This window comes from Micromonospora sp. IBHARD003 (assembly GCF_056106285.1).
Map to the genome: position 1 here is coordinate 5,791,428 of NZ_JBWBBX010000001.1, position 57,671 is coordinate 5,849,098.

The 57,671-nt window shown below is 70.2% G+C and carries 42 protein-coding genes (2 of these 42 cut by a window edge); 17 read left to right on the plus strand and 25 right to left on the minus strand.

The window, feature by feature from the left end; translation table 11 throughout:
- Both ACTWOL_RS25850 and ACTWOL_RS25855 read right to left on the minus strand, forming a co-directional pair.
- Nucleotides 1-924: the 5' portion of a sensor histidine kinase gene (locus ACTWOL_RS25850; protein ID WP_474299179.1), read on the minus strand. 483 nt of this gene lie to the left of the window's left edge; 924 of the gene's 1,407 nt are visible here — the first part of the coding sequence; its start codon is at nt 922-924; its stop codon lies beyond the left edge, outside the window.
- The gene (locus tag ACTWOL_RS25855) at nt 921-1,610 is read right to left on the minus strand and encodes a response regulator transcription factor (protein ID WP_474299180.1); all 690 of its coding nucleotides are present in this window, start codon (nt 1,608-1,610) and stop codon (nt 921-923) included. Before ACTWOL_RS25855 ends, ACTWOL_RS25850 begins: the two co-directional genes overlap by 4 nt.
- A gap of 64 nt (nt 1,611-1,674) precedes the next feature.
- Between ACTWOL_RS25855 and ACTWOL_RS25860 the strand changes: the two genes are divergently transcribed.
- Nucleotides 1,675-2,856: a UDP-N-acetylglucosamine--N-acetylmuramyl-(pentapeptide) pyrophosphoryl-undecaprenol N-acetylglucosamine transferase gene (locus ACTWOL_RS25860; RefSeq protein ID WP_474299181.1), complete on the plus strand. Its 1,182-nt coding sequence runs from the start codon at nt 1,675-1,677 to the stop codon at nt 2,854-2,856.
- The gene (locus ACTWOL_RS25865) at nt 2,853-3,953 is read left to right on the plus strand and encodes a GDP-mannose 4,6-dehydratase (RefSeq protein ID WP_474299182.1); all 1,101 of its coding nucleotides are present in this window, start codon (nt 2,853-2,855) and stop codon (nt 3,951-3,953) included. Before ACTWOL_RS25860 ends, ACTWOL_RS25865 begins: the two co-directional genes overlap by 4 nt.
- Before the next feature lie 91 nt (nt 3,954-4,044).
- Here ACTWOL_RS25865 and ACTWOL_RS25870 read toward each other — a convergent pair whose 3' ends face one another.
- A complete protein-coding gene (locus ACTWOL_RS25870) occupies nt 4,045-4,677 on the minus strand; it encodes a TetR/AcrR family transcriptional regulator (RefSeq protein WP_474299183.1) in 633 nt (210 codons plus the stop codon).
- A 259-nt stretch (nt 4,678-4,936) separates the two neighbouring features.
- On the opposite strand from ACTWOL_RS25870, the gene ACTWOL_RS25875 reads away from it, so the two are divergent.
- From ACTWOL_RS25875 to ACTWOL_RS25890, 4 genes are all read left to right on the plus strand, one after another.
- A complete protein-coding gene (locus ACTWOL_RS25875; RefSeq protein WP_474299184.1) occupies nt 4,937-5,911 on the plus strand; it encodes a tetratricopeptide repeat protein in 975 nt (324 codons plus the stop codon).
- A 607-nt stretch (nt 5,912-6,518) separates the two neighbouring features.
- Nucleotides 6,519-7,172, plus strand: coding sequence for a DUF6230 family protein (locus tag ACTWOL_RS25880; protein WP_474299185.1), 654 nt, complete (start codon nt 6,519-6,521; stop codon nt 7,170-7,172).
- Between the two features lie 94 nt (nt 7,173-7,266).
- Nucleotides 7,267-7,815 (plus strand): DUF6114 domain-containing protein, encoded by a 549-nt coding sequence (locus tag ACTWOL_RS25885; RefSeq protein WP_474299186.1) that lies wholly within the window; start codon nt 7,267-7,269, stop codon nt 7,813-7,815.
- A 97-nt stretch (nt 7,816-7,912) separates the two neighbouring features.
- Complete coding sequence (locus tag ACTWOL_RS25890) at nt 7,913-9,139, plus strand: hypothetical protein (protein ID WP_474299187.1); 1,227 nt, start codon at nt 7,913-7,915, stop codon at nt 9,137-9,139.
- A 384-nt stretch (nt 9,140-9,523) separates the two neighbouring features.
- On the opposite strand, the gene ACTWOL_RS25895 is transcribed toward ACTWOL_RS25890, so the two are convergent.
- The 3 genes from ACTWOL_RS25895 to ACTWOL_RS25905 all read right to left on the minus strand — a co-directional run bounded on the left by ACTWOL_RS25895 (nt 9,524) and on the right by ACTWOL_RS25905 (nt 14,597).
- Nucleotides 9,524-9,787, minus strand: a complete 264-nt coding sequence (locus ACTWOL_RS25895; protein WP_474299188.1) for a hypothetical protein — start codon at nt 9,785-9,787, stop codon at nt 9,524-9,526.
- Between the two features lie 14 nt (nt 9,788-9,801).
- Nucleotides 9,802-13,731 (minus strand): ALF repeat-containing protein, encoded by a 3,930-nt coding sequence (locus tag ACTWOL_RS25900; RefSeq protein ID WP_474299189.1) that lies wholly within the window; start codon nt 13,729-13,731, stop codon nt 9,802-9,804.
- A gap of 545 nt (nt 13,732-14,276) precedes the next feature.
- Nucleotides 14,277-14,597, minus strand: a complete 321-nt coding sequence (locus ACTWOL_RS25905) for a hypothetical protein (RefSeq protein WP_474299190.1) — start codon at nt 14,595-14,597, stop codon at nt 14,277-14,279.
- Between the two features lie 585 nt (nt 14,598-15,182).
- On the opposite strand from ACTWOL_RS25905, the gene ACTWOL_RS25910 reads away from it, so the two are divergent.
- Nucleotides 15,183-15,932 carry a hypothetical protein gene (locus ACTWOL_RS25910; protein WP_474299191.1) on the plus strand — a complete coding sequence of 250 codons (750 nt, stop codon included), beginning with the start codon at nt 15,183-15,185 and terminating at the stop codon, nt 15,930-15,932.
- Nucleotides 15,933-16,204: 272 nt separating this feature from the next.
- Nucleotides 16,205-17,107 (plus strand): FG-GAP-like repeat-containing protein, encoded by a 903-nt coding sequence (locus ACTWOL_RS25915; RefSeq protein ID WP_474299192.1) that lies wholly within the window; start codon nt 16,205-16,207, stop codon nt 17,105-17,107.
- Between the two features lie 186 nt (nt 17,108-17,293).
- Here ACTWOL_RS25915 and ACTWOL_RS25920 read toward each other — a convergent pair whose 3' ends face one another.
- Complete coding sequence (locus ACTWOL_RS25920) at nt 17,294-17,713, minus strand: hypothetical protein (RefSeq protein WP_474299193.1); 420 nt, start codon at nt 17,711-17,713, stop codon at nt 17,294-17,296.
- Between the two features lie 20 nt (nt 17,714-17,733).
- Here ACTWOL_RS25920 and ACTWOL_RS25925 point away from each other — a divergent pair, with 20 nt between their 5' ends.
- Both ACTWOL_RS25925 and ACTWOL_RS25930 read left to right on the plus strand, forming a co-directional pair.
- Nucleotides 17,734-21,627, plus strand: coding sequence for a polymorphic toxin type 27 domain-containing protein (locus ACTWOL_RS25925; RefSeq protein ID WP_474299194.1), 3,894 nt, complete (start codon nt 17,734-17,736; stop codon nt 21,625-21,627).
- Between the two features lie 16 nt (nt 21,628-21,643).
- Nucleotides 21,644-22,057: a hypothetical protein gene (locus ACTWOL_RS25930; RefSeq protein WP_474299195.1), complete on the plus strand. Its 414-nt coding sequence runs from the start codon at nt 21,644-21,646 to the stop codon at nt 22,055-22,057.
- A gap of 86 nt (nt 22,058-22,143) precedes the next feature.
- Here ACTWOL_RS25930 and pyk read toward each other — a convergent pair whose 3' ends face one another.
- The 3 genes from pyk to pta form a co-directional block, all read right to left on the minus strand.
- Nucleotides 22,144-23,583 carry a pyruvate kinase gene (gene pyk / locus ACTWOL_RS25935; protein WP_474301263.1) on the minus strand — a complete coding sequence of 480 codons (1,440 nt, stop codon included), beginning with the start codon at nt 23,581-23,583 and terminating at the stop codon, nt 22,144-22,146.
- A 66-nt stretch (nt 23,584-23,649) separates the two neighbouring features.
- Complete coding sequence (locus ACTWOL_RS25940; protein ID WP_474299196.1) at nt 23,650-24,954, minus strand: acetate kinase; 1,305 nt, start codon at nt 24,952-24,954, stop codon at nt 23,650-23,652.
- Entirely contained in the window at nt 24,951-27,032 is a 2,082-nt protein-coding gene (pta, locus tag ACTWOL_RS25945; protein WP_474299197.1) for a phosphate acetyltransferase, read from the minus strand. Before pta ends, ACTWOL_RS25940 begins: the two co-directional genes overlap by 4 nt.
- A 384-nt stretch (nt 27,033-27,416) precedes the next feature.
- Here pta and ACTWOL_RS25950 point away from each other — a divergent pair, with 384 nt between their 5' ends.
- Nucleotides 27,417-28,442, plus strand: coding sequence for an ATP-dependent 6-phosphofructokinase (locus tag ACTWOL_RS25950; protein ID WP_474299198.1), 1,026 nt, complete (start codon nt 27,417-27,419; stop codon nt 28,440-28,442).
- A 119-nt stretch (nt 28,443-28,561) separates the two neighbouring features.
- On the opposite strand, the gene ACTWOL_RS25955 is transcribed toward ACTWOL_RS25950, so the two are convergent.
- Nucleotides 28,562-29,257 carry a response regulator gene (locus ACTWOL_RS25955; RefSeq protein WP_474299199.1) on the minus strand — a complete coding sequence of 232 codons (696 nt, stop codon included), beginning with the start codon at nt 29,255-29,257 and terminating at the stop codon, nt 28,562-28,564.
- A 169-nt stretch (nt 29,258-29,426) separates the two neighbouring features.
- Nucleotides 29,427-31,283 (minus strand): sensor histidine kinase, encoded by a 1,857-nt coding sequence (locus ACTWOL_RS25960; RefSeq protein ID WP_474299200.1) that lies wholly within the window; start codon nt 31,281-31,283, stop codon nt 29,427-29,429.
- Nucleotides 31,284-31,473: 190 nt separating this feature from the next.
- Here ACTWOL_RS25960 and ACTWOL_RS25965 point away from each other — a divergent pair, with 190 nt between their 5' ends.
- Nucleotides 31,474-32,844 carry a cation:dicarboxylate symporter family transporter gene (locus ACTWOL_RS25965; RefSeq protein WP_474299201.1) on the plus strand — a complete coding sequence of 457 codons (1,371 nt, stop codon included), beginning with the start codon at nt 31,474-31,476 and terminating at the stop codon, nt 32,842-32,844.
- Between the two features lie 151 nt (nt 32,845-32,995).
- On the opposite strand, the gene ACTWOL_RS25970 is transcribed toward ACTWOL_RS25965, so the two are convergent.
- The gene (locus ACTWOL_RS25970; protein ID WP_474299202.1) at nt 32,996-33,529 is read right to left on the minus strand and encodes a PaaI family thioesterase; all 534 of its coding nucleotides are present in this window, start codon (nt 33,527-33,529) and stop codon (nt 32,996-32,998) included.
- A gap of 85 nt (nt 33,530-33,614) precedes the next feature.
- Here ACTWOL_RS25970 and ACTWOL_RS25975 point away from each other — a divergent pair, with 85 nt between their 5' ends.
- Both ACTWOL_RS25975 and ACTWOL_RS25980 read left to right on the plus strand, forming a co-directional pair.
- Nucleotides 33,615-34,580 carry a GlxA family transcriptional regulator gene (locus ACTWOL_RS25975; RefSeq protein WP_474299203.1) on the plus strand — a complete coding sequence of 322 codons (966 nt, stop codon included), beginning with the start codon at nt 33,615-33,617 and terminating at the stop codon, nt 34,578-34,580.
- Between the two features lie 98 nt (nt 34,581-34,678).
- The gene (locus ACTWOL_RS25980) at nt 34,679-34,999 is read left to right on the plus strand and encodes a GYD domain-containing protein (protein ID WP_474299204.1); all 321 of its coding nucleotides are present in this window, start codon (nt 34,679-34,681) and stop codon (nt 34,997-34,999) included.
- Nucleotides 35,000-35,066: 67 nt separating this feature from the next.
- Here the strand turns inward: ACTWOL_RS25980 and ACTWOL_RS25985 are convergent, their stop codons facing one another.
- From ACTWOL_RS25985 to ACTWOL_RS25995, 3 genes are all read right to left on the minus strand, one after another.
- Complete coding sequence (locus ACTWOL_RS25985) at nt 35,067-36,011, minus strand: DUF1996 domain-containing protein (RefSeq protein ID WP_474299205.1); 945 nt, start codon at nt 36,009-36,011, stop codon at nt 35,067-35,069.
- Nucleotides 36,012-36,024: 13 nt separating this feature from the next.
- On the minus strand, nt 36,025-37,488 hold the full coding sequence (locus ACTWOL_RS25990; protein WP_474299206.1) for a glycoside hydrolase family 16 protein: 1,464 nt from the start codon (nt 37,486-37,488) through the stop codon (nt 36,025-36,027).
- A gap of 157 nt (nt 37,489-37,645) precedes the next feature.
- Nucleotides 37,646-37,981: a DUF418 domain-containing protein gene (locus ACTWOL_RS25995; RefSeq protein WP_474299207.1), complete on the minus strand. Its 336-nt coding sequence runs from the start codon at nt 37,979-37,981 to the stop codon at nt 37,646-37,648.
- Between the two features lie 170 nt (nt 37,982-38,151).
- Here ACTWOL_RS25995 and ACTWOL_RS26000 point away from each other — a divergent pair, with 170 nt between their 5' ends.
- Complete coding sequence (locus tag ACTWOL_RS26000; protein WP_474299208.1) at nt 38,152-40,392, plus strand: HelD family protein; 2,241 nt, start codon at nt 38,152-38,154, stop codon at nt 40,390-40,392.
- Nucleotides 40,393-40,667: 275 nt separating this feature from the next.
- Here ACTWOL_RS26000 and glgB read toward each other — a convergent pair whose 3' ends face one another.
- From glgB to ACTWOL_RS26020, 4 genes are all read right to left on the minus strand, one after another.
- Nucleotides 40,668-42,962, minus strand: coding sequence for a 1,4-alpha-glucan branching enzyme (gene glgB / locus ACTWOL_RS26005; protein ID WP_474299209.1), 2,295 nt, complete (start codon nt 42,960-42,962; stop codon nt 40,668-40,670).
- 64 nt (nt 42,963-43,026) lie between these two features.
- Entirely contained in the window at nt 43,027-44,412 is a 1,386-nt protein-coding gene (locus ACTWOL_RS26010) for a maltokinase N-terminal cap-like domain-containing protein (RefSeq protein WP_474299210.1), read from the minus strand.
- A gap of 246 nt (nt 44,413-44,658) precedes the next feature.
- A complete protein-coding gene (gene treS / locus ACTWOL_RS26015) occupies nt 44,659-46,491 on the minus strand; it encodes a maltose alpha-D-glucosyltransferase (protein ID WP_474299211.1) in 1,833 nt (610 codons plus the stop codon).
- Nucleotides 46,488-48,482, minus strand: coding sequence for an alpha-1,4-glucan--maltose-1-phosphate maltosyltransferase (locus ACTWOL_RS26020; RefSeq protein ID WP_474299212.1), 1,995 nt, complete (start codon nt 48,480-48,482; stop codon nt 46,488-46,490). The genes treS and ACTWOL_RS26020 overlap by 4 nt, the downstream gene beginning before the upstream one ends.
- A 601-nt stretch (nt 48,483-49,083) precedes the next feature.
- Here ACTWOL_RS26020 and ACTWOL_RS26025 point away from each other — a divergent pair.
- Entirely contained in the window at nt 49,084-49,872 is a 789-nt protein-coding gene (locus tag ACTWOL_RS26025) for a hypothetical protein (protein WP_474299213.1), read from the plus strand.
- A gap of 166 nt (nt 49,873-50,038) precedes the next feature.
- Here the strand turns inward: ACTWOL_RS26025 and ACTWOL_RS26030 are convergent, their stop codons facing one another.
- From ACTWOL_RS26030 to ACTWOL_RS26040, 3 genes are all read right to left on the minus strand, one after another.
- Nucleotides 50,039-52,066 (minus strand): M4 family metallopeptidase, encoded by a 2,028-nt coding sequence (locus tag ACTWOL_RS26030; protein ID WP_474299214.1) that lies wholly within the window; start codon nt 52,064-52,066, stop codon nt 50,039-50,041.
- A 424-nt stretch (nt 52,067-52,490) separates the two neighbouring features.
- Nucleotides 52,491-53,228 carry a PaaI family thioesterase gene (locus ACTWOL_RS26035; protein WP_474299215.1) on the minus strand — a complete coding sequence of 246 codons (738 nt, stop codon included), beginning with the start codon at nt 53,226-53,228 and terminating at the stop codon, nt 52,491-52,493.
- A 62-nt stretch (nt 53,229-53,290) separates the two neighbouring features.
- Nucleotides 53,291-54,808 carry a monooxygenase gene (locus tag ACTWOL_RS26040; protein ID WP_474299216.1) on the minus strand — a complete coding sequence of 506 codons (1,518 nt, stop codon included), beginning with the start codon at nt 54,806-54,808 and terminating at the stop codon, nt 53,291-53,293.
- Between the two features lie 65 nt (nt 54,809-54,873).
- Here ACTWOL_RS26040 and ACTWOL_RS26045 point away from each other — a divergent pair, with 65 nt between their 5' ends.
- Nucleotides 54,874-55,569: a TetR/AcrR family transcriptional regulator gene (locus ACTWOL_RS26045; RefSeq protein WP_474299217.1), complete on the plus strand. Its 696-nt coding sequence runs from the start codon at nt 54,874-54,876 to the stop codon at nt 55,567-55,569.
- 143 nt (nt 55,570-55,712) lie between these two features.
- Here the strand turns inward: ACTWOL_RS26045 and ACTWOL_RS26050 are convergent, their stop codons facing one another.
- Nucleotides 55,713-57,602: an ABC transporter ATP-binding protein gene (locus ACTWOL_RS26050; protein ID WP_474299218.1), complete on the minus strand. Its 1,890-nt coding sequence runs from the start codon at nt 57,600-57,602 to the stop codon at nt 55,713-55,715.
- A protein-coding gene (locus ACTWOL_RS26055; protein ID WP_474299219.1) for an ABC transporter ATP-binding protein crosses the window boundary here: on the minus strand, nt 57,599-57,671 show its 3' portion. It continues 1,754 nt past the right edge of the window; the window shows 73 of its 1,827 coding nt (coding positions 1,755-1,827); the start codon falls outside the window, past its right edge — the gene reads right to left on this strand; the stop codon is at nt 57,599-57,601. The genes ACTWOL_RS26050 and ACTWOL_RS26055 overlap by 4 nt, the downstream gene beginning before the upstream one ends.

Here is a 57,671-nt window from a genome sequence, read left to right on the forward strand (position 1 = left end):
GGCCAGCTCGATCAGATCGTTCACCAGGCCGGTCACCTCACGCAGCTGCCGCGCCAGCGCGGCGGACGCCCGGTCACGCTGGGCGTCCGTGAGCCGGTCCGCGCGGGCGAGCAGCTCGGCATTGGTCCGCAACGCGGTCAGCGGAGTGCGCAGTTCGTGCGAGGCGTCGGCCACCAGCCGGCGCTGGGCACTGACCGACTGCTCCAGCTCGCCCAGCATGGTGTTGAACGTGGCGGCCAGCCGGGTCACCTCGTCCTCGCGGCCCGGCGGGCCCTCGGGCAGCTCGATCCGGTGCCGGGGATCACGGGTCGCGGCGATGCGCTCCGCGGTCGCCGTCAGCCGGGCCACCGGCGCCAGACCCGTCCGCGACACCGCGTACCCGAGCGCCCCGGCCAGCAGCACCCCGGCGGCCCCCACCAGGGACAGCAGCCAGGCCGCCTGCCGTACTCCCTTCTCCACCGTGTCCGCGCGCAGCGCCACCTGCAGAGCCTTGCCCTTGCCGAACGGGGTGGTGAGCATCCGCCCCGGATGCCCGGAGAGCGTGAAATCGGAGAAGTACGGTGCCCGCTCTCCCGCCGCGACCTCCCGGACCGGGGCGGACACCGGCAGCACATACGCAGGCGCGGACGGGTCGTCCGCCGGATCGGCCGGCACGACCTGCGCGCAGGCAGGCGCCGAGAGGAAACGGCACTCGCCCGCGAGGACGTCGGGACCCGAGTCGCGGTTCTGCTGCGTCACCAGCGTCGCCGACTGGGTGAGGTTCAGATCGAGCTGGTGGTAGAGGGCGTAGTCCAGGACGAAGAACGCGGCCGTGCACACCCCGACCGCGACCAGCGCCACCGCGGCGGAGGTCGCCAGCGCCAGCCTCGTCCGCACCGGCCGGCGCCGGCGCCAGCGCGCCCCCAGCCTGTGCACGCCGCTCATGCCACGTCCAGCCGGTAGCCCACGCCGTGGATCGTGTGCACGAGGCGGGGTTCACCGCCCGCCTCCAGTTTGCGGCGCAGATATCCCACGTACACCGCGAGCGAGTTGGAACCGGGCCCGAAGTCGCGGCCCCACACCGACTCGTGGATCACCTCACGGGGCAGCACCTGCCCGGGGTGCCGCAGCAGCAGCTCGAGGAGCGCACACTCGGTGCGGCTGAACTCCAGCGGCCGTCCGCCCCTGCTGCCGGTACGGGTGACCGGGTCCATCACCAGATCCGCGAAGCGCAGCCCGGCACCGTCCCCGGGATCCAGGGGTGCCGTGCGGCGCAGCAGAGCCCTCAGCCGGGCGGTCAGCTCGTCGAGCGCGAAGGGCTTCACCAGATAGTCGTCCGCGCCCGCGTCCAGCCCGTCGACCCGCTCGCTCACGGAGTCCAGGGCGGTCAGCACGATGACCGGCGTACGGTCGCCCAGTGCCCGCAGCCGACGGCAGACCGCGAGCCCGTCCAGGGCCGGCATCATCACATCCAGCACCAGGGCGTCCGGCTCCCAGGCGGCCACATCGGAGAGCGCGGCCAGGCCGTCGGCGGCCTCCCGCACCTCGTACCCCTCGACGGTGAGGCCGTCGGCCACCGCGGCGCGCACCTCGGGATCGTCGTCGACGACCAGGATCTTCGCTGCTCCCATGCCATAGAGCCTGCCAAACCGGCTTCTTAGATCCCTCTTAAAGCGCTTCGCGAGCGTGGCCGTCATGCGGACACCACCCACACCACCCACCCCACACGCACGGGGGGCCGCCTCGAGCGCCCCCCTGTCCGTGGTCATCGGCGCCGGTGGCACCGGCGGCCACATCTACCCCGGTCTGGCCCTTGCCGAGGCCCTGCGCCGGGCCGTGCCCGACGCGGTGATCTCCTTCGTCGGCACCACCAGGGGCCTGGAGACCGAGCTCATACCTGCCGCCGGCCACCGGCTGCACACCGTCGACATGATTCCCTTCGATCCGGCCCTCGGCGCGCGGCGCTATCTGCTGCCCGCCGCCCTGCTGAAGTCCGGGACCCAGTGCCGGACCATCCTGCGGGCCCAGCGCGCCCAGGTCGCCGTCGGCATGGGCGGCTATCCGAGCGCGCCCGTCATCCTCGGCGCCCGGCTCGCCGGACTGCCGAGCGTGATCCACGAGTCCAACGCGGTGCCCGGCCGTGCCAACCAGTTCGCCGCCCGCCTCACCCCGCATCTCGCCGTCGCGTTCGACCACAGCCGGGCCCATCTGACGGGCGGGGAGAACGCCCTGACCACCGGGATGCCGATCGCCGCACCGCTCGCCGCACTCGACCGCGGCACGCTGCGCGACCACGCCCGCCGTGCCCTCGGCGTCCCGGACGGCGCCCGGCTGCTCCTCGTCAACGGCGGAAGCCTCGGCGCGGCACGTCTCACCGAAGCCGCCGTCGGGCTCGCGCACCGCCTGCGCGAGCGCACCGACGTCCATCTGCTGATCAAGACCGGTCCCGCGGCACTGGAGGAGGCCCGGGCACGCCTCGGCGACTCGCCCGTCGCCCGGGCCGTTCCCTATCTCGACCGGATGGACCTCGCCTACGCCGCCGCTGACCTGGTGGTCTGCCGGGCCGGTGCGGCCACCGTCGCGGAACTCGCCACCACCGGCGTGCCGGCCGTCCTCGTCCCGTACCCGCACGCGCCCGGCGACCACCAGACGCACAACGCGCGGGTGCTGACCGACGCCGGGGCGGGGCTGCTTCTCCCGGACGCCGAGACCACCGCCGAACGGCTGGACGCCCTCACCGCACCCTTGCTCGCCGACCCGGACCGGCTCGCCGCGATGAGCGGCGCCGCAGACCCGGGCCCGCACGCCCGTGCCGCCGACCTGCTGGCCGCACGTGTCATCGAACTCGCCTCTCAGACCAAGGAGTACGCCGCATGAGCCGCATAAGCCACATGAACACCAACATGAGCACGAGCACGAGCACGAGCGCGAGCGCGAGCGCGAACACGGACATGAGCACGCACATGAGCACGCACATGAGCACGAGCACGGACATGAACTGGAACGGCCGCACCGTCCTCGTCACCGGAGCCGAGGGCTTCATCGGATCCACCCTCGTCGATCTGCTCGTCGAGCAAGGCGCGGACGTCCGGGCCTTCGTCCACTACAAGCCCTACGCGGAGCGCGGTCATCTCTCCCACCACATGGGCGAGTTGGAGATGATCGCCGGGGATGTGCGCGATCCCGGACGCGTCATGGACGCCATCGAGGGCTGCGACACCGTCTTCCATCTCGCCGCACTCATCGGCATCCCGTACAGCTATGACTCACCCGGCGCGTACGTCCAGACGAATGTGAACGGCACCGAGAACCTCGCCGAGGCCTGCCGCCGCCACGGGGTCCGCCGGCTGGTGCACACCTCCACCAGCGAGGTGTACGGCACGGCCCTGACCGTGCCGATCTCCGAAGACCATCCCCTGCAGCCGCAGTCCCCGTACTCCGCGTCGAAGATCGGCGCGGACATGATGGCGCTCTCGCACTGGCACGCCTTCGAACTCCCCGTGACGGTGGTGCGGCCCTTCAACACCTACGGTCCTCGCCAGTCGGCCCGGGCCGTGATCCCCACGATCCTCGCCCAACTGCACGCGGGAGTGGAGGAGATCAGGCTCGGTTCCCTCACCCCCACCCGCGACTTCACCTATGTCACCGACACGGCACGCGGCTTCCTGGCGATGGCCGACTGCGACCGGGCCCTCGGGCAGGTCGTCAACCTCGGTACGGGATACGAGATCTCGGTCGGAGACCTGGCCGCCCGGCTGATCGCCGCCTCGGGGCACAGGGCCGAGGTCGTCGTCGACCCCGCACGGCTGCGCCCGTCGGGCAGCGAGGTGGAGCGGCTGCTCTCGGACAACCGCCGGGCGCGGGAGTGGGCGGGCTGGGAACCCGAAGTCCCCCTGGAGGAGGGGCTGAAGCGGACGTCGGAGTGGGTGGCGGACAATCTGCACCTGTTCGCGGCGGAGCGCTACCAGGTCTGAGACGGGGGCCGTTACCGGGCGCGGGATGCGGGATCCCGGCCCGGGCCGGATAGCCGTGGGGGTGTCGGCCGCGCCGGCCGGTTCGCCCACCTCAGTCGAGCTGCGCCGCCGCCCCCAGCCCGCCCAGCAGGACCGCCGTGAAGCGCCGGACCCAGTCCGCGTCCACCGGTTCGGCGCTCACCAGCGCCCGGTGCACCACCGCGCCCGCGATCACGTCGAAGATGAGGTCCGCGGTGCGGGCCGCGGCCTCCGGGTCGGTCTGCTCAGGGAGTTCACCGCGCGCCTGGGCCCGGGCACGTCCCTCGAGGACCAGCCGCTTCTGACGGTCCACGATCGAGACCCGGATGCGCTCGCGCAGCGGCTCGTCGCGCGTCGACTCGGCGACCACCGCCATCATCGCGGTCTTCGCCTCGGGACGCTGGAGCAACTCGGCGAACTGCAGCACGACGCCCTCGATGTCCGCGGCCAGCGAGCCCCGGTCGGGCAGCTCCAGTTCGTCGAAGAGCACCGCCACCGCGTCCACGACGAGTTCGCTCTTGTTGGCCCAGCGCCGGTAGAGGGTCGTCTTGGCCACCCCGGCCCGGCTCGCCACATCGCCCAGCGTCAGCTTCGACCAGCCGAGCTCGACCAGAGCGGCCCTGGTCGCGTCCAGGATGGCGGTATCCGCCTCGGCGCTGCGGGGGCGACCGGCGCGGATGGTTTTCGGACGGCGGTGGCTGCACATGACGGCGACCATACCGGCCGGTAGGTGGATTGCCGTGAGCGTCACCACGGGATCGCTGTGAGCCACTTCACCGAGAGAACGCCCCCCGGGCAGTGGTAATGGAGTTACGCTACGACCCGTAGCGAAAATTGTCCGAGTGACGACCACGGGTGCCGGGTGGGGACCAGGCGCCACAGCAGCACACAGAACGCGGCACCTCCGGTCATATGACTTCCGGTGGGCTTTTCACTCGTGCGCGCGGAGGGGGGAGGATGTAGGCATGCAGCAGCCTAGGAACATGTCCATGAGCGGCGTCGTCGACCTCGCCGCAGTCAAGGCGGCCGGTGACGCCAAGGCGAAGGCGGAGCAGGCCCGTGCCCAGGCCGCCCGTCAGGGCGGCGGCGGTGCCGTACCCCCCTCCAGCCTGGTGATCGACGTCGACGAGGCCGGCTTCGAGCGCGATGTCCTCCAGCGCTCGGCCGAGGTCCCGGTCGTCATCGACTTCTGGGCCGAGTGGTGTGAGCCGTGTAAGCAGCTGAGCCCGGTGCTGGAGCGGCTCGCCCGTGAGTACAACGGCCGCTTCGTGCTCGCCAAGATCGATGTCGAAGCCAACCAGATGCTGATGCAGCAGTTCGGGATCCAGGGCATCCCGGCTGTCTTCGCGGTCGTCGCCGGTCAGGCTCTTCCGCTCTTCCAGGGTCTGGCCCCCGAGCCGCAGATCCGCCAGACCCTCGACCAGCTGGTCCAGGTAGCCGAGCAGCGCTTCGGTCTCACCGGCATCACCGTCGACCCGGACGCCGAAGAGGGTGCCGCCACCGCCGCCCCCGTCCCGGCCGGCCCGCATGACGCGGTACTCGAGGCGGCCGTCCAGGCGCTCGACGCGGGCGACCTCGGCGGCGCCGTGCAGGCGTACAAGAACGTGCTCGCCGACGACCCGGGCAACGAGGAGGCCAAGCTCGGCCTCGCCCAGGCCGAACTGCTGCGGCGGGTCCAGGGCATGGACGCCTCGGTCGTACGCAAGGAGGCCGCGGACAAGCCGGACGACGCCGCGGCGCAGATCGCCGTGGCCGATCTGGATCTGGTCGGCGGTCATGTCGAGGACGCGTTCGGCCGGCTGGTCGACACCGTGGGGCGTTCGGCGGGCGAGGACCGCGACGCCGCCCGGATCCATCTGCTCGAGCTGTTCGAGGTGATCGGTCAGGACGATCCCCGGGTGACCGCCGCGCGTACTGCGCTGGCGCGGGTGCTGTTCTGACGTACGCCTCTCCGGCGCTCAGGAACGACCGGCGCCAGGCCGCCGATTTGGCGACAGAGTGACAAAGCACGGCCGCGCTTTACCAAAGCTTGGTAAACGCGGCCGGCTGTTACTCGTAGTAAATCGATCACGTTGATCTGTCCCGTTTTTGGCGTCAATATCCACCCGTTCCGAAGGGCCTCGAGGCACCCTGTGTGGCCGCCCGACATCGCGCCGTCGTGACGTGGTTATCGGGCCGTTACTACCGAGTAACGAACCCCCTTGTGCCCCGGCTCGTAATGCACCACGATCGGCCACGCTCGGTCCATCACCGCACCAGCTCGGCAGCCAGCCGCGTCAAGCGGTCCTGGGTCCCCACCGAGTGGGCCGGCGGCAGAGGCGCCGGCCGCGGACAGGGGGGTTCCTGCCCGGGCGGCAGGGCCTGTCCATTGAGGTTGCGCGAAGGCGTGGCCAGTGGTTGTCGCTCGGGGGTGATCGCCAGTGATCGGACGCAGCTCGCGGACCGCCCGCTCGGCGCTCTCCTTCCCGAGGACGTAGCACTTCTCCCATCCCAGGGCGGACCTCCCGGTCCGTACCGGAGATGTACGTCCGAGAAGGAGGAACAGATATGTCCCAGGTTCGTGGTGGGACCAGATGGAAGCGGTTCGCGGTCGTCATGGTGCCGTCCGTGGCCGCCACGGCCGCGATCGGTGTGGGCCTGGCGCAGGGTGCACTCGCGGCTTCGTTCGCGGTGTCGGGCCAGGAGTTCAAGGTCAAGGCCGGTCACCTTGTCGGTACTGGGTTCGCCCAGTACGGCGGCATGGACGTGGGCTACAAGAACGTTGCGGGTGGGGACGACAAGACCGCCCACCCAGTTGCGATCTCGACCTTCCAGAACGCGACGATCAACAACATGTGCCAGTCCGTGGTGACCGATGTGCCGTTCGTCGGCAAGATCACTCTGCGGCTCGAGGCGGGCAACGACAAGAACAACCCCGTCGTTGCCAAGGACCTTTACCTGGACGTGTCCTCGCTGGATGCTGACGCTACGTTCAAGAACATCGACATCGGCGTAGCGGCCAAGAACACCGGCGACCCCAAGATGGGTGGCAAGGGCCCGGCCATCAAGGACAAGATCCTGCCGAACAGCTTCGCCCAGCAGGCTGATGAGGCCATCCTTGACAATGTCGAGCAGAAGGCGTGGGCAACCACGGCAGCTTCCTTCAAGCTCAGCGGCCTGAGCATGCGTCTGTACGCGGACTCCGGCCACGAGTGCTACTGACGGTCATTCCGTCCGGACGGGCGGGGGGAGCCACGGCTTCGCCCGCCCGGCCAACTCTCCACACCGCACCACCAGTTCCAGGGAGCTGTTTTCCATGAGCGTCGCCGAGTCCACGGAACAGAACGAGCACTTCCTTCGCGTCTTCCGCCTGCGGTTCCGTGACTGGCGGGGACAGCGGCCGTTCTGGGCAGGCCTGTTCACACTGCTCGGCGGCATTCCGATCGCCTACTTCCCGTATGCGAGCTTCAAGCTCGGCCACATGACGATCTCCATGTCGACGACCGCGGGCTCAACCGCGCTGATCATCGGCGTGCTGCTCGTCACGTTGGGTCTCACGATGTGGTTCCAGCCCGTAGTTCGTATCTTCGCCGGCGTTGCCGCGATCCTGCTGGCATTGGTCTCGCTCCCTGTGTCCAACCTCGGTGGGTTCATCGTCGGTTTCTTGTTCTCCCTCATCGGCGGCGCGCTCTCCATCTCGTGGGCGCCCGGGAAGTCGGCGGACGAGTCGACCGAGGACAACGGGGAGGCTCCCGTACCCGTCGAGCCGTCAGGTACCCCGGATCAGGAGCCGTGGGGCACGCACGACGAGAAGACGCACGACACCACCATCGACGCCAACGGCGGGAGGAACAGTGCCGGGTGATGTCACACCGCTGAACACGGCAGGGGGTGACGAAGCACAGGTCAGAAAGGGGCCGCGTCACGCGGCCCCGAGGAAGTCCCTGCTGACCAAGCTTCAGATGCCCGCCGGCAAGGCGATGGCCCTGGCCGCCATGCCCACCGCGGTCTTCGTGGGAATGGGCCTCACGCCCAGGCTCGCCCTCGCCGACGACAAGGACATACCCTTCGCGCCGGGCCCATGCGTCACGCGCTCGGACGAGCCGTCCGCGTCGGAGTCGCCGTCCCCGTCAGAGTCGGCCAAGCCGTCCGGCGAGGCGTCGGACGACTCCTCGGCCAAGCCGTCCGACGAGCCTTCGGTCGAGCCCTCCGCGAGCGCCTCGGGAGACTCGGACAAGACCCGGGACGAGCCGAGGCCGGGAGCATCCCCGTCTGCTTCCGAGTCGGCTGCCAAGCCCGCCGAGGAGTCGGAGCCGTCCGCGGACCCCGAGCCGAGCGAGACCAGGAACCCGCTCGACCCCCTGGGTCTCGGAGACAAGATCAAGGACCTCTTCGACGGCCCCGACACGCCCGAGGAGCCGACGGCCACGGCGACCCCGAGTGCCACGGCGAAGCCCGCGGAGGAGTCGTCCGAGGAGCCCGCGGAGAAGCCCGCCGCGGAAACGTCCGAGGACACGTCGTCCACGCCGGAGAGCACGACCACGAGCCCGGTGCGCGACGCCGCCGACAAGACCAAGGACGCCATCAAGGACGCGGCGCAGAAGGCCGGCGCAGAGGTCGAGGAGCTCGACGACAAGGTCAAGGGCCTGGACGCGGTCAAGGACGAGGACATACCGGAAGGCGCCAAGCCGCGCTTCCCGTGTCCCACCGCCGACCCGGAGGCTCTGGCGGCGGCCGAGGTGGAGCCGGGCATCCCCACGCTCCCCGACGACCCCTGGATCCTGGAGAGCTCGAAGCTCACCCTCACGGGCCTGGACTACAAGGGCATCGTCGAGGTCAAGACCGGAAGCGGCAAGATCAAGAAGGTGCTGAAGTTCACGGCTACGGGCGTGAAGATCGACGACTTGCACCAGCTGGTGGTCGGCCCCAACGGCACGACGGCACACGTCGAGGCGCGGAAGGGCTCCACGTCGGAGATCAACAACGGCACGGTGACGATGTACACGGAGGAGCTGAAGGGCAACCTCTTCGGCATCATCCCCGTGACCTTCAGCCCGCAGTCCCCGCCGCCGCTCAACGTCCCGTTGGCCATCTTCACCAAGGTGAAGGTGACCCAGGCGGGTCAGTTCGGCGGCACGCTGACCGTCCCCGGTCTGCGCAACTACTTCACCGGCGGCAACGCCGGCTGAGCCACCGGGAGCCGCGGAAAGGCTGTGGGCCGCACCTCGAACGAGGTGCGGCCCACAGTGCCTGCCTGGCGGCGGCGGTGGCGTCCGAGGTTGTCTTGGTCTCGGGATGGTGGTCGGCCGCCACCGGACGGCTGATGCCCAGGGGTCCGCAGCGATGCGACTGCATGTGATGCGCTCGACCGCGACCTGCGCGTCAGCGGCCGAGGCAGCCGCGGGGGCCTCGGGGACGCTTCCCCCAGCGTCCGCTCCAGTGGGCAGGGTCTACGCCACGGCCCGGGGCCACCGCACGATCTTCGATCGTCCACACACCAACCGATGATCATGCGGTGGCCGTACCCGTCCCCAGCGGGTCCGCTACAAGTTCGCCAAGCCAGACTGGACCAACTAGCTGCCGGCCGCTTCCCTGAAGGAGCGTGCGATGGCCCGGTCACCGTCCAGGGCACTCATCCGGACGGGGCTGCGCTCGTCGTCCAGAACGACGGCACGGAGCACTGTTCCGACGGCCGCTTCCTGGTCACCGTCCGGCCAGCGGGGGTCCTTTGCGTTGTCGATCAGCCCCGCGGTGCCGTCCGGCAGCACCACATCCAGCCCCCAGGGACGTACAGCGACGACCTGGACGTCGTATTCGCGATGGAGTATCGAGGGCATGTCGTTCGGCCGCCTCACGGCTTGAGTATCCAGGTACGGTCGACGGTCAGGGAATTGAACTCGGCCAGCCTGCTGTAGTCGATCTCCCACTCGATTCTGGGGGTTCCATTCGGGCCCTTCCAGTCGTAGCGCTTGGCAGCCTTGGCGAACTGCACCAGGAACTTCATGTCCATGTCGTACCTGTACATGCCGTTGGCGTACGTACCCCGTCCCCAGTACTCGGCGGCGACGCTCTGCTCGCCGAAGTACACCTTGCCGTTGCTTCCATCCTCCGCCGCCCGGGCCGGGTTCGGGCCGTGTGCCTTCTCGTAAGCCACGTCCACGGTCTTCGGGGTCCGGTATATGGGGAACGTGCAGTCCGTGTCCGACTTCGGCTTGTCGCCGGAGGCCGCGGTTGACCGCTGGACGGCCGACGCCTTCGACTTCCGGCCCGGCTTGGTGCCGCCGGAGTCCCGGTCACAGCTGATGCCGAGTCGGTCCAGCTGCTTCTTGGCGTCCTCCATCTTCTCGGTGACGGCGTCGACGTTCTTCCGGGCCTTGTTGACCTTCTCCAGGAACCCCTTGATGCCCCAGATGGCCTTGCCGATTTTCGGCAGCTTGCTCCCGATCTTCGCCAGCTTGACCGGGCCCGCGTTCTGGACGATGGCCCAGATGCAGATCCCGATATCGGGATCGTCGATGCACTCCTTGATGTCCTCTGCGAACAGCTCCACCAGGATCTCGGCGCCGTTGTCCTTCAGGTAGTCCAGGAGGTCCTGGCCGGAGAGCTCCCGGGCCAGCGCCAGTTCCTCCTCGCTCAGCCCGGCCTGCTCCAAGGCGTACTCGGTGGCCATCCGCAGGACCAATGCGTCCAGGGCATCCGCGCCGCTGCTGGGATCTCCGCTACCGCCGCCGGGCTGTGGATCGGTGTACTTCGAGTTCTTCTTGGCCGCCTCGGCCAGTTCCTTGCGCTGCCTCTCGCGCTCGGCCTCCTCGGCGCGTTCGGCGGCCTGGTCGGCCTCCTTCGCTGAGGCATTGGCGTTCTGTGCTGCGTCTTCCGCCGCGACTGCGTACGCTTCCGAGCGGTCGGCGCTCTGTCGCGCGGTGGCGGCGTCACTCTCCGCCGACGCGGCGGCACTGTGAGCACTGCTCGCGTCCCGTTCGGCGTCCGTGGCCTCGCTGTCGGCAGCGGCGGATTCGGTTTCGGCGGCGCTTGCGGCGGAGTCGGCCGCGAAGGCGTCCTCACCTGCCTGCCTGCTCCACTCGGCGGCTCTGGCGTCGGCCTTCTTGGCGGCTTCGGCCGCTTTGGCTGCCTCGGCGGCGGAGGCCTTGGCCCGCTTGACCGCTTCGGCCGCGCGTGCCGCATCCGCGGCTGCCGCGGCTGCGGCCTGTGCGGCCGCCTTCGCGCTTGCGGTGGCCTTGTCGGCCAGCGCCTTGGCGTCAGCAGCGGCCTTTGTCGCCTCCTTGGCCTTGGCTTCGGCAGCGGCGGCCTGCTGTTCGGCGAGCGTTTTGGACGCCTGACCGACGAGTACGGCGAACGCGGCGGAAACATCGCTTTCGCGATAGGCGCTACCGAGGGCGATGGCCTTGTCCGCAGACATCGTCACCTGCTTTGCCGCATCCCGGGCAGCGACGGCGAACTGGGCGGTGGCCATGGCGTGGCCCGCCGTGACGGTGGCCCACTCGCGAGTCTTACGCGCCTCATCCCTGGCCTCGGCAGCCCGAATTTGGGCTGTGACGGCGGCCATGGCCGCCTTCTTGGCCTCGGCTTCGGCGCTCCTCACGTTCTGCGCGGCGGCGGCAGAGGCGTCGATCGCCTCGGCTGCGGCTGCGTGCGCATTGGCCGCGGCGGCACTCGTGGCCAATGCTGCGGACCAGGCTCCGTCTGCGGCGGCACGTGACCTGGTTGCTGCTGCCTTCGCACGCGTCGCCGCAGCACGGGCCGCGACAGCGGCGCTGCTGGCCTCGTTGGCTGCGGTACGTGCAGCCGTTGCCGCGATAGTGGCCTCATTGGCCGCAGTCCGGGCTTCTGTCGCGGCTTGCCGGGTTTCGGCAGCGGCGTCAGATCCGTCTGCGGCGGCAGCGGCGGCCTCAAACGCCGCCGCACGCGCGGCTGTGGCTTGCTCCTCCCGCTCCGCGCGGACCGCCTTATCGCGTGCCTCTGCGGCACGTGCCTCGGCGGCCTTGGCATCCGCATGCTTCGAAGAAGCCGTGGATTCGGCGGTCGCGGCGCTCGACCTTGCCGTCGAGGCCTTGGAGCGCTCCTCTTGGGCGCGAGCCTCGGCGGCTTGAGCCCTACCCCGCTCCCGTTCGGCGTCCTTGCGTGCCGTGGCGGCCTTGTCGCGCTCGGCCTCGGCGACTCCGCGCAGCTCCTTGGCCTTGGCGGCCTGGGTGCGGGCGGTGGCTTCCTCCTTCTCGGCGGTCGCTTGGGCGTTCTTCGCCTTGGTCGCGTTGTCCGCAGCCTCCTTGGCCTGCTCGTCCGCTGCGTCAGCGGCCGCCTTGGCCTGCGCGGCCGCTTCCTGCGCTGCGGCCTTGCGGAACTCGGCCTGCATCGCGTGGGACTGCGTCTTGGCGAGCGCCAGCAGCGCCTGGCTGTCGGCGGCCGTCGCCTTCGCCGCGTTGGACGCTGTGAGGGCGGACTTGGCGGCTGCCTGAGAGGCGGCGTACGACGCCTTCGCGACCTGCACCGACTGCTGGCCGTACATCAGGCCGCGCCCACGCGGGGTCTTGGCCGCGTCCGCGATGGCCCATGCGGCGCTCTGAGCCGCGACCGCCTTCTCGGAGGCTGCCTTGGCCGCCGCGACAGCCTTGTCTGCGATCGGTATCTGGGCTGCGGCTGCATTGCGCGCGGCCGTCAGGTCCTTCGCGGCCTGGGTGAACACGGCCGGCTTCGGCTTCAGGATGCTGTTGGGATTGGCCGCCCAGTACTTCTGGAAGAAGAGGATCTGGTCGGCCTGCCAGGCCTGGCGGACGGCCTCCACCATCGCCTCGGTGGCCACGCGTACTTCCTTCGAAGCCGCGATCTCGGCAGCGACGATGTCCTTGCGCTGTTTGCTCTGCGAGGCGTACTCCGCCCCCCACTCCGTGTGCGCGTCGAGGACGACGCCGGTGAGGGCACGATAGTGGTCGACGGGGTTGTTGCTGTCGCAGCTCGCCCAGGCCGCCTTGAGGAACTCCACCTCGGTCCGGTGTTCCAGAGAGTCCGGAGCCGGAGCGGTCTTGAGGAACCCGCCGAACCGGAGGACGCTGGCCACGTCATTGGCCGAACCGGGCGTCCCGTTCTCGCCGTTGTTCAGGCCCACGACCTCGTCGCGGGCGAACGGCTTGTACGCGGTGGCCCAGTTGTCGTCGGCGGTGTCGAAGGCGGCGATGACGTCCTTCGCCTTGTCCAGAGCCGCCTTGCCCGGCTTGGGAGTCGGGTCGTCCCCGACCTTGAACGCGAGCTCGCGCTCCATCCTCGCGAAGGCGATGATGTCTTCACCGAACTCGGGCGCATGGAAGTCACGCCCGCCGGAGGAGTTCGTGTTGCGATAGGGCTCGTTGGTCTGGTTCAGCTTGTCCTGACGGGCCTTGAAGGCGTCTCCGCGGGCATTCTGCGCCGTCACGTCGCGGTCGTAGGCGTAGCCCAAGGGGGTTCCGAGTCCCCCGAACGGGCCCCAAGCGGCCGCCACGTCCGCGTCAGTGCCCGACAGCGCGGTGTTGGCCGCGGCCTTCATCTCGGGGCCGCCGTAATGCACGGCCCTCGCCACCTGGCAACGGTCCTTGCGCGCCTGCGCGCCCAGACTGATCCGCAGGGCCCTCTTCCATGGATCGGTCGGGTTGTCCCCCGGCTCCTCTGCCCGTGCCGGGACCGCGTACACGAGTCCCACCAGCAGGGTCGACGCGGTCGTCAGGGCGGTCCCCGCGATGCCCCGTGTCAGCGCCGCGCGTCTCGCGCGCGGGTCTCTCCGAAATGCTCTCAGCACTGCTCAGCCTGTTCTTCTGGGTACAGGTCATGCCCAGGAAGGAGTAGGTGATTGAGGCAGGACGGCATTGCCGACGTTAACTGACGGTCAATCAGGTATGTGCTGAAGAGCGTGAAATGCCCCTCGGCGCGCCGGTCGAGCACGCCGCCCCCCGCCTTCCCCCCGAAGGCGTGTAGATCATTGCACGGGAATAGCAGCAACGATAGGTCCAACTTGTGGAGATATAGATGGATATACGGTCGAGTGGTTACGTGGAACCTGTGAAAGTCTGGCCCATTTCAATCACATAACTGCTTTGCAGCCTTCATCGTTGGCCGATTCTGGCGCTCCAGGGTGATCGCGCCGTGGCTGGAGCGGCTCGGCGGTATGCAGGCGCCAGAGCGGTAAGAGTGACGAGGACGCGGCCATCAGGATCGCTTGTCGCCGAGTTCGCATCCGGAGTCCGTCCCCGGACGAGTCGCCGAGGGCGGCTCCTGTCGGGAATGGCGCTGTGGGCAGTGCCGGGCCCGGAGCATCGCCCGCGGCATGTTCCTTGCGCCCAAGGCCTATGCGCGCGGTACGCCCCGTTCCCAGAGCTCCTCCGCGTGCTCTGAGAATCGGTCGAACATGCCGTTCTTACCCTGACGGCGCAGGTGCAGCAGTGGGGAGTCGTGGCCGACGAGTCGGGCCAGATGAGGTGTGACGAGCGCATGGTGGTCGAAGCGGAACACCGACAGGGAGACGTGGTTCACCGCGTCGTCCGCGCTGCTGAGCCGAGTCTCCAGGCCTACCACTGGACCGAGGTATTCGAGGTTCTCCAGGGTGACGTTGATACGAGTCGAGACGCTGAGCGCCACGCTCTCGACCGTCTCACGTTGGCGGGTCACCTCGCCGTGGGGGTTGCCGAGCAGATCGCAAAGCGACGCTCAAGGCGTCTCCCAGCAACTTTTGGGCCTTCTCGAACCGTAGCCGTCGACGGTCGAACTGTCCCTGGGTCGAGCGGAGATACGTCCGCAAGGGGGCACCACCATCTCCACCATGAGCCACCCGAAAAGGACGATGGATCCGCCCGTAAACGTGATGCTCCCGCCCGAGCCACCCCGGCCGGCTGACGACTGCGGGGTATGCGCGGCTCTGGCCAAGCAGCGCCAGGAGGCCAGGGACCGTGGGGATTACTCCGCTGCGACGGACGCGTGCGTGGAGATCAGGAACCATCCCCACACGACGCGACCATGCTGACACTGGAGAGCTGAGAAGCCCTACCCTTCGTGAAGGGCTCGTGTTTCCTGCGCCTGCTGTGGAGCGGACGGAACACCACCGGCGTTCTCCGAATGCCGGGGGGCGAGGGCGTGGCGGATCCACGGGCAGGGCTGGTGGCCGGTGGACGCGTGGCCCGCGTCGCTGAGGACCGCACCCGTCGCCGGCAAGCGTCGGTTCGGCTGCGGCGCGATGGTGAGTGAGGAAGGGATGCGATGACAGGCATGCACGGAAGGCCGGTATTCGCATCGCGCCCCCTGCCCCTGCTGACGCATGCTCTGACCCTGGAGTCCGGGCGAGCCCGGCAGCTCCTCGCCACAGGTGCATGGCGCCTGTCCTCGGCGGACACCGAGGCGGCGGTGGCAGTCCTTGCCCGCCTCACCGCCCCGCTCCCGGTGCGGCGGGGCATATCGGCGCAGACTCAGGCGACGGACCGGAACAGACGGCTTCAACGCATCATGAGGACCACGGTCCACCACCTCGACGCCGGTGCCGTCAGTCCGCCTGCCACTGCTCTCCTGGCCGCCGTCGCCCGCGCCCTGCTGCCCTGGCACGCTGCCCCGAATCCACCGGTTGCGGCCGCGGCTCCGAGGTATGGAACCGTGCCGGGGGCAATGGAAGGCGCGGCACCGCCGACCGAAGCGGGCGAAGCCCTGCTCCCCGATCTGACCGCGCAGTTCACCGCCCTCGCCGCGACGAAGGCGCCCGGCGCTATCCCGCTCACGCCGCCGGTTGATCCCTGGCAGGTCCGGCACAGGGGCCGATTCCGTCGTCACACCAGACCCGCGCCGGGGGTATGGACGGCCGAGACCGTCAGCTGCCCGGGGTGCGGAGGCAAGGACGGCCCGTGGACCGTGACGTGCGATTGGCGTCGGGTCACATTGGGCTGCCCCTGCGGGGTGGTGAGCGATGAGCACGGACTCTCCCTCTCCGAGATCTGGCTCGTGCTGCCGGAGCCCAACTGAGCATTCCCGTCAGTGCGGACCGCGGGCGGCTCCTGCTCCGGACAACCAGGACCGTGCGGTCTGCCGACCTTCCTGTGAGGGGGATGTGTCGGCATCGTCGAATTGATCCCACAAGTGCACCGAAAAACCTTCACGTGTGACTGATTCTGGTTCTAGAGTGATCGCTCTGTGGCTGCTCGGCCCGGCGCGCGGGCGTTGGGGGGACGGCCGCTGGGCAATGCCCCTCCGTCTGTCTGCGCAGGACTCTTCTCCTGTGAGGACTGACCACACTCATGTTCCGAAAGCTCAGCCGCCCGGTGCGCCGGGCGGCGGTTTCCGCGGTGGGTATCGCCCTGGCGATGTCCGCCGTACTGGTGGCGAGGGCCGCTCCCGGGCCCTGGAACGACCGGACGGACAGCACGGCCACACAAGCGGCGCAGGCTCAAGTCGCGCCCGGAGCGGTGATGTTCCCGCTGTTCGCCCGGAAGGCAGGACGGCTCTACGACTACGAACCGAGTGGTACGGGCGGGGTGAAGCCGCTCTACGACATGGGCGCCGGCTGGGGCGACATCAACGCTCTTGTCCAGGCCAACGTGTCCGAGAACGGCAATGGCAACGACCTGTACCACCGCACCGGCACCACGCTGTACTACACCGCCGAGCACGGCAACGAGACCAAGGTCATCGGCGGCGGCTGGGACCAGTACAACCTGCTGGTCTCGGTGGGCAACATGGGCGGCACCGCCCAGCCCGACCTGATCGCCCGCCCCGCCGACGGCACGCTCTGGCTCTACCAGGTCAAGGGCGACGGAACGATGCTTACGCGCCTGCGCATCAGCACCGGTGGCTGGAACGGCATGAACGCCCTGGCCGGCCGGGGCGATTACACAGGTGACGGCAAGGCCGACCTGATCGCCAGGGCGACCGATGGGACGTTGTACATCTACCCGGGAACGGGCAACGCGGTCGCGGATGCCGCGCTCGGCAGCCGGATCACCGTCGGCAAGGGCTGGGATGCCTACAAGACGGTCGTGTCCACCGGTGACAACGACGGTGACGGCAAGACCGATCTGATCGCCAACGACAGCGCGGGCAAGCTCTGGCTCTTCAAGGGCACCGGCACACCGAGTGCGCCCTTCGGCCCCAAGGTCCAGATCGGGAGCTCCGGATGGGGCACCTTCGACACTCTCTTCTGACAGGACGGCACACGAGGCATGCGTAAGAACGCACACCCCCCTGGACGCCGCGCCGTCCTCGGCAGATGGACACGACTGCTCACCTCGACGGCACTGGCGACCGCGCTGGCTGTCACGATCAGCGGAACGCAGCTTCCGTCGCTGCCCACGCTCATGAAGCCGGCGGCGGACAGCGAAGAACCTCCCTCATTTGACCTGGACGCAGCGGCCAGAACTCGGGCGGAGCAGTGCCTGCTGAACCTGATGGCCCGCAAGGGCGGCCAGGAGCTCAAGGCCGTCTCCCGCGCCGGACTCAACGGCACCGAGGAAGACCTCCACAAGAACGCCGATCGTGAGAAATGGTACGAGCACCAAACCCCGCTCTCCGTCGCGTTCGCCAAGGACAAGGCATGGGCCGACGCCAAGGCCGATGAGCTCTGGAGCCGGGACAGCGTCTGGGAGCAGTCGCTCGCGGTACCGGGACAGACCACGCCGCCCGGCTATACCGTCGCGGGCTTCGAGTGGGTCTATGACGAGGTCAACCCGTTCAACACCACCGGGCTGCTCACCTGGATCGACGGCCAGTACTGGAAGTCCGAGTACGACCTGTATCACGAGGACAGACACCGGTCGCGAGCAAGGAGTCCGTGGACGCCGTCAAGGCGATCGCCGCACAGCGGTACTCCGAGGACCGTTACGAGGATTACAAGCCCCGCAAGGCGCTCGAGTCCATGGAGTTCATGCACCCGATGTACGCGGACGACGCGCGCATCTTCCTGCAGAACGGTGGCTTTCCGACCTCGGCTCCGGCACCGGACACGATGGAGTTCCGCCTTGATGTCGAGGCGCTGAAGGCGCGCTTCGCGTCCTGTGCGACCGAGAACCCGCCGGACCCGCACGAGGTGCTGCGTACCGAGACCGTCGTCGCCTCGACCGAGTGGCAGACCGAACTGGCGGGGCAGAAGTCCCAGCGTGCGACGATCATGGACGCCGAGGCCAAGGCCTCGCAGCAGCTGACCATCGCGACGCAGGCGCTCGGCGAGGCGCTCGGCAACTCGATCATTGCGAGTCGGCTCACGGACTGGCAGGCGTACTGGCTCAAGCAGTCGCCCGACAGCACGATGTTCTATCCGAAACCCGCTGAATTCGCGAAGGTCAAGACGGACATCATCCGTGCGCAGGACCGCGCGCAGGGCCGTGTCTTCGTGGCGGCGCGGGCGTCGATGGCCGCACAGGCGGAGGCCGCGCGCGCCGAGGCCGCGAAGCAGCAGGCGTACGCCATCGCGGATGCCGCCGGCGCACCGCGTGGCCGGGGTCTGATGTACGGCCAGCAGGCCGCACAGGTCACCAAGGCGTCCGCGGCTGCCGCGCTGGCGGTGTCCAAGGCGACGGAGACCGCGTCGAACGCGACGCGCGCCTCGGCCGCCGACAGCAAGACGCTGATGGCGCTCGCGGAGACCCAGGCGCACGCGTCGAAGGCCGAGTTCCGTCGCAAGGCGGCGGAGGAGGCTGCCGCCCAGGCGAAGGCTGCCGCGGAGGGTGCGGCCCTGCAGGCCAAGCTGGCCGCCGAGAACGCGACCAAGGCCAAGGCTGCGGAGACCAGGGCCAAGGACGCGGAGGCGACCGCGAAGGCGGCAGCCGCCGACGCCAAGGCCAAGCGCGAGACTGCCGAGTCCGAGGCCGCCTACGCCAAGTCGCAGAAGGAGCTGGCGGACGCGGAGCGTGCCAAAGCGGAGGCTGCCAACTCCACGGCGCAGAGCCAGCGTCAGGCCGCCGCGGATCAGCTGGCCGTTGCCCAGTCGGCAGGAGGCACCGCGGCTGCGAAGAAGGACGCCGCGCTGGCAGCCGAGAGCAAGGCGAGGACCGCACGCGACGACGCCTTCGAGGCGGAGCGCAAGCGGGACACCCTGGAGGCCAAGGCCGCCGCAGCGGAGGCACTGCTCGCAGCGGTGGAGGGCACCGAAGCGGCGATCGAGGCCCGTGCAGCCGCAACCAAGGCGCGCACGGCGGCGAACAACGCGACCGCCGCAGCGACGGCCGCCCGGTCCGCGGCGAACGAAGCCACGGATGCGGCGACCAACGCACGTGAGGCGGCGACCCGTGCCGAAGGAGCGCATAGGCGAGCTCAGGCAGCGGCCGACGCCGCCAAGCGGGACGTCGCCATCACCGAGGCGGCAGTGAAGAAGGCGCATGCGGCTGCCGCTGACGCCATCGACGCTGCCGAGGCGGCGAAGTGGAACGCCGTCACCGCGAAGGCCCAGGCGGAAACGGCTAAGCAGAAGGCCACGGAAGCCAAGGGCCATGCCGTGGTGGCCCGCTCGGAGGGCGCCCTCGCCGGAGTCGACGCCGTCCGTACGGCGGGCTACGCCTATGCGACGGCACAAGCAGCGACAGCGGCCCGCGACTCGGCGGCGCAGGTGGTTAAGCCGGCCAACGACGCCATCGAACTGGGCTCCCCGTACAAGGAGACCGACGCCTCGGCAGGTCTGGCCGTACTGACGGGCCAGGCGGCCAAAACCCTCGCCGAGCAGCAGGCGGCGGTGGCGAAGGCCAAGGCCGAGCAGGCGGCGAAGGCCGCGGCGCTGGCGAAAGAGCTTGCCGCGAAGGCGAGCGTTGACGCGAAGGCGGCGGCAGAGGCGGCGGCGAACGCGGCGGAGTACGCCGCGAACGCGGTCAAGTCGGCTGCGGCTGCCCAGGTTTCAGCCAGCGCCGCAGACGCCTCGGCCAAAGCCGCGAAGAAGTCCGAAGCGAACACGGTCGAGTACGACAAGCAGGCCAAGGCTGACGCCGAAGCCGCGCAGGGTGCCGCGGACACGGCCGGCACCTATGCCGAGCAGGCGGACGCCGCGGCCACGGACGCGGAGCGGGACGCGGCATCGGCCCGCAGCGCGGCCACCGCGGCGGAGAGCGACGCGAGCACCGCGCGCGGCATCGCCGACCAGGCGGAGCGCGACGCCACCACGGCGGAGGCGGCCGCGGCCAACGCTCGCAACCTGGCTGTCGAGGCCGCACAGGCAGCCATCCGCACCCAGACGGCCGAGTACGAGGCACTGCAGGAGCAGAAGCGGTCCGGCAGCGGGTCGGTGGGCATCGACGGCGTGGTGATGCGCCCGAGTGAAGACACGCTGGTCGACATCGACCCCAAGAGCGACTGCGTCGGGACGCACACCGGTGGGCAGATCGGCTGCGAGATCGATCTCGAGTACCACGTCTACGGCGAGATGGACTTCTACCTCGAGTCCTGCCCGCTGCCGGGTGTATCGCGTGCGAATTGCGGGAGCAGCATCAAGCGTGACTACCTGATGAGCTCACCTTTGGACGTCCGGTTCCGCGAGAACAAAGTCCACATCGACGGGCTGGAGCTCACGGCCAGCGTCCTCAAGGGGCTGGCCATGGCTGCGGTGAAGGACATCGTCGACTGCAGCAAGGGGATCATCAGCGGCTGCCTCTGGCTCGCCGGCAGCATCGTCATCCCTGCGATCCTCGTCCGAGCGGTCGCGGCGGCGTTCGCGGTGCGCATGGCGATGGTGAATGGGGCCAGGCTCAGCGAAGCTCTGTGGGGGCTGCGCGGCGCGGGACTGAGCACCTCGGCTGCGGCCAATCTGGAACGAGCGGGCACAGAAGCCCTCATCGGCCGATGCTTCCCGGCCGGTACAAGGGTGGCGACCGAGGACGGTCCGAAACCGATCGAGCAGATCAAGGTGGGTGACCGGGTCTGGTCGACCGATATGGCGACCGGGAAGAAGTCGCTGCAGCGTGTTCTCAAGCTGTTCAACCGTACGGTGGACCGGCTTGTACGCATCCGGACCGCCGGTGGCAAGGTCGAGGCAACCGACTCGCACCGCTTCTGGGTAGCAGACCGCGGGTGGGTCCAGGCAGGCGACCTGCGTGCCGGTGACTCGTTCCGTACGAAGGACGGCACTGCGGAGCGAGTGCTCGGCACATCGCTCGTCAAGGGCAGCGTCCGCGTCTTCAACTTCGAGGTCGAGAAACTCAACTCCTACTACGTGTACGTCGGTTCGAAGCCGATCCTGGTACACAACGACTGCATCAAGGCGATTCTCGACGACTTGGTGAAGGACGGGGACCACATCCTGCTGGGGATCAACCCCATGGCCGACGACGTCGCCAAGAGCATCGGAGCGCGGACGTTCAATGGCAAGAACTTCGGCACAGAGCTGCCAGAGGGATTGGGGATGGGGAAGCGTGCCATATGGACGGTCGGCGTCGAGAGAGCGGTGGCCAACAGCAATGTGAAACTGTCGGTGAGCTTGGACGGTGTCCTGGGCGCCAAGACCGCCGACGAGGCTCTCACACTCCTGCTGCAGCGGGGAGAGTCGATCGCCGCGGGCGACTGGGCGAAGGTCCAGTCCTCGGGCTTCGGAACCGCATGGGAGATGGTCAAGCTCCGTACCGCGGTCAGGCTGGAGAACCGCAGATGGTCGTCGATCGAGTGGCACATGACCAACGATGCGGGCAAGGTGGTGCGGGTCTTCCCGGAACGCTTCCGCTACCCCAACGGGGAACTGGTGCCCGAGTGAGGGGAGCATGGCAGCCATGACAGATTTCATCCGCGAGGGGCGGCTTTTCCGGGTCACCGGTTTCAACCCCTCACACCGTCAGCTCTTCCTCCGGAGCGAGGCGACGCTGGTGGACCGGACCACGACATGTGTCGAGGTCTATTTTGGCCATGTTGAGCTGATGTTCCTCAAGCCCTACTACCGCGACGGTCTTCACATTCGGCGCGCCACCCCAGAGGAGTTCACGGTGCTCAGCGCGCGCCATGAAATTCCGGCTGAGGACGCCGCGTACACCTGGATGCTGGAGCGGGACGGCGGCAGTTTCGTCGTCGGAAGTAACCCGAGCTGGCGCGAAGCGGAATACGAGCTGATGGGTGACAGGACGTACTTGTACGACCCGTCCGAGCCGTGGCCGCCCGAGTTTCCCGCGGAGTCAGGCACCGTCGGCTAGTCTCGACCGACTGTGCGATGCCGAGGGCGGCGCCCCGGTCCACGAACGTGGACCGGGGCGCCGCCCTCTTGCATTGGAAGACCCCGTCAGTGCCGCTTCTCGCCGCCCAGGTGGTGGACCCGCACCATGTTCGTCGTGCCCGGGACGCCGGGGGGCGAGCCCGCGGTGATGATCATGGTGTCGCCCTCGTTGAAGCGCTGGAGCTTCAGCAGTGCCGCGTCCACCAGGTCCACCATCGCGTCGGTGGTCTCGACGAACGGGGCGATGAAGGGCTCCACGCCCCAGCTCAGGGTGAGCTGGTTGCGGGTGTTGTCGTCCGTCGTGAAGGCGAGGATCGGCTGCTCCGCGCGGTAGCGGGACAGACGGCGGGCGGTATCGCCGGACTGGGTGAAGGCGACCAGGGCCCGGCCGCCGAGGAAGTCGGCGATCTCGCAGGCCGCGCGGGCCACCGAACCGCCCTGGGTACGCGGCTTCTTGCCGGGCACGAGCGGCTGGAGACCCTTGGAGAGGAGTTCCTCCTCCGCAGCGGTGACGATCTTGGACATCGTCTTGACCGTCTCGAGCGGGTACGCACCGACGCTCGACTCGGCGGACAGCATGACCGCGTCCGCGCCGTCCAGGATCGCGTTGGCGACGTCGGACGCCTCGGCGCGGGTCGGACGGGAGTTGGTGATCATCGACTCCATCATCTGGGTCGCCACGATCACCGGCTTGGCGTTGCGGCGGCACAGCTCGATGAGCCGCTTCTGCACCATCGGGACCTTCTCGAGCGGGTACTCGACCGCCAGGTCGCCGCGGGCCACCATCACGCCGTCGAAGGCCATGACGACGGCGTCCATGTTCTCGACGGCCTGCGGCTTCTCCACCTTGGCGATGACCGGGACCCGGCGGCCCTCGTCGTCCATCACCTTGTGGACGTCCTTGACGTCGCTGGCGTCCCGTACGAAGGACAGCGCCACCAGGTCGCAGCCCATCCGGAGTGCGAAGCGGAGGTCCTCGACGTCCTTCTCGGACAGTGCCGGGACGTTGACCGCAGCGCCCGGCAGGTTGATGCCCTTGTGGTCGGAGATCACGCCGCCTTCGACGACGATCGTCTTCACCCGCGAGCCCTCGACCTCGACGACCCGCAGTTCGACGTTGCCGTCGTTGATCAGGACCTGGTCGCCCTTGGAGACGTCTCCGGGAAGGCCCTTGTAGGTCGTACCGCAAATGGACTTGTCACCGGGGACGTCCTCGGTGGTGATCGTGAACTCGTCCCCGCGGACCAGCTCGACCGGTCCCTCGGCGAACTTCTCGAGGCGGATCTTGGGGCCCTGGAGGTCGGCGAGCACACCGACGGGGCGGCCGGTCTCGGCCACTGCCCTGCGGAGGCGGTCGTACCGCTCCTGGTGCTCTGCCTGGGTCCCGTGGCTCATATTGAAACGGGCCACGTTCATGCCGGCCTCGATGAGCGCTTTCAGCTGCTCGTAAGAGTCGACGGCGGGGCCCAGTGTGCAGACGATTTTGGAACGGCGCATGAGGCGGATCCTATCGGGTTTGTTTCTAGGCGGAATATTCCGTCTGGGGGAAAGTACAAATGGGCGCGCTGCCGCTCAGGCGTGAACATCTCCGGCCGGTTCGCGCCCCACCGGTTCGTGCCCGTTCGATGCTTTTCCGATCAAGGCGAATGTCTGCCGGGCGATCTCCAGCTCCTCGTCCGTCGGCACCACCGCGACCGCGACCCGCGCGTGTTCCGGCGAGACGAGCCGCGGCTCACCCGACCGTACGGCGTTCAGCTCCGCGTCCACCACAAGCCCCAGCTCCTCCAGACCGGCGATGGCAGCCTCCCGCACCGAGGGGGCGTTCTCACCGACCCCCGCCGTGAACACCACCGCGTCCACCCGGCCGAGGACCGCGTAATAGGCGCCGATGTACTTCTTCAGCCGGTGGACGTAGATCTCGAACGCGAGCAGCGCACTGCGGTCGCCCTCGTCGATCCGCCGGCGGATCTCCCGCATGTCGTTGTCGCCGCAGAGCCCGATCAGACCGCTCTTCTTGTTGAGCAGTGTGTCGATCTCGTCCAGGGACATCCCGGCCACCCGGCCGAGGTGGAAGATCACCGCCGGGTCGAGATCGCCCGAGCGGGTGCCCATGACGAGCCCCTCCAGCGGGGTCAGCCCCATCGAGGTGTCCACACAGCGGCCGCCGGCGACCGCCGACGCCGACGCGCCGTTGCCCAGGTGCAGCACGATGACGTTGACGTCCTCGGGTGCCTTGCCCAGCAGTTCGGCGGTCTTGCGCGAGACGTACGCGTGCGAGGTGCCGTGGAAGCCGTAGCGGCGGATCCGGTGCGCGTCCGCGGTCTCGGTGTCCAGCGCGTAGCGCGCCGCGTACTCCGGCATCGTCGTGTGGAAGGCGGTGTCGAAGACGGCGACCTGCGGCAGGTCCGGACGCAGCGCGCGTGCGGTGCGGATGCCCGTGATGTTCGCGGGGTTGTGCAGCGGCGCCACCGGGACCAGGCTCTCGATCTCCGCCAGCACCTCGTCGTCGACGACGGTGGGTGCCGTGAACCTCAGCCCGCCGTGCACCACCCGGTGGCCGATCGCCGCGAGTTCGGCGGAGTCCAGACCGAGCCCGTCCTGCGCCAGCTCTCCGGCCACGGCCTTCAGGGCCGCCTCGTGGTCCGGGACCTGGCCCGCGTGCTCACGCGTTCCGGCGCCGGGGCCGGACAGGGCGGTGTGGACCAGCCGTGACGTCTGCTCGCCGATGCGCTCGACGAGGCCGACGGCGAGGCGGGAGCCGTCGCGCATGTCCAGCAGCTGGTACTTGACCGACGAGGAGCCGGAGTTCAGTACCAGGACGCGGGTGGCGCCGGCGTCGCCCGTGGTATCGGGCGTGGCGTTGGCGGTGGCGGTCATGCGGGGAGCTCCTCGGCCTGGGACTGGATCGCGGTGATCGCGACCGTGTTGACGATGTCGCTGACCAGAGCGCCGCGCGAGAGGTCGTTCACCGGCTTGCGCAGCCCCTGGAGCACCGGTCCGACGGCCACGGCCCCGGCCGAGCGCTGCACGGCCTTGTAGGTGTTGTTCCCGGTGTTGAGGTCGGGGAAGATCAGCACGGTCGCCTGGCCCGCCACCTCGGAGTCCGGCAGCTTGGTAGCGGCGACGGACGGCGCGACCGCCGCGTCGTACTGGATCGGGCCCTCGATCTTGAGCTCGGGGTGCCGCTCGCGCACCAGTCCGGTGGCCTCGCGCACCTTGTCCACGTCGGCCCCCGAACCCGAGGTACCGGTGGAGTACGACAGCATCGCGATCCGCGGCTCGACGCCGAAGCGGGCGGCGGTGGCCGCCGACTGCACCGCGATGTCCGCCAGTTGCTCGGCATCCGGGTCGGGGTTGACCGCGCAGTCGCCGTACACCAGGACCCGGTCGGCCAGGCACATGAAGAAGACCGAGGAGACGATCCCGGCATCCGGCTTGGTCTTGATGATCTCGAAGGCGGGCCGGATGGTCGCCGCCGTGGAGTGCACCGCGCCCGAGACCATGCCGTCGGCCAGGCCTTCCTCGACCATCAGGGTGCCGAAGTAGTTGACGTCCGCCACGACGTCGTGCGCCAGCTCCACCGTCACACCGCGGTGGGCGCGCAGTTTCGCGTACAGCTCGGCGAAGCGCTCACGCAGCTCGGAGGTGACCGGGTCGATCAGCTGGACCTCGCCGAGGTCGATACCGAGGTCGGCGGCCTTCTTGCGGATCACATCGGGGTCGCCGAGCAGGGTCAGGTCGCAGACGTCGCGGCGCAGCAGTACGTCGGCGGCGCGCAGCACGCGCTCCTCGGTGCCCTCGGGCAGGACGACCCGGCGCGGGTCGGCGCGGGCCTGCTCCAGCAGATCGTGCTCGAACATCATCGGGGTCACCCGGCCGGTGCGTGCGACCTCGACGCGGTCGAGCAGGCCCGTCGTGTCGACATGGCGCTCGAACAGGCCGATCGCGGTCTCCGCCTTGCGCGGGGTGGCGGCGCTCAACTTCCCTTCCATCGCGAAGAGTTCCGCTGCGGTGGGGAAGGATCCTCCGGGCACCGAGATCACCGGGGTGCCGGGCGCGAGCCGGGAGGCCAGGGTCAGGATCGCGTCGGCGGGCCGCTCGTCGAGCGTGAGCAGCAGGCCCGCGATGGGCGGGGTGCCCGCGGAGTGGGCGGCGAGAGCGCCGACCACCAGGTCGGCGCGGTCGCCGGGAGTGACGACCATGCAGCCGGGTGTCAGGGCCTTCAGCAGGTTCGGCAGCATCGCGCCGCCGAAGACGAAGCCGAGTGCGTCCCGGGCGAGCCCCGAGTCGTCCCCGAGCAGCACGGTCGCCCCCAGGGCGTGGGTGACCTGAGCGACCGTGGGCGCGGCCAGAGCCGGCTCGTCGGGGAGCACATAGCAGGGGACGGGTACGCGGGCCGCCAGCCGTTCGGCGATCACCTCGCGGTCCTCCGGCGCCACCCGGTTCACGACCATCGCGAGGATGTCGCAGCCGAGGACCTCGTAGGCGCGGTGGGCGTTGCGGGTCTCGGCGCGTACGGACTCCGCCGGCTGGCTCTTGCCGCCGACCACGGGTATCACCGAGGCACCGAATTCGTTGGCCAGCCGGGCGTTCAGCGCCAGCTCGTCGGGGAGTTGGGTGTCGTGGAAGTCCGTGCCGAGCACGAGGACCACCTCGTAGTCCCGCGCCACCGTGAGGAAGCGCTCGACCAGCGTGGACACCAGCTCGTCGGTGCCCTTCTCGGCCTGGAGCGCGGCCGCCTCGGCGTAGGTCATGCCGTACACGGACGCCGGATCCTGGGAGAGCCGGTAGCGGACACGCAGGAGATCGAACAGGCGGTCGGGTCCGTCGTGCATCAGGGGGCGGAACACCCCCACCCGGTCCACCTGGCGGGTCAGGAGTTCCATGACTCCCAGCTCCACCACCTGGCGGCCGTCCCCGCGGTCGATCCCGGTCACGTACACGCTGCGCGTCACGCGTGATCTCCTGTTCCTGTGTCGAGTGCGGTGCGTTCTGTGGCGTGTGCCCCCGGGTGTCGAGTGCAGACGTCGGGCCGTCGCGCTGCTCGGCGTCCACCGGTCAAGCTGGCATGCTGGAAAAACCCCGATAGGGTGGCATTGCCCTCTTGACAATACCCCTGCGGGTGGATAGGGCGCCCGCCGCGTGTGGCTGGAGCCCGGGAGTGCGGGACGGAGCGCGGAAAGGGGCACGGAGCGCCGGGAGGGGCGGCCGGAGCACCGGGAGTGGCACGGAGCGCCGGGAGGGGCGCGGTCCGGACCCGGCGTGGAAGAATTGACAGTGGCGTCGCGTATATCAGCCATCAGCCGCATGTACCACCAGCGACCAGGAGAGACGGCACGATGCGCATCGGAGTGCTCACCGCGGGCGGCGACTGCCCCGGCCTGAACGCAGTGATCCGTTCGGTCGTGCACCGGGCCCTGACCGGTTACGGCGACGAAGTCATCGGGTTCGAGGACGGATTCAAGGGCCTGCTCGACGGCCACTACCGCCCGTTGGACCTCAACGCGGTCAGCGGCATCCTCGCCCGCGGCGGAACCATCCTCGGTTCCGCCCGGCTGGAACGGGACCGGCTGCGCGAAGCCGCAGAGAACTGCGAGGAGTTGGCCCGCCGCTACGGTATCGACGTCCTCATCCCGATCGGCGGCGAGGGCACCCTCACCGCGGCCCGGCTGCTGGCCGAGGCCGGTATGCCCGTCGTCGGTGTGCCGAAGACCATCGACAACGACATCTCCGCGACCGACCGCACCTTCGGTTTCGACACCGCCGTCACCGTCGCCACCGAGGCGATCGACCGTCTCAAGACGACGGCCGAATCACACCAGCGGGTCATGGTCGTCGAGGTGATGGGACGCCATGCGGGCTGGATCGCGCTGGAGTCCGGGATGGCGGGCGGTGCCCACGGGATCTGTCTGCCCGAGCGCCGCTTCGAGGTCGACGACCTGGTGAAGATGGTCGAGGAACGCTTCGCACGCGGCAAGAAGTTCGCGGTCGTCTGCGTCGCCGAGGGCGCGCACCCCGCCGAGGGCTCGATGGACTACGAGAAGGGCGCGATCGACCAGTACGGCCACGAGCGCTTCGCCGGCATCGGCAACCGCCTCGCCGACGAACTCGAGCGCCGGCTGGGCACGGAGGCCAAGCCCGTCATCCTCGGGCACGTCCAGCGCGGTGGGGTGCCGACCGCGTACGACAGGGTGCTCGCGACCCGTTTCGGCTGGCACGCCGTGGAGGCCGCACACCGGGGCGACTTCGGGAAGATGACCGCGCTACGCGGCACGCAGGTCGTGCTGGTGCCCCTGGCGGAGGCGGTCACCCGGCTGAAGACGGTTCCGCTGGACCGTGTCTACGAGGCGGAGTCGGTCTTCTGACGCCGCTCATGACACCGGTCTCATGACACCGGTTATGACACCGGTCTTCTGGCGTCGGTCTTCTGCGTCGGGTTTCTCGGTCGGGTTTCCGGCAGTCGGCCCGGGGCACCTGCGCGGCGTCAGCGGCCGGACGGGATCCAGCGGTACTGGAGCTCGGGGCGGCCGATCTGTCCGTACTGGGGGCTGCGGTCCGCCAGGCCCGCGAAGACCAGATGTTCCAGATAGCGGCGCGCGGTGATCCGGGAAATCCCGACGGTGGCCGCGGCCTCGGCCGCGGTGAGCCCTTCCGCGCTGTCGCGCAGCGTCCGGGTCACGGCTTCGAGCGTGGGTGCGCTCAGGCCTTTCGGGAGCGCCGCGGGCTGCGGTGCGCGGAGGGTCGCGAGCGCACGGTCGACCTCGTCCTGACCGGACGCCTCGCCGGCCGTGGCGCGGAACTCGGCGTACCGGGCGAGGCGGTCGCGCAGGGTGGCGAACGTGAACGGCTTGAGGACGTACTGGACGACCCCGAGTGACACCCCCTCGCGGACGACCGCCAGGTCGCGGGCGGAGGTGACGGCGATGACGTCCGCCCCGTGCCCTGCCGCGCGCAGCGACCGCAGCAGCTGGAGCCCGTGCCCGTCGGGCAGATACAGATCCAGCAGGATCAGGTCGACGGGTGTCCGCTCCAGCAGCCGGTGCGCCCCGGCGCGCGAGTGGGCCACGCCGGCGACGGCGAAGCCGGGTACGCGTCCGACATAGAGCGCGTGCGCGTCGGCCGCGACGGGGTCGTCCTCGACGACGAGCACACGGATGGCCTCGGGCGGGACCGGGTTCACGGGGTCACCTCCGCCGAAGCCGAAGCCGAAGCCGAAGCCGAAGCCGAAGCCGGTGCCTGTGTCCGTGCCTGCGTCGCTGATGTCCGCGACGCCCCCGGTGTGCCCGGCAGAGGAGGTGCCGTGCCGGGTCTCCGGGGTGTGCCGGGTCTGCGGGAGGTGTCCGGCGCGTTCATACGCTCACCCCCGCGACGCGCAGCGGCAGCCGGACGGTGAACTGCGCACCGCCGTCCGGGCTCCGGGCGATCTCGACGGTCCCATGACCCCGGTGCGCGGCCTGTCGTACGAGTGCCAGGCCGAGCCCTCTGCCCGGCCCCCGGGTCGACCATCCGCGCTCGAACACGGCGTCCGTGTCCCCGGTGCGCACTCCCGGGCCGCTGTCGCCGACGCGCAGAACGAGCTCGCCCTCTGCGGTACGGGCGGAGACGGTGACCCGTGGCCGGGTGGCATCCGTCCGGGGACGGGGCAACGGCACGCCCGCGCCTGCACCTGCGCTCGGTGCGGATTCCGCACCCGGTGCCGTTTCCGCGCCCGAAGGCTCCGCGCCCGGCGGCTCCGCGTCCGCCTCCGGCGGCTCTTCGGCCACGGCTCCCTCCGGCCCGCCGGGACCGGCCGGCTCATCGCCTTCGGTCGCCGAGGGCGTGGCGGGCGACGCCGCCTCGACCGCGTTGTCGATGAGATTGCCCAGGATGGTCACCAGGTCACGCGCGGGGAGCCACGGGGGCAGCACACCGTCGTCGATGCGGCTGTCGTCCGTGAGGACCAGCTCCACCCCGCTTTCATTGGCCTGGGCGGCCTTGCCCAGCAGCAGGGCGGCCAGAACGGGTTCGGCGACCGCGCTGACCACACGGTCAGTGAGGGCCTGGGCCAGCTCCAGCTCCGCGGTGGCGAAGTGGACCGCCTGGTCCGCGCGGCCCAGCTCGATGAGCGAGACCACGGTGTGCAGACGGTTCGCGGCCTCGTGGGCCTGGGCGCGCAGTGCCTGCGTGAATCCGCGTTCGGAGTCCAGCTCGCCCGTGAGGGACTGCAGTTCGGTGTGATCCCGCAGGGTGACGACGGTGCCGCGGCGTTCCCCGCCGACCACCGGCTGGGTGGAGACGACGAGCACCCGGTCCGCGGTCAGATACAGCTCGTCCACGCGCGGCTCGCTGGCCAGCAGGGCACCGGTGATCCCGGGCGGCAGGCCGAGCTCGTCCGCGCCCAGGCCCACGACGTCGGTGCCCAGACCCAGCAGCTCCCGGGCGCCGTCGTTGATCAGGGCCACCCGTCGCTGTCCGTCCAGCATCAGCAGTCCCTCGCGTACCGCGTGCAGCGTGGCCTCGTGGTAGTCGTGCATCCGGCTGAGCTCGGCGGCGTTCATCCCGTGTGTGTGGCGCCGCAGCCTGGCGTTGATCACATAGGTGCCGGCACCGCCCAGCGTCAGGGCGCCCCCGGCCATCCCCAGCAGCGCCGCGACCTGCTGACGGACCTGTGCGCTGATTCTCTCGATGGTGATGCCCGCGCTGACGAGCGCGACGATCCGGCTGCCGTCCCGCACCGGGGTCACCGTCCGCACCGATCGCCCGAGCACTCCCGTGTGCGTTTCCGAGAACGTGCGTCCGCGCAGCGCCTCGTCGGTGTGGCCGATGTAGGTGCGGCCGATCTGCTCCGGCTCCGGGTGGGTCCAGCGCGTCCCGTCCGGTGCCATGATCACCACGAAGTCGACGTCGGAGTCCTTGCGCAGTTTCTCGGCATAGGGCTGGAGCACCGCGCTCGCCTTCGCCACCCTTGTGGCCCTCGCGGAGGCGGCCCCGTCACGGGGCCCGGCGTCCGGCGCGGACTTCCCCGCCTCCCGGGCGGCCGCCACGACCGACGGCGAGTCGGCCACCGCCGTCGCGGTCGCCACCGTCTGCCGCCGTGCGGTCTCCTCGGCCTGGGCGCGGTCGGTGAGGTAGGCGAACACCGCGCACCCGGCCACGATCGCGGCGACCAGCACGACCTGCATCGCGAAGAGCTGGCCGGCGAGGCTCCGGGGCTGCCGAATGTGCATGGCGTAAGTCTGCCTGGCCGGATTCGTGTGAACGAAACGTACGTAAGGGTGACCAGCGTCACAGGGTGGTGGACGGTGAACCGACACAAGCCCGGCTTCGTTCCCGCCGATGTCCACAACGCGTCGGTAACGAACAGTCGTGGCAGTCCAAAGGGACGTGGACGTTTCACCAGGCCGAGGAGGAATCCCCGTGGCAACCGCACCAAAAGCCGCAAGGCGGGACCGCACCCACTATTTGTATCTCGCCGTCATCGGTGCCGTCGCCCTCGGCATCATCGTGGGCTTCGCGGCGCCGGGCGTCGCCGTCGAGCTCAAGCCCATCGGCACCGGGTTTGTGAACCTGATCAAGATGATGATCTCGCCGATCATCTTCTGCACGATCGTGCTCGGCGTGGGCTCGGTCCGCAAGGCCGCCAAGGTCGGCGCGGTCGGCGGGCTCGCGCTCGGCTACTTCCTCGTGATGTCGACCGTCGCCCTCGGTATCGGCCTGGTCGTCGGCAACATCCTGGAGCCCGGTTCCGGTCTCCACCTCACCGAGGCCGTGAAGGCGGCGGGCGAGAAGCAGGCGACGGGCGCGAGCGCGAGCACCGCGGACTTCCTGCTCGGCATCATCCCGAAGACCCTGGTCTCCGCGTTCACCGAGGGGATGGTGCTCCAGACGCTGCTGGTCGCCCTTCTGGCGGGCTTCGCCCTGCAGGCCATGGGCACGGCGGGGGAGCCGATCCTGCGCGGTATCGGCCACATCCAGCGGCTCGTCTTCCGCATCCTCGCGATGATCATGTGGGTCGCTCCGGTGGGCGCCTTCGGCGCGATCGCCGCGGTGGTGGGTGAGACGGGCATCGACGCGCTGAAGTCCCTCGCCGTCATCATGATCGGCTTCTACATCACCTGTGCGCTCTTCGTCCTGGTGGTGCTGGGCACGTTGCTCCGCCTGGTGTCCGGTGTGAATCTGTTCGCCCTGCTGAAGTACCTGGGCCGGGAGTTCCTGCTGATCCTCTCCACCTCGTCGTCGGAGTCGGCACTGCCGCGCCTGATCGCGAAGATGGAGCACCTGGGCGTCTCGAAGCCCGTCGTCGGCATCACCGTGCCGACCGGATACTCGTTCAACCTGGACGGCACCGCGATCTATCTGACGATGGGCTCCCTCTTCGTCGCCGAGGCGATGGGTACCCCGCTGTCGGTCGGTGAGCAGATCTCGCTGCTGATCTTCATGATCATCGCGTCCAAGGGCGCGGCGGGAGTCACCGGCGCGGGACTGGCCACCCTCGCGGGCGGCCTCCAGTCGCACAAGCCGGAGCTCGTGGACGGCGTCGGCCTCATCGTCGGCATCGACCGCTTCATGAGCGAGGCCCGCGCCCTCACCAACTTCGCCGGCAACGCCGTCGCGACCGTACTCATCGGCACCTGGACCAAGGAGATCGACAAGGAGCGGGTCGCCGAGGTCCTCGCCGGACGGATTCCGTTCGACGAGCAGACGTTCGTCGACGACCACGCGCCCGCCGCGGCCGACGTACCCGAACAGCGCGAGGAGCGGACGCAGGTGCCGGCCGCGAAGGTCTGAGCCGCAGAGCGTGCCCTCCTCCCCGGGCCGCCTGCCACCCGGATCGCCCACCCCCCTCGGGCGATCCGCCCTACGGGCCCCGGCCGCCGCGCCGGGGCCCGTAGGGGGCTTCTGGCGGGATCTCCGCGGCGTCACGGAGATCCATCAGAATTCAGGCCGCCGGGAAGGAGAACACCGCGCACGTCGTCGTCCCGTGCGCGTACAGCTTCCCGTCCTCGGCGCCCACGACCCGGGCCTCGGCCGTCGCCGTGGTGCGCCCGACGTGCAGCGCCGTGCCCGTGACCCGCAGCGGCGGAGTGTCGGCGAAGACCGGCCGGATCAGATTCACGTTGATCTGGGTGGTCGTGTACGTCGACCCCGCGGGCAGCCGGCTCATCACGGCCGAGCTGAGCGCCGCGTCCATCACGGCGGTGAGGAAGCCGCCGTGCACGCTGCCCATCGGGTTGTAGAGGTGCTCTCCGTGCTCGGTCTCGAAGACCGCGAGACCGTCGCCGACCTCGACGAAGCGGAACCCGAGCGTGCTCATGATCGGCGCCGCCGGGAACCGGCCGTCGATCCCCGCCTGGAGGATCTCGCGTCCCGTCATCTTCAGGATGCCGGCGCTCGGCCGCACCGGCGCGCCCCAGGTGTGTGTGCGGGTCCGGGGGGCCGCGAGGGTCTCTTCACCGCTGGTGTGCGTACTCATGTCAGGTATCCAACCCCGGGGACCCATCACCGGGGAGTGTCGTATCCGACGCGGTTGATACGATTCCCGTCATGACGGAGGCGGCATGGTGAAGGTCGCGGTCCTCGCGCTCGACGGCGTCTTCGGCTCCGGGCTGTCCGCGATCCTCGACGTGCTCCACTCCGCCAACGCCATGCGCGGCGAGCTGCCGCAGCCCCCTCCCGAGTGGGATATCCGCACGGTCGGATTCCGCCGCCGGGTCACCAGCGGAGTCGGCCACACCGTGCCCGCCGAGCCCGTCGAAACCGTCCACGACAGCGATCTGCTGATCGTGCCCGCGGTCACCGAGCGCAGGCCGGAGGCCCTGATCTCGTTCGTGTCGGGGAACGCCACCCGGGCCGCCCGGGGACTGCTCGCCGAGGTCCGGTCAGCCGGCACCCCGGTCGCGTCCGCCTGTACGGGCACCTTCCTGCTGGCCGAGTCCGGAGTGCTCGACGGGCAGCGGGCGACGACAAGCTGGTGGCTGTCGCCCGTCTTCCGGGCGCGCTATCCGGCCGTCGACCTCGACGACACCTCGATGGTGACGGTGTCCGGCGGTATCACCACGGCGGGGGCGGCCTTCTCCCATCTGGACCTCGCCCTGTCCGTCGTCCGCACGGCCAGCCCGGCCCTCGCCGATCTCATCTCCCGCTACCTCGTGGTCGACGACCGGCCTTCCCAGGCCGCGTACACCATCCCCGCCGCACTCGCCCAGAGCGACCCCACCGTCTCGGCCTTCGAGCGCTGGGCCCGCGAGCACCTCCACGAGCCCCTCGTGGTCTCCGAGGCGGCCCGGGCCCTCGGCATCAGCGAGCGCACGCTGCAGCGGGCCGTCTCCCGCACCCTGGGCGCGACCCCGGTTCGGTTCGTCCAGGACCTGCGCGTCGAGCAGGCGAGCCATCTGCTGCGGACCACCACCCTGCCGCTGCCCGTCATCGCCCGACGGGTCGGGTACGAGAACCCGGGCACGCTGCGACTCCTGCTGCGCACTCGAGCGGGCACGTCGGCCACCCGCCTGCGCGGGCGTGTCTGAGTCCCACTCGGCCGCCTCCGGATGGCCGCTGTGCCCTTGGTGCCCGAGGGTGGGAGCGTGGCCGCGTCCGGCGGTGCACCGGAAAACGGGAGACGGAGATGCCGAAGTTCCTCATCCAGGCGAACTACACCGCCGAAGGCACCCAGGGTCTGATCGCCGAGGGCGGTACGGGGCGCAGGGAAGCGGTGGAGAGGACTCTCGCGTCGTGCGGGGGCACCCTCGAGTGGATGTACTACGCGCTCGGTGACGACGATCTGTACATCGTCGCCGACATGCCCGACGACGTCTCCATGGTCGCCACCTCCATCGCGGTACGCGCCACGGGCGCCGTGACGTCCCGGGCCGTGCCGCTGCTCAGCCCGGAGGACATCGACACCGCCGTCAGGAAGACGATCGACTTCCGTACTCCGGGGGCGTGATCCCCCCGGACGCCGGTCTTGGCGGGCGTGCCGCCGGGCCGGCCGACCCGGCGGCACCCAGGGCCGCTCACTGCTCGATCGGACGCCCGTCCGTCCCGCAGATGTAGCCCGCCACGACACAGTCCCGCACCCGGCGCTCCAGCTCTGCCTGGTCCCAGGCGTTGAAGAAGTCGCCGTGGAAGGTGTAGCCGGGCGCGTCGGTGACGTTCACTCCGCCACGGGTGCCCGCCAGAGTGAGCCCGCCTCCGGTCACCGGCCAGGTGATCAGCAGTTCCAGACGCGGCACGATCACGGGGTGACTCGGCGGGCAGGTCTGTCCGGTCGCGTACGCCATGTGGTCGCGGTGGTTGGCGCTGTCCAGGTTCTTCCCGTCCCAGCAGGTGGGGAAGTCGAGGTAGTTCTCGAGCTTGTGGCCGGGCGGGCAGTTCATGAAGTCCCGGCCGGACTCGGGTCGGCCGACACAGGACCAGCGCGCGGCCGGGTTCTGGTCGGGTGAGGTGGCCAGGGCGTTGCCGACGACGTAGCGCAGTCCGCGCGGATGAGCGACGGCGCGGGTGTGGGCGGTGATGCCCTGGTAGTAGACCGTGACCCGCTCGGGGGCCACGGGGACTCCGTTCCGGTAGAGGGTGGGCGTCCAGTAGGAGGAGAGGTCGGTCCGCGGAGTGCAGTTGGTGGTGCCGGCGCTCAGCGACTGCAGCGTCGACGAGGCGTTCGCGGACCTGTTCCCGTAGAACTCGTGGATGTGTGAGCGTCCCGCCTGGCCGGGGAAGACGATCGGGTCGTCGCCCCGGCGGTGACTGGAGAAGCAGTCCGCGCGGAACTCGCTGCCGCGCAGCGGCGCCGCGGCCTGAGCCACGATCGCCGCCGCCTGGGCCTTGGTGTAGGAGTACGTGTGTGCCTGGTGGTTCATCGGGACGTGGCTGTCGCCGTGGCCGTCCGTACCGGGCGCGCAGCCCGCGGTGGCCAGGAAGAGCAGGGCTGCCGCGCCCGCGAGAAATGTGCGGATCAGCATGTCGGTCCTCCGCTCAGCCGAACGGAATGCGGACGACGGACTGGTTGCCGGTGCCGAGTGTGCTGCCGCCGTTCCCGATCGCGCTCCACACCTCGACCCGCACCCTGCCGCCGTTCAGATCGCCGTGCGTGCCGGTGGCGGACTTCAGTCCCGCGGCCTGGGTGTAGCGCTCGTACCCGGGCACGGGGTCGGTGGCGAAGTAGTGGTACGTCTCCGTGCGGTCCCAGGTGCCGTCGCCGGTGCGGTCGTAACTCACCTTCACCTGCTGGCCGTTCGCGACCGTCGTGCCCGCGTCCACGAACAGGTCGAACTGCGTGGACCCGCCGTTGTACGGGCGGGTGATCGGCCCTGAGGTGAACACCTGAGGCTGGTACGGGGTGCCGTCGCGATTGACGCCGCCCGCCGAGGCCAGTGTGACCGCGGTGGCCGATGCCGTCGCGTCACCCGCGCTGCCGCCGGTGCGCAGATACAGCCGGGAGGAGCCGGACGGGGGAGGGTCCGTCGGGCCCGGCGGGGTCGTACCGCCGCCCCGGGTCCACACCGCGACGTAGTCCACGAGCATCGCCCGGCCCGGGACGGTGGCCGCCGTCGGGGTCCTGCCGCCCAGCGCATCGGGGAACGCGCCGCCGATCGCCACATTGAGCAGGATGAAGTATCCGGCGTGTTCGGTCATCTCGGCCCAGGTCCCGGCGCCCACACGGTTCTGGTTCACACTGTGGAAGAGCTGGCCGTCGACGTACCAGCGCAGCTCGTTGGGCGAGACGGAGCGGTCCCACTCGAAACGGTAGGTGTGGAACGCGGACTGGCAGCTCGCACCGGGGCAGGCGCGGCTGGCGCCGATGCCGGTGGTCTCGTTGCACGGCCCGCCCGGGTTCACTCCGCAATGGAGCACCCCCCAGACGGAGTTGATGCCGTTGACGTTCTCCATGATGTCGAACTCGCCTATGCCGGGCCAGTTCCAGTAGTTGCCCCGGTAGGGGGCACCGAGGGCCCAGAAGGCGGGCCAGTAGCCGAGTGCCGCGTCGCCGGTGACATCGGGCATCCGGATCCTGCCCTCGATGCGCAGGGTGCCGCCGGCCGGCGCCTTGAAGTCGGCGCGGCGGGTCTCGATGCGGCCCGAGGTCCAGTTGCCCGCACCGTCGCGCAGCGGGGTGATGCGGAGGTTGCCGCCGCCGTCGAGTGAGACGTTGTCGGGGCTCGAGGTGTAGTTCTGGATCTCGCCCGTGCCCCAGTTGCCGGGGCCTCCGGGGTAGTTGTGGCCGGTGTCGATCTGCCATTCGGCGGACGAGGGCAGGGTGCCCGCAGTGCCCTGGAAGTCGTCGCTCCAGCGCAGGTCCCAGCCGGGTGCGGAGGGAACCGCACCTCGGGCGGTCCCTGCCCCGCCGATGGCGAGAACACCGGCGATGGCGACGGCCAGGGCGAGCAGTGCGGTGAAGACGGGTGAGCGTGAGGAGGTCGTGATGCGGCTCGTGCTCAAGGAACACCTCCGGTGGGGGGTGGTGCCGTGGGGTTCTGAGAGCGCTCTCAAGGGTCTTGTAAGGGGAGATGGGGCCGCCGTCAATGACCCGGCTGTCTCGATTTCCCCCGCCGCACAACGGAGTTGGAGCCCTGGCACGCGAGATGGATGGACCGGGTCAGGACCCGGCGCCGTACGTCAGCCGCCGCAGCACCACCTCGGCCGGTCCCCGGCGCCCTGCGCGCTCCAGGGCGTAGGCAGCGGCCACGGTGACCAGCCAGACGCCCAGGGCGAGCAGCGCCATGCCGGCGCCGCTCAGATGGGCGCCGAGGCCGAGGCCCCAGGCGGCGAGCAGTGGGGCGAAGATCAGTGAGTGCGTGAGATAGCTGGACAGTGACCGCTTGCCGACGGCGGAGACGGCGGTCAGAGCCGTGGTGCCCGGGCGCGCCGGACGGTGCGTCCACCAGTGGGCGAAGAGCGTGATGGCGGCGATGTAGCCGAGTCCGCCGGCCATCCGTCTTTCGTCGACGCGGCGTTGACGAAAGTAGTCGGCACAAAAGAAAAGCCCCCGGACCGAATTGACGGCCGGGGTATTTCCTCGCGTATATTGAATGGTTCCGCATGCGGACACGCCAAAAGCGCGGGAAACTCGAATAAGCGAACTCTATCGGGTCGGGAGCTGAATTGTCAACCGAGGAATTGCGGCAGGAACAACAATTCGTCTCCGTCGTCCATGAGCGGCTGGACCAGCTCAGGGCGGAGGCCGAGGCCGCCGCGTCCGCCGTCGTCGGGCAGACCGGCACCGGACGCCAGGCGCGCGTCGAGCGCGACATCGCCGTGATCGAGCACTCCTCGACACTCGCCGCGCTGAACGCTGCCGACACCGGCCTGTGTTTCGGGCGGATCGACCACCGGGACGGCGTGACGCACCACATCGGCCGCACCGGAATCCGCCGCGACGACGCCGAACGCACCCCGCTCCTGATCGACTGGCGCGCTCCCGTCGCCCGGCCGTTCTATCTCGCCACCGGATACGCCTCCATGGGGCTGCGCCGCCGCCGGCACATCACCACCGAGGGGCGCACCGTCACCGCCCTGCACGACGAGATCATGGATCTCAACGACACCACCCGCACCGGATACGAGTCGCACGACGCCGACGAGGTGCTGCTCGCGTCCCTCAACAGCGCCCGCACCGGCCGGATGGCGGACATCGTCGCCACGATCCAGGCCGAGCAGGACCGCATCATCCGCGCCCCCCAGCACGGGGTGCTCGTCGTCGAGGGCGGTCCCGGCACCGGCAAGACCGCCGTCGCGCTGCACCGGGCCGCCTATCTGCTGTACGCCTTCCGGGAACAGCTGGCCAAGCGGGCCGTGCTGATCGTGGGCCCCAACCCGGCGTTCCTCGGATACATCGGCGAGGTGCTGCCCTCGCTCGGTGAGACGGGTGTGCTCCTCGCGACCGTCGGCGAACTGTTCCCCGGTGTGCACGCCACCGGCACCGACAGCCCCGCCGCCGCGGCCGTGAAGGGCCGCGCGGACATGGCCCGCGTCCTCGCCGAAGCGGTCAGGGACCGGCAGCAGGTGCCCGAGAAGGGCGACCCGATCGTCATCCCGCACGACGACGGGGACCTGATCCTCGACTGGGACATGGCCGTCGAAGCCCGGCACAAGGCCCGCGAGACCGGGCTGCCGCACAACCTCGCCCGCCCCTACTTCGTCTTCCACCTCATCGACGACCTCACCACCCAGCTCGCCGACCGGATCGGCGCCGACCCCTACGGCGGCCCCAACTTCCTCGGCCCCGACGACATCGCCCAGCTCGGCAAGGGCGTCGCGGCGAGCGCCGAGGTGCACTCCGCCATCGCGTCGCTGTGGCCGCCGCTCACCCCGCAGGAGTTCCTGGCCGGCTACCTGGCCGACCCGGTCCATCTGGACGACGACGAGGCCGCGTTGATCCGGCGCACCGGTGGCGGCTGGACCTCCGCGGACGTACCCCTCCTCGACGAGGTGGCGGAGCTGCTCGGTGAGGACGACTCCGGGGCCCGGGCCGCCGCCGAGGCCGAGCGCGCCCGCCAGATCGCCTATGCGCAGGGCGTCCTGGACGTCTCGTACGCCTCCCGCACCTATGAGTTCGAGGACAAGGAGGAGGTCGACGCGGACGCGTCCGAGGTGCTCTCCGCCCACGACATCATCGACGCCGAGCGGATGGCCGAACGCCACGAGGAACGCGATCACCGCAGCGCGGCCGAACGCGCGGCCGCCGACCGGACCTGGGCCTTCGGGCACATCATCGTCGACGAGGCCCAGGAACTGTCGGCGATGGCCTGGCGGCTGCTGATGCGGCGCAGCCCGAACCGCTCCATGACCCTGGTCGGCGACCCGGCGCAGACCGCCGACACGGCCGGTGTCGGCACCTGGAAGGAGATCCTCGAACCGTACGTCCAGGACCGCTGGCAGCACACCAGACTCGGGGTCAACTACCGTACGCCCGCCGAGATCATGGATCTGGCCGCGGCGGCGCGCCGGGCGAGCCACCCCGGCTTCGAGCCGCCGAAGTCGGTGCGGGCGACCGGGACCGAGCCGTGGGCGGAGCGGGTCGTACCGGGGGAACGGGCCGCGGCGGTGCTCGCCGCCGTCGAGCGCGAGAAGCCGGCGGAAGGACGGCTCGCGGTGATCGCGCCACGGGAACTGCACGGCGAGCTGCGGGCCCTCGGCGACGAGACGGTCGATCTGACGCGGACCGTGGTGCTGCTCGACCCGCGCCAGGCGAAGGGCCTCGAGTTCGACGCCGTGATCGTGGTGGAGCCGGGGCTGTTCGGGGACAGCGACCTCTATGTGGCGCTGACCCGGGCCACTCAGTGCCTCGGCCTGGTGTACACGGGCGAGCTGCCCGCCGGGCTCGCGGGACGTCTCGTGCCGTGACCGGAAAGGTTCACCGGCTCGCGAAGCCCAGCACCGCGACTCGCTGCGTTTGTCGCATCACCCACGTACGCCCAGTACGAGAGCGACGCTCCGCCTTGCGATCCTTCCCCTCGGCACCCTGGGCCTTCAGAGACCCCATGCACCGGACGCCGCGAACTTCCCGGCAAACCTCTCCGGTCGCGGCACTGGGTCCGACGGGATGAGCGGCCGGGGGGGGCGGGTGAACCACCCGTCCCCCCGCCTCCGGTCCCGCCGGACCGGTACCGCCACCGGGGTCACACCGGCTTCAGCCACACCGTGGCCAGAGGCGGCAGGGTCAGCTGGACACTGGTCCGGTGACCGTGCGCGGGGACGGACTCGGGCTTCAGGGGCTCGGTGTTGAGCACATCGCTGCCCCCGTAGCGGGCCGCGTCCGTGTTCAGCACCTCCGCCCAGGAGGAGACCGCCGGCGGGACGCCGAGTCGGTACTCCTGGCGTACGACGGGCGAGAAGTGGGACACCGCGAGCAGCGGGCCGCCGTTCGCGTCGTAGCGCAGGAAGGCGAGGACGTTGTCCTCGGCCGCCCCGCCGTCCACCCACGAGAAGCCCTCGGGCACGGTGTCCCGCTGCCACAGTGCGGGTGTGGCCGCGTAGACGGTGTTGAGTGCGCGTACCAGCTCCCGTACACCCCGGTGGTCGCCGGCCGAGTGGTACGTCTCGTCCATCAGCCACCATTCGGGGCCGTGCTCGTGGGACCACTCCGCCCCCTGGGCGAACTCCTGGCCCATGAAAAGCAGTTGCTTGCCCGGATGCGCCCACATGAAGCCGAGATACGCCCGGTGGTCGGCGCGCCGCTGCCACCAGTCGCCGGGCATCTTCGACACCAGCGCCCGCTTGCCGTGCACCACCTCGTCGTGCGAGATCGGCAGCACGTAGTTCTCGCTGTACGCGTACACCATCGAGAACGTCAGCTCGTTGTGGTGGTACTTGCGGTGTACCGGCTCGTGCTCGATGTAGCCGAGCGAGTCGTGCATCCAGCCCATGTTCCACTTCAGACCGAAGCCGAGACCGCCGAAGCCGCCGGGGCCGGCGTGGTGGGTGGCACGGGTGACCCCGTCCCAGGCCGTGGACTCCTCGGCGATCGTGACCACACCAGGGCAGCGCCGGTAGACGGTCGCGTTCATCTCCTGCAGGAAGGCCACCGCGTCGAGGTTCTCCCGGCCGCCGTGCTCGTTCGGGGTCCACTGGCCGTGCTCGCGCGAGTAGTCGAGGTAGAGCATGGAGGCGACCGCGTCCACCCGCAGGCCGTCGATGTGGAACTCCTCGCACCAGTACACGGCGTTGGCGACGAGGAAGTTGCGCACCTCCTTGCGGCCGTAGTCGAACTCGAGCGTGCCCCAGTCGGGATGTGAGGCACGGGCCGGATCGGCGTGCTCGTACAGCGGCCGGCCGTCGAACTCGGCCAGCGCCCAGTCGTCGCGGGGGAAGTGCGCCGGGACCCAGTCCATGATCACGCCGATCCCGGCCCGGTGCAGGGCGTCGATCAGACAGCGGAAGTCGTCCGGTGTGCCCATCCGGGCCGTGGGGGCGTAGAAGCCGGTGACCTGGTAGCCCCAGGAGCCACCGAAGGGATGCTCGGCGACCGGCATCAGCTCCACGTGCGTGAAGCCGAGGTCCCGCACATAGGCGGGAAGCTGTGTGGCCAGCTGGCGGTACGTCAGCCCCGGGCGCCAGGAGGGGAGGTGGACCTCGTACACGGAGAAGGGCGCCTCGTGCACCGGCCGGTCGCCGCGGTGGGCCATCCACTCCTCGTCGCGCCACACATGGTGGGACTCGGTGACGACGGAGGCGTTCGCGGGCGGCGCCTCGGTGCGCCGGGCCATGGGATCGGCGCGCACCGTGTGCGAGCCGTCGGGCCGGGTGATGTCGAACTTGTAGAGGGCCCCCTCACCCACACCCGGTACGAACAGCTCCCACACCCCGGACGAACCGAGCGAGCGCAGCCCGAACGCGGTGCCGTCCCAGTAGTTGAAGTCCCCGATCAGCCGCACCCCCCGGGCGTTCGGCGCCCACACCGTGAATCGGGTGCCCGTCACGCCCTGGTGGGTCATCGGACGTGCGCCGAGGGCGTGCCACAGTTCCTCGTGCCGCCCCTCTCCGATCAGATGCAGATCGAGCTCGCCGAGCGCGGGCAGGAAGCGGTAGGGGTCCGCGAACTCGACCGTGGCGTCTTCGTACCTGACCTGGAGCGAGTACTCCGGCGCCTGGCGCATCGGCAGCACCCCCGAGAACAGCCCCTCGCCTTCCTCGTGCAGCTCGGCCCGCAGCCCCTTGCCCAGCACCGTGACCGACAGGGCGTACGGGCGCAGCACCCGGATCACCACCCCGCCGCGGGTGAGATGGGCCCCGAGGAGGGCGTGCGGATCGTGGTGCTCGCCGCTCAGCAGCCGCTCCCGGTCGGTGTCGGCGAGCGGCTTGGCGGGCCGCACACCGTGGCTGGCCGTCGACGTGCTTCTGACGGACTGCGGCGTGGTGGCGGCTGCGGCGGACTGCGGCTCGGGCGGCTGGGCGGCTGGCATGCGGGGGGTCACGGGGACGGCCTCCTTGGCGCGTTGGGGTGGGCGGTGGGCAAGCGGGGCGCTCGTGCCGGTCACATCACCAGGGGGTGTCCCCCGGTCCGGCCAGCCGCTCGATCGCCGACATGGGGACGGGCAGCCAGTCCGGCCGGTGGCGGGCCTCGTACACGACCTCGTACACCGCTTTGTCCGTCTCGTAGGCCCGTAGCAGCTCGGGTTCCGCCCGCGGGTCGGTGCCCGAGGCCTCGGCATAGCCTTCGCAGTACGCCGCCCGGCAGCGGGCCGCCCAGGCCGGGTTCCACGGCCGGTGCGAACGGGCCGCGTAGTCGAAGGAGCGCAGTATCCCCGCGATGTCGCGGACCGGCGGCTGCAGTCTGCGGCGCTCGGCGGGCGCGCGGGCCGGCTCCCCCTCGAAGTCGATCACGGACCAGAGACCGTCGGGGGTGCGCAGGGTCTGGCCCAGGTGCAGATCACCGTGGATGCGCTGGGCGTGCCCGCCGCCGGGATCCGCCCCGGTGATCGCGTCGAAGGCGGCACGGAGCCCGCGCGCGTACGGCAGCAGGGCGGGCACGGCCCGTACGGCGGCGTCCAGGCGCTCGTTCATGGCCGCGGCCAGATGCCAGATCTGCGCCCGGCTCAGCGTCATGGTCGGCAGGGCCGCGGCGAGCGCGGTGTGCACCTCGGCGGTGGCCCGCCCGAGCGCCTGGGCCTCCTCGGTGAAGTCGTGGTCCGCCGCGAGCGCCTTCAGAGCCAGCTGCCAGCCGTCCTGCGAGCCGCGGAGAAACGGCTGGAGGACGCCCAGCGTCGCGGGTTCGGGCGTGGCCGACTCGTACCAGGCGACCGGCGCGGGTACCCGTCGGCAGCCGGCCCGGGCGAGGGCCAGCGGCAGTTCGAGGTCGGGGTTGATGCCCGGGTACACCCGACGGAAGATCTTGAGGATGTGTGAATCCCCGTACACCACCGAGGAGTTGGACTGCTCCGCGTCGAGGATCCGGGCGGGCAGACCGCCCGGCACCGGCACGGCCCGGTCGAAGCGGAGGGTCCCGAACCGGCCGGGGGTGCGCAGCCGCTCGAGGAGCAGGCCGGCGAGCCGTGGATCGTGCAGCCCTTCGTAGACCGTCCGCCCTGCCAGGGGGCCGTCGGCCAGCCGGCCGATCAGCGCGGGAACGAGGTGGGGCGGCAGCTTCGTGCGCACCCCGAGCAGCAGCTGGTAGCAGTCGGTGCTTTCGCGGCCCGCCGTCTTTCCTCCCGCGGGCCCCGGGTGCTGGACACGGACGAGCAGATGCAGCAGACCGGGACTCATCGAGTCGACCGGGAGCAGTTCGGCGGCCGACACCAGGGAGAAGCCGGTGACCGGACGCCCCTTGCCCGCGAACCAGCGCTGCCGGGGCAGCCACCGGTGGAGCAGGGGGGTGAGAGAGGGAAGCAGAGCCACGGGGGTCCGGGTGGATGCAGCCTCCGACATGGCATCGCGTCCTTTCCCCGGGCACACCACAGGATGCGAAGAGTGTCCCGGATTGCGGTAAATATAGGCTGTCCGGGCTGTGCGTGGGGGTCCCCCCGCCGAAGGGTGGGGGAGTGTCGGGCGAGGATGGTCCGTACGGACTCGGTACGGACCGGGCACCCGACGCGTGCGGGCTGGATATGAAGGGGAACGTGCCCCGTGCGGGGCGATGCAACCGCCCCGCACACGACATGGCATGTGCCTCGGTCACGCCTGCTTCGGCGCGGTCCCGTTCGCGGGCGCGCCCTGGGGGGAGGCGGCCCTGACGGCGGCGCCGTTCACCGCGGTGTCCGTCGTCGCGGAGTCCCTCGCCGGAGCGCCCTTCACCGCGTCCTTGCGCAGCCGGAACCAGTAGAAGCCGTGTCCGGCCAGGGTCAGCAGATAGGGCCACTCGCCGATCGCGGGGAAGCGCACCCCGCCGATCAGCTCCACCGGATGGCGGCCGTTGTAGCGGCGCAGATCGAGCTCGGTCGGCTGGGCGAACCGCGAGAAGTTGTTCACGCACAGGACCAGGTCGTCCCCGCCCGAATCGGTCGACGGCATCTCCCGCAGGAAGGCGAGCACCGCCGGGTTCGAGGAGGGCAGTTCGGTGTAGGAGCCGAGCCCGAACGCCGGGTTCTGCTTGCGGATCTCGATCATCCGCCGGGTCCAGTGCAGCAGTGACGACGGCGACGCCATCGACGCCTCGACGTTGGCCACCTGGTAGCCGTAGACCGGGTCCATGATGGTCGGCAGATAGAGACGGCCCGGATCGCACGAGGAGAAGCCGGCGTTGCGGTCCGGGGTCCACTGCATGGGCGTCCGTACCGCGTCCCGGTCGCCCAGCCAGATGTTGTCGCCCATCCCGATCTCGTCGCCGTAGTACAGGATCGGCGAGCCGGGCAGGGACAGCAGCAGGGCGGTGAACAGCTCGATCTGGTTGCGGTCGTTGTCCAGCAGTGGCGCGAGCCGGCGCCGGATGCCGATGTTGGCGCGCATCCGCGGGTCCTTGGCGTACTCCGCGTACATGTAGTCGCGCTCTTCGTCGGTGACCATCTCGAGGGTGAGCTCGTCGTGGTTGCGCAGGAAGATGCCCCACTGGCAGTTGTCCGGGATCTTCGGCGTCTTGGCCAGGATCTCGGAGACGGGGTAGCGCGACTCCCGCCGTACCGCCATGAAGATCCGCGGCATGACCGGGAAGTGGAACGCCATATGGCATTCGTCGCCCCCGGCCGAGTAGTCGCCGAAGTAGTCGACGACGTCCTCGGGCCACTGGTTCGCCTCGGCCAGCAGCACCGTGTCCGGGTAGTGGGCGTCGATCTCCTTGCGCACCCGCTTGAGGAACTCGTGCGTCGCCGGAAGGTTTTCGCAGTTGGTGCCCTCCTCCTGGTAGAGGTACGGCACGGCGTCGAGGCGGAAGCCGTCGATGCCGAGGTCGAGCCAGAAGCGCAGGGCCGCGAGGATCTCGTCCTGGACCGCGGGGTTCTCGTAGTTGAGATCCGGCTGGTGGGAGAAGAAGCGGTGCCAGTAGTACTGCTCGCGGACCGGGTCGAAGGTCCAGTTGGAGGTCTCCGTGTCGACGAAGATGATCCGGGCGTCCTGGTACTGCTTGTCGTTGTCGGCCCAGACGTAGTAGTCGCCGTAGGGCCCCTCCGGGTCCTTGCGCGACTCCTGGAACCACGGGTGCTGGTCACTGGTGTGGTTCATGACGAAGTCGATGATGACCCGCATACCGCGCTGGTGCGCCGCGTCGACGAATTCCACGAAGTCGGCGAGGTCGCCGAAGTCGGGGAGCACCGAGGTGTAGTCGGCGACGTCGTAACCGCCGTCGCGCAGGGGCGACTTGAAGAAGGGTGGGAGCCACAGGCAGTCGACGCCGAGCCACTGCAGATAGTCCAGCTTGGCCGTGATGCCCTTCAGGTCGCCGATGCCGTCGCCGTTGCTGTCCTGGAAGGACCGTACGAGCACTTCGTAGAAGACGGCGCGTTTGAACCAGTCGGGATCCCGGTCCTTCGCGGGGGTGTCCTCGAAAAGGTCGTGGACGGGCTCATTGACGATCATGATGTGGGTGACCCTCCGATCGGCGGGGACGGTCGCAGGACCACGATGTGCGCAGGCGTGACGCCCGGCTCGAGGCGCACATAGGCGGCCCTGCCCCAGTGATAGGTCTCGCCGGTGAGCTCGTCGCGCACCGGTACGGTCTCGTGCCAGTCGAGGCCGAGCTCCGGCATGTCAAACGAGACCGTCGCCTCCTGGGTGTGGTGGGGGTCGAGATTGACGACCACCAGAACGGTGTTCGAACCCGACCGCTTGCTGTAGGCGATCACGGCGTCGTTGTCGGCGTGATGGAAATGGAGATCGCGCAGCTGCCGGAGTGCCGGGTGGCGGCGTCGGATCCGGTTGAGCTCGGTGATCAGCGGGGCGATGCTGCGGCCCTCGCGCTCGGCCGACTCCCAGTCCCTGGGCCGCAGTTGGTACTTCTCCGAGTTCAGGTACTCCTCGCTGCCCGGCTTCAGCGCGGTGTTCTCGCACAGCTCGTACCCCGCGTACACGCCCCAGGTGGGGGACAGGGTCGCGGCGAGGACGGCACGTGCCTCGAAGGCAGGACGGCCGCCTTCCTGGAGGTAGGCGTGCAGGATGTCCGGGGTGTTCACGAAGAAGTTGGGGCGCATGTACGCGGCGCTGTCCCCGGTGAGCTCCGTCAGATACCCGGTGAGCTCCTGCTTGGTGTTGCGCCAGGTGAAGTACGTGTACGACTGCTGGAAGCCCACCGCGGCCAGGGTGTGCATCATCGCGGGCCGGGTGAAGGCCTCGGCCAGGAAGATCACATCGGGATCGGTGCGGTTCACCTCGCCGATGACCCGCTCCCAGAACACCACCGGCTTGGTGTGCGGGTTGTCGACGCGGAAGATCCGCACGCCGTGGGCCATCCAGTGCCGCAGCACCCGTACGGTCTCGCCGACCAGGCCCGTCATGTCCCGGTCGAAGGCGACCGGATAGATGTCCTGGTACTTCTTCGGCGGATTCTCGGCGTAGGCGATGGTGCCGTCGGGGCGGTGGTGGAACCACTCGGTGTGCTTCTCCACCCAGGGGTGGTCGGGCGAGCACTGCAGCGCGAAGTCGAGGGCCACCTCCATCCGCAGGTCCCGGGCGCAGCGCACGAAGTCGTCGAAGTCGTCGAGCGTGCCGAGGTCCGGGTGGACCGCTTCATGGCCCCCTTCGGGGGAACCGATCGCCCAGGGCACACCGACGTCTGCGGGGCCCGCTTCCAGGGCGTTGTTGGGACCCTTGCGGAAGGTGGTACCGATGGGGTGGATGGGGGGCAGATACACCACGTCGAAACCCATCGCGGCAATGGCCGGAAGCCGCTGGGCCGCTGTCCGGAAAGTGCCGGAGACCAGCCTGCCCCGCTCGATCCGGGCGCCTTCGGAGCGCGGGAAGAACTCGTACCACGACCCGAACAGAGCGCGGTTGCGTTCGACCTGGAGCGGCAACGGGTCCGAGGACGTGACCAGTTCGCGCAGCGGATGACGTGCGAGCACGTCCAGGACCTCGGGGACGGTCGCGGCGGCCAGCCGCTCCCCGGGCGTCCTGGTGTCGTCCCGCAGCGCGTCGGCCGCGGCGAGCACCGCCTCCCGGCCGTCCCTCTTCGGTACCCCGGCGGCCGCACGTTCGTGCAGTTCGGCGCCCTCGGCGAGCACCAGCGCGGTGTCGGCGTCCGCCGGGATCTTGATCCCCGCGTGCCGGCGCCAGGTGGCCAGTGGATCGCTCCAGGCCTCGACACAGTAGGTCCAGCGGCCCTCTGCGGCGGGGGTGACGTCGGCACCCCAGCGGTCGGTGCCGGGCGCGAGTTCGCGCATCGGGGTCCACGGGCCCGGTCGCCCGTGGGGGTCGCGCAGCACGACATTGGCGGCGACCGCGTCGTGGCCTTCCCGGAAGACGGTGGCGGAGACCTGGAAGGTCTCGCCGGCCACCGCCTTCGCGGGCCTTCTGCCGCAGTCGACGAGCGGGTGTACGTCCAGAACGGGAATGCGGCCAATCAGCGGGTTCACGGCATCACCTGGGGCTGTGCGGGCATGGCGGAGCGAGCGGAGGGGGTCCGCTGCACGGGGTGCGGGAGTTCTTTGTAACTGCTCCGTCGACGGCTGGCGGGCTGCGGGCATGGCCGCTCCTGTCCGCGTTCACTCGTATGGCTGTGTGGGGAAGCGCGCGCCGGTGTGTACCCGGGGGAGCCTTCCCCATCCTGTGGTTGCTTAACTACTAGGAGTCAGCGGTCAGGACAAGAAGCCCCGCGCCCCGGGGTCCGGGCGGCCCGGAACAGGGCCGGATCACGACGGTCCACCGCACCCGTCCCATGGGCCCCACGGGTCCCGTATGCCTACGGTATGATCGCCCGTCTGTTCGCTTCCGTGTGCGATCTGTTGGCGTGCGACCGGGACCTGGGAGTCCGCGTTCGCGAGCACACCGGGGAAGGACCGCGCTCAGGGGGCTTCAAGGAGTGGGTGGTGCAACACCAGGCCCGGCCCTCGCGTCGCGGCGAACTCCCCGGCTCCGGGACCGGCTCCCCGCCGGTGCCGGGCGGCTCCGCCCCCAAGGCCCGCCGTGCCATGCCATGCCAACGGTCCCCCCACCCGTCATCTTGGAGACAGGCTCATGACCACGCCGTCCTATCCGCCGCACCAGACTCCGGCCCAGGGTGCTCCGTACGGCCCGGGTCCGGCACATCCGGGCGGACAGGTCCCTGCCCAGGGCGCTCCCTATCCGGGCGGGCAGCCATCGGGTGCCGCTCCCGCCCACCCGACCGGTCAGCCCTACGCGGCGCCCGGCCAGAGCCTGCCGGGCTACGGTCAGCCCCCGGTCCAGCCGGGCTACGGTCCTCAGGCCCAACCGGGTTACGGCCAGCCCCAGCAGGCCCAACCGGGTTACGGCCAGCCCCAGCAGGTCCAACCGGGTTACGGCCAGCCTCAGGCCCAGCCGGGTTACGGCCAGCCCGGGCAGTTCCCGGCCCAGCCCGGCTACGGTCAGCCCGGGCAGTTCCCGCCCCACCTCGCGCCCACGCCCGGATGCCGGGCCTGTGGAGCTCCCGCCGCCGCCGACGTCACCGTGCGCGCCCACCTCGGCATGCTCATCGTGATGCGTTTCGAGAAGCTGGAGGGCCCGTTCTGCGCCCAGTGCGGCCGTGCGATCGTGCGCCAGATGACCACGAGGACGCTCGCCCTGGGCTGGTGGAGCCCGTTCTCCCTGCTCCTGTTCACTCCGTTCACCCTGATCTGGAACCTGTTCACGCTCCTCAAGGTCGGCAAGCTGCCCCCGTCGGCCCCCGCACCCGGCAGGCAGCAGTTGGACGCCGGCGCACCGGTGCTCCGCCGTCCGCTGGCGTATGTGGCACTCGTCCCCCTCGTGTGGGTGGTGCTGGTCATCGCCGGGGCCTTCGCGAGCTGAGCCGGCGTGAGCGCGGTGCTTGTCCGGCAGCGCCGCGCCGTCCGCCCGCGGTGCCGGGCGGTGCGCCCCGGAACACGGCGCACCGCCCGGAGGACGGGAGCCCTCCGGGCGGTGCGGTGGATGACCGAGCCGGCGCGTCAGCCGTGCCGGCGGAGCATCGGTGTGCTTACGGGAACGTCAGCTTGAAGCTGTTGATGTACCCGGTGTCGTAGCGGGCGACGTCCTGGACCTTCAGCTTCCAGGTGCCGTTGGCGACCTCGCTCGACGCGTTCACGGTGTACGTCTCGACCACGTTGTCCGCCGAGTCGCCGCCGCTGGAGTTCTTCAGGCGGTACGCCGTGCCGTCCGGGGCCACCAGGTCGATGACCAGGTCACCGCGCCAGGTGTGGACGATGTCGACGCCGACCTTCAGCGCGGACGGGGCGTTGCCCGTGATGCCGGAGACGGTGACCGAGGACGTGACGGTGGACAGGTCCGGGATCTGGACGTCCGCGGTGTTCTCGAAGGACTTGCCGCCGCCCGGGTCCCCGCCGCCGGGACGGGAACCGACGTTGATGCCGGCCCAGGCGTCGGTGACGGACTTGACCTCGGCGCTATTGGCTCCGTACAGCTCCGTCGCGACCGCGAGGGTGCCCGTGCGGGCCGCCGCGTAGTTGGTCGACGAGGTGAACTTCGTGGTGAGCGCCTTGAACCAGATCACCGACGCCTTGTCACGGCCGATACCGGTGACCGGCAGACCGTCGGAGGTCGGCGAGTCGTAGTTCACGCCGTTGACGGTCTTGGGGCCGCTGCCCTCGGAGAGCAGGTAGTACCAGTGGTTCGCCGGGCCCGAGGAGTAGTGGACGTCGACGCCGCCGATGCCGGAGTACCAGTAGTCCTTGGACGCGCCGTCCTTGCTCGGCTTGTCCATGTAGCGCAGCGGGGTCCCGTCGCCGTTGATGTCGATCTTCTCGCCGACGAGGTAGTCGCCCTTGTCCTGGGCGTTGTTGCCGTAGAACTCGACCGCGGCGGCGAAGATGTCGGACGTCGCCTCGTTGAGGCCGCCGGACTCACCGCTGTAGACGAGCTTCGCGGTGGCCGCGGTGACGCCGTGCGTCATCTCGTGCGCGGCGACGTCGATCGACGTCAGCGGCTTGTTGTTGCCAGAGCCGTCGCCGTACGTCATGCAGAAGCAGCTGTCCTGCCAGAACGCGTTGACGTAGTTGCTGCCGTAGTGGACCCGGGAGTACGCGCCGACGCCGTCGCCCCTGATGCCGGAGCGGCCGTGCACGTTCTTGTAGTAGTCCCAGGTCAGCGCGGCACCGTAGTGGGCGTCGGCGCCGGCGGTCTCGGCGTTGCCCGGGGTGCCGTCGCCCCAGATGTCGTCGGAGCCGGAGAAGAGCGTTCCGGTGCCGGAGGTGCCGCGGTTGAGGTTGTACGTCTTGTGGTTGCCGCGGCCGGTGTCGGTCAGTGTGTACGACGGCGCGGTGCCGAGCGTCACCTGGCCGCTGTACATGGTGTTGCCGGTGCCGGTGTGGACGGCCTGCCACTCGTAGAGCTTCTTGCCGGTGGCGGCATCGGTGACGACGTGCAGCTCGTTGGGCGTGCCGTCGTGCTGGAGCCCGCCGACGACGGTCTCGTACGCGAGGGCCGGCTTGCCCTGGGCCATCCAGACCACCTTGCGCGGTGCGCGGTCGGCGGCCGTGTTCTTCGAACCCTCGGCACGGGCGGCGGCGACCGCCTGCTTCTCGGCGGTGGCCGGGGCGATGGAGGCGCTCGTGTCGATGTTCTTGAGCGCCGCGGAGGAGGCCTTGGTGACCGACTCGGTCGTACCGGCCTTCGTCTCGGCGACCACGAGGTCACCGCCGAGGACCGGAAGCCCCGCGTAGGTGCGCTCGTACCGCGTGTGGGTCGTGCCGTCGCGGTCCTGAGTGACGTCGCGGACGACGAGCTTCTCCTGGGCGGTGAGGCCGAGTTCCTTCGCGGTGGCGGCGGTGGTGGCGTTGGCCTTGCCGAGCAGCTCGGCCCGCTGGGCCGGGGTGAGCTTCAGCGGCAGGGCGCCCGTGTTGGCGGCCAGGGTGGTCTGGTTCCCCGTGGCTGCGGCCGGGCCGGCGGCGGTGGCGGGACCGGACTGGACTCCGATGGTGAGCAGGGCCGCGGTGGCGAGCAGTGCACCGGTGGCGGTGGCACGGCTGCGTCTGGGCGTGGGTCTCACGCGAACTCCTTCTGCGAGGGGGGTACCGGCGGCTGGGTGGGCCGTCCGGGCAGAGCTGCAGAGCTGTGGGGCTGCAGAACTGTGGGGCTGCAGAGCTACGGAGCTTGTGGAGCGCGGATCGGGGGAAGCGTGGCAGCTGTCGAGGTGTCCTGTCAGGAGCGCGTCAAAAGAATGGCCGGAAACCGTCCGTTCCCCGAAACGTCATGTTCGTTAAGCGGACGTTTCGCCGATCATCACCGCCGGGTCATCGAGGCAGGTCGCCGGGGCCCAAGCCCCGCGATCGTACGAGGTGTTGCCCGGAGCGCGCCGATGGGCGAGCAGAGGGTACGCGCCATCCGCTTTCCGGGTCTCCGGGAGTGGCTCAATCCGCACCTGGTGACGGGTGGTGCGCCAGAGGTGTCATCGCCGGGGGCGTGACGGGGCGTCAGGCTCCGGCGGCCTCCTCCCTGGGATCCACCCAGAGCGCCTGGGACACCGCGCACAGCTCTCCGTCCGCGGTGGCCACGGCGACGGCGACGTTGTGCTTGCGCCCCGACTCCGAGACCAGCCAGGCGTACGAGATGTGCCGTTCGCCCGCGCTCACCGGACGCAGGAGCGTTCCGGTGAGCGCGGCCGTGACCGCACCTGGACGTTGTGTCCCCAGAATGCTGCCCGCCGCATGGCCCGGACAGTCGAGCGCTCCCCAGACCAGTTCGGGCGGAAGGGTGCCGTCGGCTCCCGCGAGGGCCGGGGACGGCACCCAGGCCGTGGCGACCAGCTCGCCGTCCGGCACGAGACCGCAGTGCTGGCGCAGGCCGCGCTCGGGTGTCCGGTCCGGGCCGCAGCCGAAGCAGTCGACGGACCCCGGAGGCGGCGCGGCGCGATAGGCCTCGGCCGCGGCGGACGCATCGGCCCAGGAGGGCGTGCCCGGCACGGCGAGCGAAGGCGCCCCGGCCGCCGCCGCGGTGGCCAGCGGCCGACCGGGATCCCCCAGCTCCGCACCCCCGCCGTCCGTCACGGCGATCCGCACCGGCGACTCCACCGGCACCGGGTACCGGAAGTCCACCCGGACCGCCTCGGCGCCGGAGCGCCGCGCGAGCAGCCCCGCGACGTAGCCGCCGAACGCCACCCCGGGATAGCCGGAGTACAGCCGCGGCACCACGATCACATCGGTCGTCGTCATGGCCGCACTCCACCACATCGCGGCCGGGGCGCCCGTACGACATCACGGTGTCCCTCCGGGGCTCAGGAGGGTGTTCCCGCCCAGGCGGTCAGCGCCTCGTGCCGCTCGTCTCGGCGTGCGGCGATGCCGGTGGTGCGGCCGGCCCAGGCGATGTGGCCGTCGGGGCGTACGAGGACCTCGGCCACTCCCTCCAGATCCGCGTGGTCGTCGTGCTCGGTGACGCTGACGGTGACGGCGGTGACGCGGGAGCCCCACCCCGGGGTGACGCCTGCCGCGAGGTCCGGGTCGCCCGCGAAGTCGAGGTGGACGAACCGGCCAGCGGTCAGCAGTTCGTAGACCCGTGACGCCTGCGCACCGGTGGCGGTCAGTCCGATGTCGGGCATCCGCCGCCCCACCAGCGGGTCGGCCCCGGGGGCGGCCGGCGGATACGCGGTGCCGAGCCCGGAGACCTGGGCGGCGAGCCTGCGGTTGACCTCTTCCATGCCGAGGAACTCGTCGAACAGACGCCGTAGGGCGGCCGCGGGACCCTGGTACTGCGGGACGAGCGCCAGTTCCGCGAGCAGCGTCTGCACCTCGGTGTTCTCGGTGACCGCCCGGCCCACCGGCCTGCGCTCCTCGTCGTAGCCGTCCAGCAGCCCGGGCGGTGCCCAGCCGTGGACCTCGGCGGCGAGCTTCCAGCCGAGGTTCATGGCGTCCTGGAGGCCGGTGTTGAGGCCCTGGCCCGCCGCGGGGAAGTGGATATGGGCGGCGTCGCCCGCCAGCAGGACGCGGCCGGAGCGGTAGGTCTGCGCGAGCCGGGTGGCGTTGCCGAAGCGGGAGAGCCAGCGGGGCTCGCCGATACCGCAGTCGGAGCCGCAGACGCGGATCAGGGACGCACGGAACTCCTCCAGCGTCACGGGCTCGCCGGCCGGCACCCGCATCCGCTCCGGATCCAGGTAGACCAGCCGGGTCAGACCGTCCTCCAGGGGCGCGACCAGAACGCCACGGGCCCGGGCGGCGCCGAGGACCGCCGGGTCGGCATCGATCACGGCGAAGTCGCCGAGCACGCCGGTGAGGGTCTCGTCGGTGCCCGGGAAGCCGATCCCGGCTGCCTGGCGCACCACGCTTCGCGCGCCGTCGCAGCCGACGACGTACCGGGCGCGGACGGTCTCGACGCTCCCGGGACCCCGCACCTCCACCTCGACCCCGTCGCCGTCCTGGCGCAGAGCGGTGACCTCGTGACCGCGCAGGATGTCCACGCCCAGTTCGCGAGCCCGCTCCTCGAGCAGCGACTCGGTGCGTGCCTGGGCGAGGAACAGGGTGTAGCCGTGCCGGGAGTCCAGCCCCGAGAAGTCCAGCCGGGTGGGGAGACCGGCGAAGTGCCAGCCGGGCACGGTCCGGCCGAGCCGGAGGAACCGGTCGAGCAGCCCGCGCTGATCCATCAGCTCCACACTGCGCGGATGCAGGGTCAGCGCCCGGGAATCCCGCTGCGGTTCGGTGCGGCGCTCCAGGACCCGGGCCCGTATCCCGGCCAGCGCCAGCTCGCACGCGAGCATCAGCCCGGTCGGTCCCGCACCTACGACGATCACTTCGGGGTTCATCGGATTCGCCCTTCCCTCATTAGTGAACACTGTTCACGTGAACGTTGTTCACTATAGTGAGGTCCATGAGTTCCCCGTCAAGCCCGGCCCGGGGCCGGCCCCCGCGACTCGACCGGGCGCGCACCCTGCGAACGGCCCTTGACCTGCTGGACCAAGCAGGTCTCGATGCGTTGACCATGAGGCGGCTCGCCGATGCGCTGGGCGTGCGGGCCGGCGCGCTGTATCGCTATTTCGCGACCAAGCAGGACCTGCTCACGGCCATGGCCGAGCGCATGATGGACGGCGTTTCGGACACGGCCACCGAGATCGGCGCGGAGAAGGCCGGCGGGACGGACGACGGCGACTGGAGCGGGCAACTGGCCGCACTCGCCCGTGCGATGCGCACGGCCCTGCTCGCCCACCGCGACGGTGCGCGCGTCTTCGCCGGTACGCACTCGACGGGCGCGAACGTGCTGGGCTTCGCCGACACGGTCGTGGGCGTCCTGCGCCGGGCGGGCTTTCCCGACGACGACGCGGCGCGCGCGCTCTACACCGTGGTCCACTTCACCGTGGGCCACACCCTGGAAGAGCAGGCCGCCCTTCAGCCGGACGAAGCGGGCTCCCCCGGTTCCTCGGGCCCGGACGTCCTGCGCGACGCGGTGACGGCCGGGACGTACCCGCACCTCGGGGCCACCCTGACCGCGCTCACCAGCACCGACTTCACCACGCTGTTCGAGTTCGGACTCGAGCTGCTCATCGGGGGGCTGAGGGCGCGGCGCTGAACGTCACTCCGGAGCGCCCCCGGCCGACCGGTGATACGACAGGGGCGCCGTCGGTGTGCACCGACGACGCCCGCTGTCCTTCTCCCGGCGCACCGCTCCGCCGCAGCCACGAACGGTCGTGGTCTGCGGCCGCTGCGATCCCGTCAGACCAGGCTGTCCCGCCACGCCCGGTGCAGATCGGCGAACCGCCCCGCACCACCGATCAGTTCGCCCGGGTGGCCGTCCTCGACGATCCGGCCGTGCTCCATGACCAGCACCCGGTCCGCGATCTCCACCGTCGACAGCCGGTGGGCGATCACCACCGCCGTACGGCCCCGCAGCACCGTGTCCATCGCGTGCTGCACCGCCCGCTCGCCCGGGACGTCCAGCGAACTCGTCGCCTCGTCGAGTATCAGCACGGCCGGGTCCGCCAGCAGGGCCCGTGCGAACGCGACGAGCTGACGCTGGCCCGCCGAGATCCGGCCGCCCCGCTTGCGCACGTCGGTGTCGTAGCCGTCGGGCAGAGCGCTGATGAAGTCGTGTGCGCCGATCGCCTTCGCCGCCTGCTCGATCTCCTCACGGGTCGCGTCCGGGCGGCCGATCGCGATGTTCTCGGCGACCGTGCCGGAGAACAGGAAGGCCTCCTGGGTCACCATCACCACCCCGCGCCGCAGTTCGGGAACGGCCAGGTCCCGCAGGTCGACCCCGTCGAGGAGGACCCGACCGTCCGTCGGGTCGTAGAAGCGGGCCAGCAGCTTGGCCAGGGTGGACTTGCCCGCACCGGTCGAACCCACGACCGCCACCGTCTGTCCGGCGGGGATGGTCAGCCCGAAGCGGGGGAGCACCTCGCCGCCCGTGCGGTAGGCGAAGCGCACGTCCTCGAAGACCACCTCCCGGCCGGGGCCGGCGGCACCGGAGCGCGCCGGCAGCTCCACCGGGCGCCCGGGCTCGGGCACGCCGGGCTGCTGGGCCAGCAGCCCGGCGATCTTCTCCAGCGAGGCGCTCGCGGACTGATACGAGTTGAGGAACATCCCCAGGCGGTCGATCGGGTCGTACAGCCGCCGCACGTACAGCACCGCGGCCGCGAGCACCCCCAGCGCCAGGGTGCCCTCGCTGACCCGGTACGCACCCCACAGCACCATGCCCGCCACGGCGGTGTTGGCGACCAGCCGGGAGCCGACCACGTACCGCGCCATCTCCAGCATGGCGTCGCCGTTGCTGTGGGCGTGCCGGTCGTTCAGCGCCCGGAAGCGGTCGTCGTTGGCGCGCTCCCGGCGGAACGCGCGCACCGGCCTGATCCCGTTCATCGTCTCGGCGAACTTCACGATCACGGCGGCGATCGCCGAGGACCGCTCGGTGAACGCCACGGCGGCACGCCGCTGGTAGAGCCGTACGAGCAGATACAGCGGTACGAAGCTGAGTACGGCCACGCCGCCGATACCGAGATCCAGCCACAGCAGCATGGCCGAGATGTACGCGAAGGAGAGGACGACGCCGATCAGTTCCTGCAGCCCCTCGCTGAGCAGCTCCCTGAGCGATTCGACATCGGTCGTGGAACGGGAGATCAACCGGCCGGAGGTGTAGCGCTCGTGGAAGTCGACACTGAGCACCTGTGCGTGCCGGAAGATCCTTCCGCGCAGATCCAGCAGCACATCCTGGTTGACGCGCGCGGAGGCCCGGATGAAGGCGTACTGGAACACCCCGGACCCGATCGCGCACACGCCGTACGCCACGGCGACGGCCACCAGCGGCCCGTGGTCACCGCGCCCGAGGGCCGGCACCGCGCTGTCGATGGCGAAGGCAACGAGCAGCGGCCCTGTCTGGGCCGCGGCCTGCTGCAGCAGCAACAGCAAAGCCGCCAGCACCACCATGGTCCGGCGGGGCGCCAGCAGGGACCTGAGCAGCGCCCCCGTCGCGCCCTTCGGCGCGGGAAGGGCGTCGTGGTCGAACGGATCGTGTTCCCCGCCGGCGGGGGCAGCGCCCGCGGGGGCCCCGGCGGTCCCGTCCGGGGCCGTGGCGGGCGGCGTGGGCCGGGTGTTCGTCGGTGTGCTCATCGGACGCGCTCCTCGGCAGGGCCGCCCGACATCAGCCAGGCGTACTCGGCGTTGTCCCGCAGCAGTTCC

Excerpts from the sequence above, each read along its gene's own strand:
- ACTWOL_RS25855 (WP_474299180.1), bottom strand. The coding sequence starts at position 1,610 with ATGGGAGCAGCGAAGATCCTGGTCGTCGACGACGATCCCGAGGTGCGC.
- ACTWOL_RS25860 (WP_474299181.1), top strand. The coding sequence starts at position 1,675 with ATGCGGACACCACCCACACCACCCACCCCACACGCACGGGGGGCCGCC.
- ACTWOL_RS25865 (WP_474299182.1), top strand. The coding sequence starts at position 2,853 with ATGAGCCGCATAAGCCACATGAACACCAACATGAGCACGAGCACGAGC.
- ACTWOL_RS25870 (WP_474299183.1), bottom strand. The coding sequence starts at position 4,677 with ATGTGCAGCCACCGCCGTCCGAAAACCATCCGCGCCGGTCGCCCCCGC.
- ACTWOL_RS25875 (WP_474299184.1), top strand. The coding sequence starts at position 4,937 with ATGCAGCAGCCTAGGAACATGTCCATGAGCGGCGTCGTCGACCTCGCC.
- ACTWOL_RS25880 (WP_474299185.1), top strand. The coding sequence starts at position 6,519 with ATGTCCCAGGTTCGTGGTGGGACCAGATGGAAGCGGTTCGCGGTCGTC.
- ACTWOL_RS25885 (WP_474299186.1), top strand. The coding sequence starts at position 7,267 with ATGAGCGTCGCCGAGTCCACGGAACAGAACGAGCACTTCCTTCGCGTC.
- ACTWOL_RS25890 (WP_474299187.1), top strand. The coding sequence starts at position 7,913 with ATGCCCGCCGGCAAGGCGATGGCCCTGGCCGCCATGCCCACCGCGGTC.
- ACTWOL_RS25895 (WP_474299188.1), bottom strand. The coding sequence starts at position 9,787 with ATGCCCTCGATACTCCATCGCGAATACGACGTCCAGGTCGTCGCTGTA.
- ACTWOL_RS25910 (WP_474299191.1), top strand. The coding sequence starts at position 15,183 with ATGACAGGCATGCACGGAAGGCCGGTATTCGCATCGCGCCCCCTGCCC.
- ACTWOL_RS25915 (WP_474299192.1), top strand. The coding sequence starts at position 16,205 with ATGTTCCGAAAGCTCAGCCGCCCGGTGCGCCGGGCGGCGGTTTCCGCG.
- ACTWOL_RS25930 (WP_474299195.1), top strand. The coding sequence starts at position 21,644 with ATGACAGATTTCATCCGCGAGGGGCGGCTTTTCCGGGTCACCGGTTTC.
- ACTWOL_RS25940 (WP_474299196.1), bottom strand. The coding sequence starts at position 24,954 with ATGACCGCCACCGCCAACGCCACGCCCGATACCACGGGCGACGCCGGC.
- ACTWOL_RS25950 (WP_474299198.1), top strand. The coding sequence starts at position 27,417 with ATGCGCATCGGAGTGCTCACCGCGGGCGGCGACTGCCCCGGCCTGAAC.
- ACTWOL_RS25960 (WP_474299200.1), bottom strand. The coding sequence starts at position 31,283 with ATGCACATTCGGCAGCCCCGGAGCCTCGCCGGCCAGCTCTTCGCGATG.
- ACTWOL_RS25970 (WP_474299202.1), bottom strand. The coding sequence starts at position 33,529 with ATGAGTACGCACACCAGCGGTGAAGAGACCCTCGCGGCCCCCCGGACC.
- ACTWOL_RS25975 (WP_474299203.1), top strand. The coding sequence starts at position 33,615 with ATGGTGAAGGTCGCGGTCCTCGCGCTCGACGGCGTCTTCGGCTCCGGG.
- ACTWOL_RS25980 (WP_474299204.1), top strand. The coding sequence starts at position 34,679 with ATGCCGAAGTTCCTCATCCAGGCGAACTACACCGCCGAAGGCACCCAG.
- ACTWOL_RS25985 (WP_474299205.1), bottom strand. The coding sequence starts at position 36,011 with ATGCTGATCCGCACATTTCTCGCGGGCGCGGCAGCCCTGCTCTTCCTG.
- ACTWOL_RS25995 (WP_474299207.1), bottom strand. The coding sequence starts at position 37,981 with ATGGCCGGCGGACTCGGCTACATCGCCGCCATCACGCTCTTCGCCCAC.
- ACTWOL_RS26010 (WP_474299210.1), bottom strand. The coding sequence starts at position 44,412 with ATGTCGGAGGCTGCATCCACCCGGACCCCCGTGGCTCTGCTTCCCTCT.
- treS (WP_474299211.1), bottom strand. The coding sequence starts at position 46,491 with ATGATCGTCAATGAGCCCGTCCACGACCTTTTCGAGGACACCCCCGCG.
- ACTWOL_RS26025 (WP_474299213.1), top strand. The coding sequence starts at position 49,084 with ATGACCACGCCGTCCTATCCGCCGCACCAGACTCCGGCCCAGGGTGCT.
- ACTWOL_RS26035 (WP_474299215.1), bottom strand. The coding sequence starts at position 53,228 with ATGACGACGACCGATGTGATCGTGGTGCCGCGGCTGTACTCCGGCTAT.
- ACTWOL_RS26040 (WP_474299216.1), bottom strand. The coding sequence starts at position 54,808 with ATGAACCCCGAAGTGATCGTCGTAGGTGCGGGACCGACCGGGCTGATG.
- ACTWOL_RS26045 (WP_474299217.1), top strand. The coding sequence starts at position 54,874 with ATGAGTTCCCCGTCAAGCCCGGCCCGGGGCCGGCCCCCGCGACTCGAC.
- ACTWOL_RS26050 (WP_474299218.1), bottom strand. The coding sequence starts at position 57,602 with ATGAGCACACCGACGAACACCCGGCCCACGCCGCCCGCCACGGCCCCG.